51 protein-coding genes and 2 pseudogenes (2 of these 53 only partly in view) are annotated in these 56,951 nt (G+C 70.4%); 23 read left to right on the top strand and 30 right to left on the bottom strand.

Annotated elements, in window-relative coordinates; genetic code table 11:
- On the top strand, positions 1–1,066 hold the 3' portion of the coding sequence (cobC, locus tag RV986_RS39605; protein ID WP_475921995.1) for an Rv2231c family pyridoxal phosphate-dependent protein CobC. 14 nt of this gene lie to the left of the window's left edge; only the last 1,066 of its 1,080 coding nucleotides appear in the window; its start codon lies off the left edge, out of view; it ends in the stop codon at positions 1,064–1,066.
- Positions 1,067–1,152: 86 nt separating this feature from the next.
- On the opposite strand, the gene RV986_RS39600 is transcribed toward cobC, so the two are convergent.
- Together RV986_RS39600 and RV986_RS39595 are read right to left on the bottom strand one after the other, a co-directional pair.
- Positions 1,153–2,241: an amidohydrolase family protein gene (locus RV986_RS39600; protein ID WP_475921994.1), complete on the bottom strand. Its 1,089-nt coding sequence runs from the start codon at positions 2,239–2,241 to the stop codon at positions 1,153–1,155.
- 132 nt (positions 2,242–2,373) lie between these two features.
- A pseudogene (locus tag RV986_RS39595) lies at positions 2,374–2,565 on the bottom strand (ABC transporter substrate-binding protein); the annotation flags it as partial.
- A gap of 176 nt (positions 2,566–2,741) precedes the next feature.
- Here RV986_RS39595 and RV986_RS39590 point away from each other — a divergent pair.
- The 5 genes from RV986_RS39590 (at position 2,742) to thpD (ending at position 7,721) form a co-directional block, all read left to right on the top strand.
- Positions 2,742–3,842, top strand: coding sequence for a pyridoxal-phosphate-dependent aminotransferase family protein (locus RV986_RS39590; RefSeq protein WP_475924601.1), 1,101 nt, complete (start codon positions 2,742–2,744; stop codon positions 3,840–3,842).
- A gap of 692 nt (positions 3,843–4,534) precedes the next feature.
- Positions 4,535–5,074: a diaminobutyrate acetyltransferase gene (gene ectA / locus RV986_RS39585; RefSeq protein ID WP_475921993.1), complete on the top strand. Its 540-nt coding sequence runs from the start codon at positions 4,535–4,537 to the stop codon at positions 5,072–5,074.
- 44 nt (positions 5,075–5,118) lie between these two features.
- Positions 5,119–6,390 carry a diaminobutyrate--2-oxoglutarate transaminase gene (gene ectB / locus RV986_RS39580; RefSeq protein WP_475921992.1) on the top strand — a complete coding sequence of 424 codons (1,272 nt, stop codon included), beginning with the start codon at positions 5,119–5,121 and terminating at the stop codon, positions 6,388–6,390.
- A 19-nt stretch (positions 6,391–6,409) separates the two neighbouring features.
- Complete coding sequence (locus RV986_RS39575; protein ID WP_475921991.1) at positions 6,410–6,808, top strand: ectoine synthase; 399 nt, start codon at positions 6,410–6,412, stop codon at positions 6,806–6,808.
- Positions 6,809–6,833: 25 nt separating this feature from the next.
- On the top strand, positions 6,834–7,721 hold the full coding sequence (gene thpD / locus RV986_RS39570) for an ectoine hydroxylase (protein ID WP_475921990.1): 888 nt from the start codon (positions 6,834–6,836) through the stop codon (positions 7,719–7,721).
- 202 nt (positions 7,722–7,923) lie between these two features.
- Here the strand turns inward: thpD and RV986_RS39565 are convergent, their stop codons facing one another.
- The 7 genes from RV986_RS39565 to RV986_RS39535 all read right to left on the bottom strand — a co-directional run bounded on the left by RV986_RS39565 (position 7,924) and on the right by RV986_RS39535 (position 14,546).
- On the bottom strand, positions 7,924–8,994 hold the full coding sequence (locus tag RV986_RS39565; RefSeq protein WP_475924600.1) for a maleylpyruvate isomerase family mycothiol-dependent enzyme: 1,071 nt from the start codon (positions 8,992–8,994) through the stop codon (positions 7,924–7,926).
- Positions 8,995–9,037: 43 nt separating this feature from the next.
- Entirely contained in the window at positions 9,038–9,634 is a 597-nt protein-coding gene (locus RV986_RS39560) for an RNA polymerase sigma factor (RefSeq protein ID WP_475921989.1), read from the bottom strand.
- Between the two features lie 44 nt (positions 9,635–9,678).
- The gene (locus RV986_RS39555) at positions 9,679–10,728 is read right to left on the bottom strand and encodes an aminotransferase class V-fold PLP-dependent enzyme (protein WP_475921988.1); all 1,050 of its coding nucleotides are present in this window, start codon (positions 10,726–10,728) and stop codon (positions 9,679–9,681) included.
- Positions 10,729–10,843: 115 nt separating this feature from the next.
- Positions 10,844–11,563, bottom strand: coding sequence for a DsbA family oxidoreductase (locus RV986_RS39550; protein WP_475921987.1), 720 nt, complete (start codon positions 11,561–11,563; stop codon positions 10,844–10,846).
- 77 nt (positions 11,564–11,640) lie between these two features.
- Complete coding sequence (locus RV986_RS39545) at positions 11,641–12,144, bottom strand: N-acetyltransferase family protein (RefSeq protein WP_475921986.1); 504 nt, start codon at positions 12,142–12,144, stop codon at positions 11,641–11,643.
- A gap of 117 nt (positions 12,145–12,261) precedes the next feature.
- Positions 12,262–12,870: a DUF1349 domain-containing protein gene (locus RV986_RS39540; RefSeq protein ID WP_475921985.1), complete on the bottom strand. Its 609-nt coding sequence runs from the start codon at positions 12,868–12,870 to the stop codon at positions 12,262–12,264.
- A gap of 146 nt (positions 12,871–13,016) precedes the next feature.
- Entirely contained in the window at positions 13,017–14,546 is a 1,530-nt protein-coding gene (locus RV986_RS39535) for an aldehyde dehydrogenase (NADP(+)) (RefSeq protein ID WP_475921984.1), read from the bottom strand.
- Positions 14,547–14,677: 131 nt separating this feature from the next.
- Here RV986_RS39535 and RV986_RS39530 point away from each other — a divergent pair, with 131 nt between their 5' ends.
- The 3 genes from RV986_RS39530 to RV986_RS39520 all read left to right on the top strand — a co-directional run bounded on the left by RV986_RS39530 (position 14,678) and on the right by RV986_RS39520 (position 17,473).
- The gene (locus RV986_RS39530; protein ID WP_475921983.1) at positions 14,678–15,451 is read left to right on the top strand and encodes an IclR family transcriptional regulator; all 774 of its coding nucleotides are present in this window, start codon (positions 14,678–14,680) and stop codon (positions 15,449–15,451) included.
- A gap of 3 nt (positions 15,452–15,454) precedes the next feature.
- A complete protein-coding gene (locus RV986_RS39525) occupies positions 15,455–15,925 on the top strand; it encodes a GNAT family N-acetyltransferase (RefSeq protein WP_475921982.1) in 471 nt (156 codons plus the stop codon).
- A 96-nt stretch (positions 15,926–16,021) separates the two neighbouring features.
- Entirely contained in the window at positions 16,022–17,473 is a 1,452-nt protein-coding gene (locus tag RV986_RS39520; protein ID WP_475921981.1) for a peptidoglycan D,D-transpeptidase FtsI family protein, read from the top strand.
- Positions 17,474–17,519: 46 nt separating this feature from the next.
- On the opposite strand, the gene RV986_RS39515 is transcribed toward RV986_RS39520, so the two are convergent.
- Positions 17,520–18,971 (bottom strand): NCS2 family permease, encoded by a 1,452-nt coding sequence (locus tag RV986_RS39515; protein WP_475921980.1) that lies wholly within the window; start codon positions 18,969–18,971, stop codon positions 17,520–17,522.
- A gap of 260 nt (positions 18,972–19,231) precedes the next feature.
- Here RV986_RS39515 and RV986_RS39510 point away from each other — a divergent pair, with 260 nt between their 5' ends.
- From RV986_RS39510 to RV986_RS39500, 3 genes are all read left to right on the top strand, one after another.
- A complete protein-coding gene (locus RV986_RS39510) occupies positions 19,232–19,798 on the top strand; it encodes a SigE family RNA polymerase sigma factor (RefSeq protein WP_475921979.1) in 567 nt (188 codons plus the stop codon).
- Positions 19,795–20,658: a hypothetical protein gene (locus tag RV986_RS39505; protein WP_475921978.1), complete on the top strand. Its 864-nt coding sequence runs from the start codon at positions 19,795–19,797 to the stop codon at positions 20,656–20,658. Before RV986_RS39510 ends, RV986_RS39505 begins: the two co-directional genes overlap by 4 nt.
- Before the next feature lie 554 nt (positions 20,659–21,212).
- Positions 21,213–23,450 carry a glycoside hydrolase family 43 protein gene (locus RV986_RS39500; RefSeq protein ID WP_475921977.1) on the top strand — a complete coding sequence of 746 codons (2,238 nt, stop codon included), beginning with the start codon at positions 21,213–21,215 and terminating at the stop codon, positions 23,448–23,450.
- Between the two features lie 3 nt (positions 23,451–23,453).
- Here the strand turns inward: RV986_RS39500 and RV986_RS39495 are convergent, their stop codons facing one another.
- The 16 genes from RV986_RS39495 to RV986_RS39420 form a co-directional block, all read right to left on the bottom strand.
- The gene (locus RV986_RS39495) at positions 23,454–24,248 is read right to left on the bottom strand and encodes an HAD family acid phosphatase (protein ID WP_475921976.1); all 795 of its coding nucleotides are present in this window, start codon (positions 24,246–24,248) and stop codon (positions 23,454–23,456) included.
- A gap of 353 nt (positions 24,249–24,601) precedes the next feature.
- Positions 24,602–25,714, bottom strand: a complete 1,113-nt coding sequence (locus RV986_RS39490; protein ID WP_475921975.1) for a right-handed parallel beta-helix repeat-containing protein — start codon at positions 25,712–25,714, stop codon at positions 24,602–24,604.
- Between the two features lie 59 nt (positions 25,715–25,773).
- The gene (locus RV986_RS39485) at positions 25,774–26,805 is read right to left on the bottom strand and encodes a pectinesterase family protein (RefSeq protein WP_475921974.1); all 1,032 of its coding nucleotides are present in this window, start codon (positions 26,803–26,805) and stop codon (positions 25,774–25,776) included.
- Between the two features lies 1 nt (position 26,806).
- Positions 26,807–27,919 (bottom strand): pectinesterase family protein, encoded by a 1,113-nt coding sequence (locus RV986_RS39480; protein WP_475921973.1) that lies wholly within the window; start codon positions 27,917–27,919, stop codon positions 26,807–26,809.
- Between the two features lie 322 nt (positions 27,920–28,241).
- Positions 28,242–29,576, bottom strand: coding sequence for a pectate lyase family protein (locus RV986_RS39475; protein WP_475921972.1), 1,335 nt, complete (start codon positions 29,574–29,576; stop codon positions 28,242–28,244).
- 41 nt (positions 29,577–29,617) lie between these two features.
- Complete coding sequence (locus RV986_RS39470; RefSeq protein ID WP_475921971.1) at positions 29,618–30,412, bottom strand: rhamnogalacturonan acetylesterase; 795 nt, start codon at positions 30,410–30,412, stop codon at positions 29,618–29,620.
- Positions 30,413–30,481: 69 nt separating this feature from the next.
- Entirely contained in the window at positions 30,482–31,924 is a 1,443-nt protein-coding gene (locus RV986_RS39465; protein WP_475921970.1) for an ABC transporter substrate-binding protein, read from the bottom strand.
- A gap of 107 nt (positions 31,925–32,031) precedes the next feature.
- Positions 32,032–33,636, bottom strand: a complete 1,605-nt coding sequence (locus tag RV986_RS39460; protein ID WP_475921969.1) for a glycoside hydrolase family 43 protein — start codon at positions 33,634–33,636, stop codon at positions 32,032–32,034.
- The gene (locus RV986_RS39455; protein ID WP_475921968.1) at positions 33,633–34,487 is read right to left on the bottom strand and encodes a DUF6807 domain-containing protein; all 855 of its coding nucleotides are present in this window, start codon (positions 34,485–34,487) and stop codon (positions 33,633–33,635) included. Before RV986_RS39455 ends, RV986_RS39460 begins: the two co-directional genes overlap by 4 nt.
- Positions 34,484–35,665: a Gfo/Idh/MocA family protein gene (locus RV986_RS39450; RefSeq protein ID WP_475921967.1), complete on the bottom strand. Its 1,182-nt coding sequence runs from the start codon at positions 35,663–35,665 to the stop codon at positions 34,484–34,486. The genes RV986_RS39455 and RV986_RS39450 overlap by 4 nt, the downstream gene beginning before the upstream one ends.
- Complete coding sequence (locus RV986_RS39445) at positions 35,662–36,564, bottom strand: carbohydrate ABC transporter permease (protein WP_475921966.1); 903 nt, start codon at positions 36,562–36,564, stop codon at positions 35,662–35,664. Before RV986_RS39445 ends, RV986_RS39450 begins: the two co-directional genes overlap by 4 nt.
- Positions 36,561–37,496 (bottom strand): carbohydrate ABC transporter permease, encoded by a 936-nt coding sequence (locus RV986_RS39440; protein ID WP_475921965.1) that lies wholly within the window; start codon positions 37,494–37,496, stop codon positions 36,561–36,563. The genes RV986_RS39445 and RV986_RS39440 overlap by 4 nt, the downstream gene beginning before the upstream one ends.
- Before the next feature lie 178 nt (positions 37,497–37,674).
- Positions 37,675–39,426, bottom strand: coding sequence for an L-arabinonate dehydratase (gene araD / locus RV986_RS39435; protein ID WP_475921964.1), 1,752 nt, complete (start codon positions 39,424–39,426; stop codon positions 37,675–37,677).
- Entirely contained in the window at positions 39,423–40,331 is a 909-nt protein-coding gene (locus tag RV986_RS39430; protein WP_475921963.1) for a dihydrodipicolinate synthase family protein, read from the bottom strand. Before RV986_RS39430 ends, araD begins: the two co-directional genes overlap by 4 nt.
- Complete coding sequence (locus RV986_RS39425) at positions 40,328–40,984, bottom strand: GntR family transcriptional regulator (protein ID WP_475921962.1); 657 nt, start codon at positions 40,982–40,984, stop codon at positions 40,328–40,330. The genes RV986_RS39430 and RV986_RS39425 overlap by 4 nt, the downstream gene beginning before the upstream one ends.
- Positions 40,985–41,164: 180 nt before the next feature.
- Positions 41,165–41,758, bottom strand: coding sequence for a TIGR03086 family metal-binding protein (locus tag RV986_RS39420; RefSeq protein ID WP_475921961.1), 594 nt, complete (start codon positions 41,756–41,758; stop codon positions 41,165–41,167).
- A gap of 154 nt (positions 41,759–41,912) precedes the next feature.
- Here RV986_RS39420 and RV986_RS39415 point away from each other — a divergent pair, with 154 nt between their 5' ends.
- Complete coding sequence (locus tag RV986_RS39415) at positions 41,913–43,079, top strand: MFS transporter (RefSeq protein WP_475921960.1); 1,167 nt, start codon at positions 41,913–41,915, stop codon at positions 43,077–43,079.
- 172 nt (positions 43,080–43,251) lie between these two features.
- Here the strand turns inward: RV986_RS39415 and RV986_RS39410 are convergent, their stop codons facing one another.
- Complete coding sequence (locus RV986_RS39410) at positions 43,252–44,430, bottom strand: hypothetical protein (protein ID WP_475921959.1); 1,179 nt, start codon at positions 44,428–44,430, stop codon at positions 43,252–43,254.
- On the bottom strand, positions 44,427–45,386 hold the full coding sequence (locus RV986_RS39405) for a 5-dehydro-4-deoxyglucarate dehydratase (protein WP_475921958.1): 960 nt from the start codon (positions 45,384–45,386) through the stop codon (positions 44,427–44,429). The genes RV986_RS39410 and RV986_RS39405 overlap by 4 nt, the downstream gene beginning before the upstream one ends.
- A gap of 263 nt (positions 45,387–45,649) precedes the next feature.
- Between RV986_RS39405 and RV986_RS39400 the strand changes: the two genes are divergently transcribed.
- From RV986_RS39400 to RV986_RS39370, 7 genes are all read left to right on the top strand, one after another.
- Positions 45,650–46,474, top strand: coding sequence for an NAD-dependent epimerase/dehydratase family protein (locus RV986_RS39400; protein WP_475921957.1), 825 nt, complete (start codon positions 45,650–45,652; stop codon positions 46,472–46,474).
- Positions 46,475–46,743: 269 nt separating this feature from the next.
- Complete coding sequence (locus tag RV986_RS39395; RefSeq protein WP_475921956.1) at positions 46,744–47,514, top strand: DeoR/GlpR family DNA-binding transcription regulator; 771 nt, start codon at positions 46,744–46,746, stop codon at positions 47,512–47,514.
- Between the two features lie 78 nt (positions 47,515–47,592).
- Positions 47,593–48,960 carry an ABC transporter substrate-binding protein gene (locus RV986_RS39390; RefSeq protein ID WP_475921955.1) on the top strand — a complete coding sequence of 456 codons (1,368 nt, stop codon included), beginning with the start codon at positions 47,593–47,595 and terminating at the stop codon, positions 48,958–48,960.
- Positions 48,957–49,895, top strand: coding sequence for a carbohydrate ABC transporter permease (locus RV986_RS39385; RefSeq protein ID WP_475921954.1), 939 nt, complete (start codon positions 48,957–48,959; stop codon positions 49,893–49,895). The genes RV986_RS39390 and RV986_RS39385 overlap by 4 nt, the downstream gene beginning before the upstream one ends.
- The gene (locus tag RV986_RS39380; RefSeq protein WP_067364318.1) at positions 49,892–50,743 is read left to right on the top strand and encodes a carbohydrate ABC transporter permease; all 852 of its coding nucleotides are present in this window, start codon (positions 49,892–49,894) and stop codon (positions 50,741–50,743) included. Before RV986_RS39385 ends, RV986_RS39380 begins: the two co-directional genes overlap by 4 nt.
- The gene (locus tag RV986_RS39375; protein WP_475921953.1) at positions 50,740–51,729 is read left to right on the top strand and encodes a zinc-dependent alcohol dehydrogenase family protein; all 990 of its coding nucleotides are present in this window, start codon (positions 50,740–50,742) and stop codon (positions 51,727–51,729) included. Before RV986_RS39380 ends, RV986_RS39375 begins: the two co-directional genes overlap by 4 nt.
- Before the next feature lie 262 nt (positions 51,730–51,991).
- On the top strand, positions 51,992–53,197 hold the full coding sequence (locus RV986_RS39370) for a TerD family protein (RefSeq protein WP_475924599.1): 1,206 nt from the start codon (positions 51,992–51,994) through the stop codon (positions 53,195–53,197).
- A 246-nt stretch (positions 53,198–53,443) separates the two neighbouring features.
- Here RV986_RS39370 and RV986_RS39365 read toward each other — a convergent pair whose 3' ends face one another.
- Entirely contained in the window at positions 53,444–54,010 is a 567-nt protein-coding gene (locus RV986_RS39365; RefSeq protein WP_475921952.1) for a TetR/AcrR family transcriptional regulator, read from the bottom strand.
- A 136-nt stretch (positions 54,011–54,146) separates the two neighbouring features.
- Between RV986_RS39365 and RV986_RS39360 the strand changes: the two genes are divergently transcribed.
- Positions 54,147–54,281 (top strand): hypothetical protein, encoded by a 135-nt coding sequence (locus RV986_RS39360; protein WP_475921951.1) that lies wholly within the window; start codon positions 54,147–54,149, stop codon positions 54,279–54,281.
- Here RV986_RS39360 and RV986_RS39355 read toward each other — a convergent pair.
- Entirely contained in the window at positions 54,254–55,339 is a 1,086-nt protein-coding gene (locus tag RV986_RS39355) for a transposase (protein ID WP_475921950.1), read from the bottom strand. The genes RV986_RS39360 and RV986_RS39355 overlap by 28 nt on opposite strands.
- A 473-nt stretch (positions 55,340–55,812) precedes the next feature.
- Between RV986_RS39355 and RV986_RS39350 the strand changes: the two are divergent.
- Both RV986_RS39350 and RV986_RS39345 read left to right on the top strand, forming a co-directional pair.
- Positions 55,813–56,094, top strand: a pseudogene (locus RV986_RS39350) (aldo/keto reductase); the annotation flags it as partial.
- Between the two features lie 71 nt (positions 56,095–56,165).
- Positions 56,166–56,951, top strand: the 5' portion of a protein-coding gene (locus RV986_RS39345; RefSeq protein ID WP_475918579.1) for an IS4 family transposase. 468 nt of this gene lie beyond the right edge of the window; only the first 786 of its 1,254 coding nucleotides appear in the window; it begins with the start codon at positions 56,166–56,168; its stop codon lies off the right edge, out of view.

The following is a 56,951-nucleotide window of genomic DNA, read 5'->3' as shown; positions in this document are numbered from 1 at the left end:
CGCGCCCGGGGGCGACGCACACGATCTGCGGCACCACGGGGACGCCGAGGTGCGGGACGACGGTTCGGCACTCATCGATCTCGCCGTGAACGTCCGCGCGAACACGCCTCCGGCATGGCTGCGCGAGCGCGTCGCCGCGTCGCTGGACGGGCTCGCGGCCTACCCGGACGGGCGGGCCGCGCGGGCCGCGGTGGCGGTGCGGCACGGGGTGCCGGTGGAACGGGTGCTCCTGACGGCGGGCGCCGCCGAGGCCTTCGTGCTGCTGGCCCGTGCCCTGAAGGTCCGTCGACCGGTCGTGATCCATCCGCAGTTCACCGAGCCGGAGGCGGCGTTGGGGGACGCGGGCCACACGGTCGACCGGGTGCTGCTGCGTGAGTCGGACGGCTTCCGGCTGGATCCCGCGGCCGTGCCCGAGGACGCGGACCTCGTCGTGATCGGCAACCCGACCAATCCGACGTCCGTGCTGCACCCGGCCGCCGCGATCGCCGCACTCGCCCGGCCCGGGCGGATGCTGGTGGTCGACGAGGCGTTCATGGACGCGGTGCCGGACGAGCGGGAGACACTGGCCGGGCGGACGGACGTGCCCGGCCTGGTCGTGCTGCGCAGCCTCACGAAGACGTGGGGGCTGGCGGGGCTGCGGATCGGGTACGTCCTCGCCGCGCCCGACACGATCCACCAGCTGTCCCGTGCCCAGCCCCTCTGGCCCGTCTCCACGCCCGCTCTCGCCGCGGCCGAGGTCTGTGTGTCGTCGCGGGCGCTCGCGGAGGCCGCCCACGCGGCTCGGCGGGTCGCTGCGGACCGGGCTCATCTCGTCGCCGGGCTCCGGGAGTTCGAGCCCGACGGGTTGCGGGTCGTGGAGCCCGCCGACGGTCCGTTCGTGCTGATCCGGCTGGCTCGGGCGGCGGATGTACGGCGGCGGTTGCGGGGGCTCGGGTTCGCGGTGCGGCGTGGGGACACGTTTCCGGGGCTCGGGGAGGAATGGCTACGGTTGGCCGTACGCGACCGGGCCACCGTCAACGGGTTCCTCCAAGCCTTGGACCGAGCCATGACAGCCACCGGACAATGACCCGGGGCTCCGCTCCCGGACCCCCATCGGCCTGAACGGCAACGAACCGGCCGCCCCGCTCGTCACCCTCCGTCGACCACGGAGCGTCAGCCGACGACCCGGCCGTTCAGGACCACCCGGCGCGGAGCCGCCAGTACCCGTACGTCCGCGCGCGGATCACCCTCGTACACGACGAGGTCCGCCGGTGCCCCCTCGTCGAGCCCGGGCCGTCCGAGCCAGCGTCGCGCGCCCCAGGTCGTCGCCGACAACGCCTCGACCGGCGGGATGCCCGCGGTCACCAGTTCGGCGACCTCGCCCGCGACCAGCCCGTGGGCCAGTGAGCCGCCCGCGTCGGTGCCGACGTACACCGGGATCCCGGCGTCGTGGGCGGCGCGCACGGTGTCGTAGCGGCGTTCGTACAGGCGCCGCATGTGCGCGGACCACCGGGGGAACTTGGCCTCGCCGCCGGTCGCGAGCCGCGGGAAGGTGGCGATGTTCACCAGGGTCGGGACGATGGCGACGCCGCGCTCGGCGAAGAGCGGGATGGTGTCCTGCGTGAGGCCCGTCGCGTGCTCGACGCAGTCGATGCCCGCCTCGACCAGGTCGCGCAGGGAGTCCTCCGCGAAACAGTGCGCGGTGACCCGGGCGCCCAGGCGGTGCGCCTCGGCGATCGCCGCCTGCACGGCCGTGCGCGGCCAGCAGGCGCCGAGGTCGCCCGTGTCGCGGTCGATCCAGTCGCCGACCAGTTTCACCCAGCCGTCGCCGCGCCGGGCCTCCTGGGCGACGTAGGCGACCAGGTCCTCGGGCTCGATCTCATGGGCGAAGTTACGGATGTAGCGGCGGGGGCGGGCGATGTGACGGCCCGCTCGGATGATCTTCGGGAGGTCGGCGCGGTCGTCGATCCAGCGGGTGTCGGAGGGCGAGCCCGCGTCCCGGATGAGGAGGGTGCCGGCCTCACGGTCGGTGAGGGCCTGCTTCTCGGAGACGTCGTCGGGGACGGGCCCGTGCGCGTCGAGGCCGACGTGGCAGTGCGCGTCGACGAGACCGGGAAGGGCCCAGCCCTCGACGGTACGGACGTCACGGGCGCCGGGGCGCTCGTACGAGATCCGGCCGCCGACGACCCACAGGTCGTCGCGGACGTCGTCGGGTCCGACGAGCACCCGCCCCTTCACGTGCAGCACCGCCTGATCGCTCATGGGAAGAACCTTAGTTCTGCGACTGCGGGTGATTCGTGGCCGACCGCGCCCCTACGGGGCGCGCTTTACTGGCCCTGGCCCTGGGTCTCTTCCGGTGTTGAGGTTGTCGACCGTCTTGAAGGCGTCGGCCTACACCTTGTCCTTCAGTCAGCCCTGGACGACCGGGTAGTCGATGACGACGGCCTGGGCCTGCCCGGAGCGCAGACCGCTCAGGACCGCGTCGGAGGACTCGAAGGAGACCGGGTCGAAGCCCTTGCCCTGCTCGTACTCCTCACCCGTGGTCTGTGCCTGGGCGCCGAGCTTCCTACCCTTGGCCTTCACATTGTAAGGAAAGGTTTGACTTACTCAAATCAATCCGATGGCCGTTGGGCCGTTCGGCCTCAGAAGTCATGCCCGAAGAGGCCTGCGGCCGTATGACCCATGGGGTGCCCGGACCCGCCGGGACCGCCGGATACGCTCAAAGCTGCGCATTGGCACCCGTGAGCGAAGAGAGCACCGCCGTGACCCACCCCTTCCTGGACCTGGCCCCTCTGAGCGCCGCGCGCTTCGCGGCGATCGAGGACCGTGTGGCACGGCTGCTCTCCACCGAGCAGAACGTCGTGGTCATGCAGGGCGAGGCACTGCTGCCGCTGGAGGGCGCCATTCGCGGCACGGCCGGGCCCGGCACCACCGCGCTCAATGTGATCACCGGGCCGTACGGGCAGACCTTCGGGGACTGGCTGCGGGACTGCGGGGCGACGGTGATCGACCTGACGGTGCCGTTCCATACGGCGGTGACGGCCGCGCAGGTGCGCGACGCCTTCGCCGCGCATCCGTCGATCGACTTCGTCTCGCTGGTGCACGCCGAGGCGGCGACGGGGAACACGAACCCCGTCGCGGAGATCGGCGAGGTGGTGCGCGAACACGGCGCGCTGTTCTACCTGGACGCCGTCGCGTCCATCGGTGCCGAGCCGGTGCTGCCGGACGCGTGGGGAGTCGACCTGTGCGTGATCGGGGCGCAGAAGGCGATGGGCGGGCCGGCCGGGGTGTCGGCCGTGTCCGTGAGCGAGCGGGCGTGGGCGCGGATGGCCGCCAATCCCGGGGCGCCGCGTCGCTCGTACCTCTCCTTGCTGGACTGGAAGGAGAGGTGGGTCGACGGCGGGCGCAAGGCGCTGCTGCACGCGCCGGCGCAGTTGGAGATGCTGGCGCTGGAGGCGTGCGTCGAGCGGATCGAGGGGGAAGGGCTCGACGCGGTGATGGGCCGTCACGCGGCGGCCGCGGCGGCCACGCGGGCCGGGGCGGTCGCCCTGGGCGGCGGGCTTGAGCCGTATGTGTACGACGCGGGGGACGCGGCGCCGGTCGCGACGACGCTGCGGGCGCCGTCCGGGGTCGATGCGGGGGTGCTGGTCGCCAAGGCGCTGGCCGCGGAGCCGGGGCTGCCGTTGGCGGCGGGTGGGGGTGCGCTGGCGAAGGAGATGATCCGGGTGAACCACTACGGTTCCGATGCGACGCCGGGGGTCGTGTATGCGTGCCTCGCGGCGTTGGGGGCCGCGCTGGCCGAGTCCGGGCTTTCGGTGGACCTGGAGGCGGCGCGACGCGCGGTGCCGGAGGCACGAAGCTAGACAAGTGCGTTTGTCGGGTGCGGGTGGGTGGGGGCTGGTCGCGCAGTTCCCCGCGCCCCTCGAAGCCTTGGGCGCAGGCCCGGCTCCTTCAGCCTGTCCGGCGTGTGAGGACGAGGCCGTTCAGGCCGACGCGGGGGTCTGGGGGCGGAACAACCTGTTCACCGGACCCGAGCGCCCCATGCTGGAGAGCCGGCTCGCCTTCCACCGTGCGACGCTCGAACTGAAAGGCGCCGGGCTCGTCCAGCTCGGCACAACGGTCACGCGGACATCGTGCGCGAGCGTATCGACGGGCTCACCGGAGCCTGATTCCAAATCCTGGATCAGGGATCAGGGATCAGGGATCAGGGATCAGGGATCAGGGATTATAAATTCCACATCCCGACGCTTATTCGGATGTCAATTCCAGCGCAGTCTCCCATATTCTCCTGCCCGCTCCCGGCTCCCCTAAACGCAAAGATTTAACGAACACCGAGCGATGGAATCCGGGTGCATCTCGTGGCTGTTTCGTGGCCATTTCATGGCTGTGACACACTCCACAGCGCGCCCACTTTCTCCCATATCCACCGGGCGAATCCGCGCATTTCATCACCCATCGCACCGCCCTGCACGGTCGCGTGATAACACATGGACGCGCTGCACGTAACCCCGCCCGGCGATGCGATTTGAACTTTCTCTCGGTAAATTCAATCCGCATGAACGCCGCACCAGCAGACCTGCAAGCGGAATTCCTGGAAATTCCGGAGGACCTTCGGATCGACCGTCCGGAGGTGGCGGACGGAGCCGCCCTCTGGCGTATCGCCAAGGATTCCGGAACCCTCGACCTGAACTCCTCGTACAGCTATCTGCTGTGGTGCCGCGACTTCGCCGGCACCTCGGCGGTGGCGCGTGGGGCGAGCGGTGAACCGGTCGGTTTCATCACCGCGTACGTACGGCCGGAGCGTCCCCACACGCTCCTGGTCTGGCAGGTGGCCGTCGACGCGGCGCAGCGCGGCCGGGGCCTGGCCGCGGCGCTGCTCGACGGCCTGACCGCCCGGGTCGCACGCGAGCGGGGGCTGGCCGCGATCGAGACCACGATCACGCCGGGCAACACCGCCTCCGAGCGCCTGTTCACCTCGTACGCACGGCGCCACGGCGCCTCGGTGGAGCAGGAGGTGCTGTTCGGCCCCGCGCTGTTCCCCGACGGCCCGCACGCCCCCGAGGTGCTGTACCGCATCGGCCCTCTGTCGCTGTGAGCCCCACGCCTGCCTCCCTCCCCCACGCCCTGAGGAGCGACACCGTGACCATGACCCAGCCCGACCTGAGCGTCTTCGAGACCCTGGAGTCGGAGGTGCGCAGCTACTGCCGTGGCTGGCCCACCGTCTTCGACCGGGCGCGGGGCAGCCGGATGTACGACGAGGACGGGCACGAGTACCTCGACTTCTTCGCCGGTGCGGGGTCCCTGAACTACGGGCACAACAACCCCGTACTCAAACGGGCCCTCATCGACTACCTGGAGCGCGACGGCGTCACCCACGGCCTCGACATGTCGACGACCGCCAAGCGTGCCTTCCTGGAGACCTTCCAGGATCTTGTGCTGCGGCCGCGCGATCTGCCGTACAAGGTCATGTTCCCGGGGCCGACGGGCACCAACGCCGTGGAGTCCGCGCTGAAGCTGGCGCGGAAGGTGAAGGGGCGGGAGTCGATCGTGTCCTTCACCAACGCCTTCCACGGGATGTCGCTCGGGTCCCTCGCCGTGACCGGCAACGCCTTCAAGCGGGCCGGTGCCGGTATCCCGCTCGTGCACGGCACCCCGATGCCGTTCGACAACTACTTCGACGGGCAGGTGCAGGACTTCCTCTGGTTCGAGCGGCTGCTGGAGGACCAGGGGTCGGGGCTCAACCGGCCCGCCGCGGTCATCGTCGAGACCGTGCAGGGCGAGGGCGGCATCAACGTGGCGCGGCCCGAGTGGCTGCGTGCCCTCGCCGACCTCTGCGAGCGGCGCGACATCCTGCTCATCGTCGACGACATCCAGATGGGCTGCGGGCGGACGGGGGCGTTCTTCTCCTTCGAGGAGGCGGGGATCGTGCCCGACATCGTGACGGTGTCCAAGTCGATCAGCGGGTACGGGCTGCCCATGTCGCTGTGCCTGTTCAAGCCCGAGCTGGACATCTGGGAGCCGGGCGAGCACAACGGCACCTTCCGCGGAAACAACCCCGCGTTCGTCACCGCCACCGCGGCCCTGGAGACGTACTGGTCCGACGGCTCCGCCATGGAGAAGCAGACCCGCGCGCGAGGTGAACAGATCGAGCAGGCGCTGATCTCGATCGCCGAGGAGAACCTCGCCGACATCAAGGAGTACCGCGGGCGGGGTCTGGTCCGGGGCATCGAGTTCCACGACAGGACGCGCGCGGACCGGGTCGCGCGGCGCGCCTTCGAACTCGGCCTGCTCATCGAGACGTCCGGCCCGGAGGGCGAGGTGGTGAAGCTGCTCCCCGCGCTCACCATCACGCCCGAGGAACTGGACGAGGGCCTGCGCACGCTCGCCCGCGCCGTACGGGAAACCGTTTGAGAGAGGGGTTGTTCAGCACGTGATCGTCCGTTCGTTCAAGGAGATCGAAGACACCGACCGGCATGTGAAGGCCGCGTCCGGTACCTGGGAGAGCAAGCGCATCGTCCTCGCGAAGGAGCGGGTCGGCTTCTCGGTCCACGAGACCGTCCTGTACGCGGGCACGGAGACGTCGATGTGGTACGCGAACCACATCGAGGCCGTCGTGTGCGTCGAGGGCGAGGCCGAACTCACCGACGACGAGACCGGGAAGAAGTACACGATCACGCCCGGCACCATGTACCTCCTCGACGGGCACGAGCGGCACACGATGCGGGTCAAGGAGGACTTCCGCTGCGTCTGTGTGTTCAACCCGCCCGTGACCGGACGGGAGGACCACGACGACAACGGCGTCTACCCCCTGCTCACCGAGGAGGTGTGACACAGAGATGACAAAGATGACAAAGATGACCACTCTGACCGATCTTTACCCCAGCCGCGGCGCCACCGAGGTGTCGGTCCCGCGCCGGGACCCGGTCGTCTGGAGCGCGCCGGGCACGCCCGGGCCGATCTCCGGTTCCGACCTGGCGGCGTACGAACGTGACGGCTTCCTCGCCGTCGAGGAACTCATCGGCGTGGACGAGGTCGCCGTCTACCGGAGCGAGTTGGAGCGGCTCGTGGCCGATCCGGCGATCCGGGCCGACGAGCGGTCGATCGTCGAGCCGGCGTCCCGGGAGATCCGGTCCGTCTTCGAGGTGCACCGGATCAGCGAGGTGTTCGCCGCTCTGGCGCGCGACGAGCGGGTCGTGGGCCGGGCACGGCAGATCCTCGGCTCCGACGTGTACGTCCACCAGTCGCGGATCAACGTGAAGCCGGGCTTCGGGGCCGGCGGCTTCTACTGGCACTCCGACTTCGAGACCTGGCACGCCGAGGACGGGCTGCCGAACATGCGGACCGCGTCCGTGTCGATCGCGCTGACGGAGAACCACGACACCAACGGCGGTCTCATGATCATGCCGGGGTCGCACCGGACGTTCCTCGGCTGTGCGGGGGCCACTCCCCGGGACAACTACAAGAAGTCGCTCCAGATGCAGGACGCGGGTACGCCGTCGGACGAGGCGCTCACCGCGTTCGCCGAGCGGCACGGCATCAAGTTGTTCACGGGCCGGGCCGGTTCGGCGACCTGGTTCGACTGCAACTGCATGCACGGCTCGGGGGACAACATCACGCCGTTCCCGCGCAGCAACGTCTTCATCGTGTTCAACAGCGTGGAGAACACGGCGGTGGAGCCGTTCGCGGCCCCGGTCCGCAGGCCCGAGTTCATCGGGGCGAGGGATTTCACACCGGTGGGGTGACTCTGTCATGGCCGGCGGAGTCGGCCCGCGGCGAAGCCGCAATCAGGCACAGCATCGGGGCGAGGGATTTCACACCGGTGGGGTGACTCTGTCATGGCCGGCGGAGTCGGCCCGCGGCGAAGCCGCAATCAGACACAGCATCGGGGCGAGGGATTTCACACCGGTGAGGTGACTCTCACAGCCATGCCGGCGACTGTGCCTCTCACAGCCACGCCAGTGACGCCGCCCGCTCCAGTACCTCGCGTACGGCGCCGGTGTCGCCCGCCGTGCCCCGCGGCACCTCGTCGGGCGCGTACCGTCCGCCCACCAGCAGGCAGAAGTCGACCGGATCCAGGACGAGTTCGGCCCGCACCGGCTCGTCCTCGGAGCCCAGCACCCACTGGGTGTCCGGGACCGACCGGGCGTCCCGGTCGTCTCCCCCGGTCACCGAGAGGAGCACCGGGGGCGCGGTGGGTCCCAGGGCCGCGCCGAGGACACCGACGGCGAGCCGGACGAGTCGCCACAGGTGCGGGGCGAGCGGCGGGGGCACGGCGAGGCCGAGGGCCCGCCCGATGTCGTCGGTGTGGATCCACGTCTCGAAGGCGCGCACGAGGAAGTGGTCGGCGACGGGCAGTCGTATGCCCATCAACGTCGTGGCCCGGGCGGCCCGCACGGGGTCCAGTGCCTCGGGCGTGGCGAGCAGGGCCCCGGCCCGCGCGGTCCACGCCGCGACGGTCTCCTCGGGCGTGCGCCGCCGCTCGTACGCGATCACCTCGGCGGTCCGGGCGGCCCAGGCGTCCGCCCAGCCCGGCCCGTCGTCGACCGGGGACTCCGGCCCCGGCGCCACGAGCCCGAGCCGTGTCGCCAACGGCTCGTCCGCCGCGATCAGATGGGCGACGGTGGCGTGTACGTCCCAGTCGTGGACGACCGGCGTACCCCAGGGCCCGGTCGCGTCCACCTCCCGCAGCAGCGCCCGCAGTCCGGTGACGGCGGCGGCGTAGGGAGCGGCGTGCGGGGCCACGTGCGGCGCCGCGGGACGAGCACGCAGGGCGAGCGCGAGTACGCCGCCGGGGGTAGCGGAGGCTCCGTTTCCCGAGGCCGGGAGCGCGGCGCCGTTTCCCGGGGCCGGGGCGCCGTCCAGCAGTCGGACCGCCTCCCGCAGCCGCGCGGCCTCCGTGGCGCAGGATGCGCAGCCGGCCAGGTGCGGTGGGACCGTCCTCGCCTCGGCAGGTGTCAGCGCACCGACGGCCCAGGCGGCCAACAGCTCGCGTACGCCTTCGTGCTCCGTGGCCATCATGCGCCCCCTCTCTCCGCCCTTAGCGCTGCCGTCGTCACCATCATGCGCCCCGTTCCAACGCCGGGTCCGGTGGATCCGCCAGGGATTCCGCCAGCTTGCGCAGGGCCGAGCGCAGCCGGGTCTTGGCCGTGCCCTCCGGGATGCCGAGTTCCACCGCGGCCTGGCGGTAGGTGCGGCCCGCGAAGTAGGCGAGGTGGACCACCTCCCGTTGGGGCTGCGGGAGTTCGGCCAGGGCGCTGTGCAGCAGGAGCGCGCGTTCGCGGTCCACGACCGTCTCGTCGGGGCCGGGGCCCGTGTCGGGGATGGCGTGCAGTGCCGAGTCGTCCGCGCGGGCGTCCTTGCGGTGCCGGGCCTCGCCGCGCACCCAGTCCACGGCCCGCCGGTGGGCGAGCATGGACAGCCAGGTGCGCAGCGAGCCGCGGCGTGCGTCGAAGGCGTACGGCCTGCTCCACAGGTGCGCGAAGACCTCCTGTGCCACATCCTCGGCGGCGGCCGGGCTGCGCGTGACGCGCGCGGCGACCCGCTGCACGAGGGCGCCGTACGCGGCGTACACCTCGGCCAGCGCGGTCTCGTCCCCGTACACCAGCCGCCGATGCCATTCGTCGTCCGTGAGCGTCGGCTCCACCAACACCACCACCCCTTGGTGCCTTCCTAGCGCCCTCCCCGATCCCGCGCCAGGGGTCAGCCGGACAGGACGTCCAGCAGCCGGTCGACATCGGCGGGATTGTTGTACAGATGGAAGGCCGCACGCAGGTTGCCCGCGCGGTCGGAGACCTCGACTCCGGCCTCGCTCAGCTCCCGCTGCCGGTGGCCGAGTCCGGGCACGGACACGATGGGCGAGGCGGGCGCGGGCACCGGCGCGTGGCCCAGTCCCCGCAGCCCGGCGCGGAACCGGTCGGCGAGGGCGAGGTCGTGGGCGCGTACGTTCGCCACGCCCAGTTCCTCGATCAGCTCCAGCGAGTGCCGGGCGCCCGCGTAGGAGAAGAGGCTGGGGCTCTCGTCGAACCGCCGCGCGGAGTGGGCGAGTTCCTCGACCGGGCCGTAGCAGCTGTCCCAGGGCGCCTGTCCCGCGACCCAGCCGGCGAACACCGGAGTGAGCCCGCCGAAGTCCTCCGGGACGACCAGGAAGGCCACGCCCCGCGGGCAGACGAGCCACTTGAAGGCGACGGAGGAGACATAGTCGTACGCGTCCGCCTCGATCGGCAGCCATCCGGCGGCCTGGGACACATCGATGTACGTACGCGCCCCGTACTCGCGCGCGGCCCGGCGGATGCCCTCCAGGTCGGCGATCCGCCCGTCCGCGGACTGCGCGGCGCTGACCGCGACGAGTGCCGTGCCGGGGCGCACCGACTCGGCCAGCCGCTCCAGCGGTACGGCGCGGACCTTGAGGTCGCCGCGGACGTGGAAGGGGGTCACCACGGAGCTGAAGTCGGCCTCGGCGGTGAGGACTTCGGCGCCCGGTGGCAGGGCGGCGGCGATCAGGCCGCTGTAGACGGCGACCGAGGCCCCGGCCGCCACCCGGCGTTCCGGGACCCCGGCGAGCCGGGCGAAGGTGGCGCGGGCGGCTTCGACGTCGGCGAACATGTCGGACGGCCGCCCCGCCGCGACGGACTCGACGGCGACGCGCATGGCCTCGACCGCGCGCGCCGGCAGCAGTCCGCAGCTCGCGGTGTTCAGATAGGTGTTCTTCGGGGCGAACTCGGCTCGGACCAGGCTCTCGAAGGTCTCCATGGGTCCACTCTGCGGCCCCGCGCACCCCTCGTCCATTACGGAATGTTGCGCGGTTCCGCTAAGGAACGCTTATACGTCCGCCCCGACCTGCGCTTTTACCCTGGCGGTAGGGCCTTTACGGCTGCGGTACGGCGCATCCGTCCGGACCGCAGGCCTCCGCGTCGGCGGAACCGTCCTGGATCAGCTTCAGCGGCGGGCGCTCGCCCCACGCCTGGGTCAGGGCCTGTGTGAACACCTCGGCGGGCTGGGCGCCGGAGACGCCGTACTTGCGGTCGAGAACGAAGAACGGCACTCCGTTCGCGCCCAGCTCGGCGGCCTCGCGCTCGTCGGCGCGCACCGCGTCGGCGTACGCCTTCGGGTCGGCCAGCACCGTGCGGGCGGCGTCGGCGTCGAGCCCGGCGGCGACGGCCAGCTCGACGAGCCGCTCGTCGTCGTCGAAGACGGTCCGCTCCTCGGCGAAGTTCGCCTTGTACAGCAGGCCGATCAGTTCGTCCTGGCGGCCCTGCTCCTTGGCGAAGTGCAGGAGGCGGTGCATGTCGAAGGTGTTGCCGTGGTCGCGGCCGCGGGTGCGGTACTCCAGGCCCTCGGCGGCGGCCTGCGTGCCGAGGTTCTCCTCGCCGGCCTGCGCCTGCGCCTCGCTCATGCCGTACTTCTTGGTCAGCATCCCGATGACGGGCTGGATGTCACCCTTGGCACGCCCGGGGTCCAGCTCGAAGGAACGGTGCACGACCTCGACCTCGTCACGGTGCGGGAAGCCGTCCAGCGCCTTCTCGAAGCGCGCCTTTCCCACGTAGCACCAGGGACAGGCGATGTCCGACCAGATCTCGACGCGCATGTCTTCGGCTCTTTCCAAGTCGTACGGATACGGGCGCCTCCGAGGGCGTGAGTGTGTGAACGTTCAAACGGCCGCTTTCATTCCCCTGTGTTTCGTTCCCCTGTGTTTCGTTCCCCTGTGACGGTGTAGCGCAGGAAGAAGTGGTGGTCGCCCTCGGCGGGCGGGTTCTCCGGGTCCGGGAACCAGCCCTGGCGGGCGTAGAAGGCCTGGGCGCGCTCGTTGTCCACGTGCACGTCGAGCGTCGCCGACCGCTTGCCGTCGGCCAGCCACTGCTCCACACAGGCCGTGTGCAGCGCGGTGCCGATGCCGTCGCGCCAGCGGTCGGGGGCGACATGGAACTGGAAGAGCTTCACAGTGTCGGCCGGGGCGTCCTCGGCCGTACGGAAGGAGGCGATGCCGACGAGTCGGCCGTCGCGCACCGCGCACAGGACATGGCCGTCAGGGCGTTCGATCGTGCCCCGCCAGCGCGCGGGCCAGTCGAAACCGTCCTCCGGCAGGCCGTCCGGATAGTAGGTGGCGCGGGCGCGGACATGCAGCTCGGCGATGGCGGCGGCCTCGCTGGGCAGGGCGGTCCTGATCACGAGGGAGCCGACGGTACGGTGCGTTCTGATCACGCAGCGGAGGACGTGACACGGCGCGGTCGCGGTTCCGGTCCGTCCGAACTCGGCGCGGGGGCACCCCCGAGGGAGCGGCGTCGGTCAGCTGCCGTCTCTCAGGTCCTGGGGCCAGTTCGGACGGAACTCGATGCCGTCGTACGTCACCACGCACCCCTCCCCCATCGGCGACTGCGTCATGAACCCGACCAGCGCGTCGGAGGTCTCCTTCTCGTCGCCCAGGGTGAAGAGCCGGATGAACGTCCAGCGCTTGCCGTCGCGGGAGGCGTGGAAGGCGAAGGCACGCCCCGTGCGGCTGATCCGCAGCCAGACGGAGCTGCCGTCCACGGTGAAGGAGTTGGCGTCGTCGGAGTGCCCCCGGGTGACCACCGTGCAGACGGTGGGCACGTCCGGGGAGTACTCCAGGCAGAGCTTCGCCCAGGCCCGCTCCCCCACGTGGACGTAGAGGACCCCCGCGTCGAAGGCCGCGCCGAAGCCGACCGTGACGCGGGCGATCAGCTGGAAGTCCCCCTCGGGCGCCCCGAGCAGGCGGGGCGCGTCGGAGGCGGGGTCCAGTGCCTCGTCGGTGGGCGGTACGAAACGGTCCTGGCGGGGTCCCGCCCAGCCGGTGAGTATCCCGTCCTCGTACGACCAGTTCCCGTCAGGGCCGTAGGTGCGGAGGGAGAAGGGAAGTTCGGGAAGTTCGACGTCCATTCACCAATCCTCTCAGGCCCACTGCCGCGCCCCCGAAGGGGCGCGGGGCTGTGACACATGCGGCTCCGCCGTGTGGGCGCGATCAACCACAGCGAGCCCGCAGCCTGCGAACAACCGCAACCCCAACCGGCGCTGTCGGCGGAGCCCTACCGCTCCAAGTGACCGTCGTAGCGTCGCGGCAACCCCAGCGGGTTGTCGTCCCGCAGCTCCGGCGGCAGCAGGGCCTCGGGGGCGTTCTGGTACGCCACCGGCCGCAGCCAGCGCTCGATCGCCGTACCGCCGACCGATGTCGAGGTCGACGTCGTCGCCGGGTACGGGCCGCCGTGGTGCTGGGCGGGGGCGACGGCGACACCGGTCGGCCAGCCGTTGACCAGGACGCGTCCCGCGAGCGGCGTCAGCTCGGCGAGGATCTCCGCGCCGCGGCCTTCGCCCGCCGCCTCCTCCGTCGACAACTGCACGGTCGCGGTGAGGTTGCCGGGGAGGCGCGAGAGGACCGCGCTGGCCTCGGACTCGTCCTCGTAGCGGGCGACGACCGTGAGCGGGCCGAAGCACTCCTCCAGGAGCAGGTCGTGCTCGCCCTCGGTGGCGAGCTTGTGCGCGGGCACGGTCAGGAAGCCGGGGCTCACCGTGTGCTCGCCGCCCGCGCCGGGGGTCACCGGTGACTCCACCTCGGGGAGTTCGGCGCGCTCGGCGACACCCGCGATGAAGTTGTCGCGCATGCGGTGGTCCAGGAGGACGCCCGCGTCGGTGTCGCTGACGGCGTCGGTCAGGGACTTCACCAGACGGTCGCCCGCGGCGCCCGCGGGGGCCAGGACCAGGCCCGGCTTCACACAGAACTGGCCGACGCCCAGCGTCATCGAGCCCGCGAGCCCGGCGCCGATCGCCTCGGCGCGTTCGGCCGCCGCGGCCTCGGTGATGACGACGGGGTTGAGGGAGCCGAGTTCGCCGTGGAAGGGGATCGGCGCGGGGCGCGCGGCCGCCGCGTCGAACAGGGCCCGGCCGCCGCGCACGGAGCCGGTGAACCCGGCCGCCGCGACCAGCGGGTGCTTGACGAGTTCGACGCCCGCCTCGAAGCCGTGCACGAGGCCGACGACACCGGCCGGGATGTCGTGCTGGGCGGCGGCCCGGCGCAGGACGGCCGCGACCAGCTCGGAGAGCGCCGGGTGGTCGGGGTGCGCCTTGACCACGACCGGGCAGCCGGCCGCCAGCGCGCTCGCGGTGTCACCGCCGGCGACGGAGAAGGCGAAGGGGAAGTTCGAGGCCGAGTAGACGGCGACGACGCCCAGCGGCACCTTGTAGCGGCGCAGGTCCGGGATCGGCGGGGTCGCGGTGTCGTCGGGGTGGTTGATCACGACGTCGAGGAACGCGCCCTCGTCGACGATGCCGGCGAAGGCCCGCAGCTGGTAGCAGGTGCGGGCGAGTTCGCCGGTGAGCCGGACCGGGCCGAGCGCGGTCTCCGCGTCGGCGGCCTCGACCAGATGTTCCCTGGCCCCTTCGAGCAGGTCCGCGGCGGTCCGCAGGAAGGCCGCGCGGACGGTGCGGTCGGCGAGGCCCCCCCGGGCGGCGTGCGCGGCGCGGACGGCCTCGTCGACCTCCTGGGCCGTGGCCTCCACCGCAACCTGCTCGCGCTGCTTCCCGGTACGGGGGTCGACACTCCAGACTGGTGCTGCTGCCACCGCGGGTCCCTCCAGATGTAATGCCGCAGTTCTTGTCTCACCCACCAGCGGTGTTCGATATACTGAACGCTGTCTCTGATGGTGAATATGATGCGGAGACTATTTCCCGTCGAACGAGGGGGTCAAGGGCGATGTCGGCAGGCGAGACAGGCGGCGGAGCGCAGGTCAAGTCCGCGGTACGGACCGTGGAATTGCTCGAGTACTTCGCCGGCCGGCCCGGTATGCACTCCCTGGCGGCGGTCCAGGAGGCCGTCGGCTATCCGAAATCCAGCCTCTACATGCTGTTGCGCACCCTCGTGGAGCTCGGCTGGGTCGAGACGGACGCGACGGGCACGCGGTACGGCATCGGCGTACGGGCGCTGCTGGTCGGCACCTCGTACATCGACGGCGACGAGGTGGTCGCCGCGGCCCGGCCCACCCTGGACCGGCTCTCCGACGACACCACGGAGACCATCCACCTGGCGCGCCTGGACGGCACGAACGTCGTGTACCTGGCCACCCGCCAGTCGCAGCACTATCTGCGCCCCTTCACCCGGGTGGGCCGCCGGCTCCCCGCGCACTCGACCTCGCTCGGCAAGGCGCTGCTCGCCACCCACACCGACGAGCAGGTCCGCAAGCTGCTGCCCGAGACGCTCGCCGCCCTGACCGAGCACACGATCACCGACCGGGAGAAGCTCATCGAGGAGCTGCACCAGGTCCGGGAGCAGGGCTTCGCCGTGGACCGCGAGGAGAACACGCTGGGGCTGCGCTGCTTCGGCGTCGCGATCCCCTACCGCACCCCCGCCCGGGACGCGATCAGCTGCTCGGTCCCGGTGGCCCGGCTCACCCCCGCGCACGAGCAGATGGTCAAGGACGCCCTCTTCGACGCCCGCGACCGGCTGACGCTCGCCACCCGGAGGCTCTGAACCATGGAGGTCGCACTCCGCCCGGTCCACGACAGCGATCTGCCGGTCTTCTACCGGCAGATGAACGACCCCGAGTCCCTCCGGATGGCCGCGTTCACCCCCAGGGACCCGGCCGACCGTGACGCCTTCGACGCCCACTGGAAGCGGGTCCGCGCCTCGTCCGCCGTGCTGCGCACGATCCTCGCGGACGGCGATGTCGTGGGCAGCGCCGCGGTGTACGGGGAGCCCGGCGAGCGCGAGGTCACCTACTGGATCGACCGGGCGTACTGGGGCCGGGGCATCGCGACGGCCGCGCTGCGGGACCTGCTGGCCGAGGTGCCCGAGCGCCCGCTGTACGCGCGGGCGGCGGCCGACAACGCGGCGTCGCGGCGGGTGCTGGACACGTGCGGGTTCCGGGTCACCGCGGAGGCCCGGGGGTACGCGCACGCACGCGGCGAGGACACGGACGAGGTCGTGCTCACCCTGGAGGGCTGAGCCGGACTTCATGTGAGCCGGACTTCATGAACAGCGCATGAGAAATGCGGGCGGAAGGGAACGATTCGCTCCCGTCCGCTCGTCCTTCTGAGCGCGATGAACAAGACGATCAGGCGTGCCGCCGTCTTCACTCTGCTGCTCGTGCTCTCCCTGCTGATCAGGGCGACCTGGGTGCAGTTCTACGACGGCAGGGCACTCGCGGACAACAAGCACAACCGGCGGAACGCGATCGAGCAGTACGCGAACCCGCTCGGGAACATCATCGTGGCCGGCAAGGCGATCACCGGCTCCGCGGAGACGAAGAACAGCGACCTCAAGTACCGGCGGACGTACACCGACGGCAGTCTGTACGCGGCCGTCACGGGCTACAGCTCCCAGGTGTTCGGCGCGACCCAGCTGGAGGGCATCTACCAGAACCTGCTCGACGGCACGGACAACCAGCTGAAGAACCCCCTCGACACGATCACCGACAAGCGCGCCAGTCCTGGTGATGTGGTCACGACCATCGACCCGGATGTGCAGAAGGCCGCGTACAACGCGCTGGGCGACAAGAAGGGCGCGGCCGTCGCGATCGACCCGACGACCGGCAGGATCCTCGCGGTCGTCTCCACCCCGTCGTACGACCCCTCGCAGCTGAGCACCGGCGACTCCGCCGCCTGGACGAGGCTGACGAAGGACACGGACAAGCCGATGACGAACCGGGCGCTGCGCCAGCCGCTGCCGCCGGGCTCGACGTTCAAGCTGGTCGTCGCGGCGGCGGCGCTGGAGGACGGGCTGTACAAGGACGTGGACGCCGGCACGGACAGCCCGAATCCGTACACGCTGCCGAACACGAGGACCGACCTGGCGAACGAGAGCGCCTCCGCGCCCTGCGAGAACGCCTCGATCCGGGTGGCGCTCCAGTACTCGTGCAACAACGTCTTCGCGAAGATGGCCGTCGACCTCGGGCAGGACAAGGTCAGGGCGATGGCGGAGAAGTTCGGCTTCAACGACAGCTCGCAGGACGTGCCGGTGCGGGCGTACCCGAGCGTCTACCCGTCGAACATGGACGAGTCGTCCACGGCGCTGACCGGCATCGGCCAGTTCGACGTCACGGCGACCCCGCTGCAGATGGCCATGGTGTCGGCCGCCATCGTCAACGACGGCAAGCTGGTCTCGCCGCACATGGTGTCGCGGACCAGTGACGCGAGCGGCAATGTGGTGAAGAACTACGACGACAGCACGCGGAGCGAACAGATCGTCAGCTCGACGACCGCCGAGCAGCTCCAGTCCGCGATGCAGACGGTCGTCCAGGACGGCACGGGGACCAACGCGAAGATCTCCGGCGCGACCGTGGGCGGCAAGACCGGTACGGCCCAGCACGGCGAGAACAACAGCAAGACGCCGTACGCCTGGTTCACGTCGTACGCGAAGTCCGACTCGGGCGGCAAGGAGGTCGCCGTGGCGGTCCTGGTCGAGCAGTCCGACGCGGCGCGCTCCGAGGTCAGCGGCAACGGCCTGGCGGCGCCGGTGGCGAAGGCCATGATGCAGGCGGCGCTGAAGAACTAGGTGCCACTGCCCCGCGCCCCGTCATTCGGAGGCGCGGGGCAGCCCCCTACTTCACATTGAACAGCTGCTCGATCGGGTCGATCGCGAAGTACACCAGGAACATCGCCGAGGCCGCCCACAGCAACCAGTGGACCTCCTTCGCCTTCCCCAGCACCGTCTTGATCAGCACATAGGCGAGGAACCCGGCCCCGATGCCGTTGGTGATCGAGTACGTGAACGGCATCACGGCGATCGTCAGGAAGGCGGGGATGGCGATCTCGTACTTGTCCCAGTCGATGTGCTTGACCTGGGTCATCATCAGGAACCCGACCGCGACGAGCGCGGGCGCCGCGGCCTGCAGCGGGACGATCGTGAGCAGCGGGGTCAGGAAGAGCGCGAGGGCGAACATTCCGCCGGTGACGAGGTTCGAGAAGCCGGTGCGCGACCCCTCGCCGACGCCGGCCGCCGACTCGATGTACGACGTCGAGGACGACGCCGACGCCGCACCGCCCGCGACCGCCGCCGCGCCGTCGATGAGCAGCACGCGGCCGAGGTTGGGCACCTTGCCCTCCTCGTCGAGCAGGCCCGCCTCGGCGCTGATGCCGACGACCGTGCCCATGGTGTCGAAGAAGTCCGACAGGACGAGGGTGAAGACCAGCAGGACGACCGTGATCGCGCTGGTCTCGCCGAACGCGCCGAACAGGCTGAAGTGACCGAGCAGTCCGAAGTCCGGTGAGTCCACCACGTCGTCGGGGACCTTCGGCGTGGTCAGGCCCCAGCTCTTGATGTCGGCGGCGGAGTCGATGACGATCGCCACGATCGTCATGGTCACGATGCTGATCAGGATCGCGCCCTTGACCTTGCGGGCGAGCAGCCCGATGGTCAGCAGCACGCCGAGGCAGAAGACGAGGACCGGCCAGCCGCCCAGCGTGCCGGTGCCGCCGAGTTGCACCGGCACCGTGGTGTTCGCGACGTCCGGGATGCGGGTGACGAACCCGGCGTCGACGAAACCGATGAAGGCGATGAACAGGCCGATACCGACGCTGATCGCCTGCTTCATCGGCTGCGGTATCGCGTGCATGACGGCTTCGCGCAGGCCGGTCACCACCAACACGCAGATGAGCAGGCCCTCCAGGACGATCAGACCCATCGCGTCGTCCCAGCTCATCAGCGGGGCGATCTGGAAGGCGACGACCGCGTTGAGACCGAGTCCGGCGGCGAGGGCGAGCGGGAGGTTGCCGCCGACGCCCATGACGATGGTCATGACCGCGGCCACCAGGGCGGTGGCGGTGGTCAGTTGGACTGTGTCGAGCTGGTGTCCGAACTTGTCCTTGGCGCTACCCAGAATGATCGGATTCAGGACAAGAATGTAGGCCATGGTGAAGAATGTGGCGAAGCCGCCGCGTATCTCCCGGCCGAAGGTGGACCCCCGTTCGGAGATCTTGAAGAACCGGTCGACGCTGTTCGCCGGTGGTGGCGCGGAACTTGGCCGGTCGGCCACCTTCTGGGTTTCGGACATGGCTGATACTCCTTGTGACCTGCGTGCTGGGTGTGCGGATGCTGGCTGGATTGTTCCCTCGTTGAACCGCTTTCAGGTTTTCACCGTGTTACGGAATCGAGTTCGGCCCGCCATACGCTGTTCGAAGCCCTGTACGCATCGCTGGTACGCTCACGCATCTCGCCCCACAGGGGCACCGTTCCTTCACGGGTGGCGCACGGGGGCCGTATACGCACACACCCGCACCGGTCGCTCGGAAGCCGCAGCAGGGAGAGGTAGCCGTGGGCACTGTCGTCGACGACGCCGCCTCCGAGGAGTTCCACGCCTTCTTCGAGCGGCACCATGCCGAACTCGCCCGCTTCGCCCATCTGTTGACCGGCGAGGCGGACGCCGCCGACGATCTGGCGGCCGACGCGCTGCTCGCGCTGTGGCACCGCTGGGACCGGGTGCGCGCGGCGGACCACCCGGTGGCGTACGCCCGTGGTGTGGTCGCGAACCTCGCCCGCACCCGGATCCGCAGCGCGGTGCGCGAGCGCAGACGGATCACACTCTTCTGGTCGCAGCGCGAGGACAGGACCGAGAACCCCGACATACCGGGCAAGATCGATGTCCAGGAGGCGCTGCGCAGACTGCCGTTCCGCAAGCGCGCGTGTGTCGTGCTGCGGCACGCGTTCGACCTCTCGGAGAAGGACACGGCGCTCGCCCTCGGTGTTTCCGTGGGTACGGTTAAGTCTCAGACGTCGAAGGGCATGGCCGAGCTGAAGCGGCTCCTCGGCACCGACGAGGCCCCGATGCGGGTGCACGCCGTTGTGCTGCCCACGGGTGGAGCCGGAGGAAGGGACCGATGAGGGAGGCGCAGGACGTGCACGACGAGCTGCGCGCCAGGCTGCACGATGCGGCCGAGGCGCACGAGCCCGACCGCGCGCGCATCCTGGCCCGGGTCGAACGCGGGATGTCCGGCGCCCCCGAGCGGCGCCCCCGGCGTGCGGCGCGTCCGCCGATGCTCGGCTGGGCGCGGGTCGCGGGCGCCACGGCCGCGGTCGCGGGCGTCCTCGCGGTGGGCGGCTACTGGGTGGCCGCAGCGGTGCAGGAGAACAACCCGCCGCAGCAGACGGTCGCGGTCTCGCCGACCCCGGCGCTCTCGCCGGACGCGACGAGCCGGGCGCCCGTCGTACCGCACCCCTCGCACACCTCGGGCACCCCGAAGCCGTCCGGGAAGGCGAGCGCCTCCCCCTCGGACACCCCCTCGGCCGCGCACTCCTCGCCCACCGCGCCCGAGGCGCCCGCCGCGGGCGGCCAGGACGGCCCGCTGTGGTCCGACGGCTCGGTCGACCCGCACAGCAACGACTTCTGGGCGCAGAGCAATGTGACCCTCAAGAACGCGGGACAACTCACCGCGCTCACCGTCGAGTTGAGGATCAAGGACACCGGCGGGGTCAGCGACGCGGGCTCCTGGCGCTCGGCGCCCGAGAGCGACTTCACGACGACGGTCGTCGAGAAGGACGGCTTCCTCGTCTACACCTGGGTGCTCAAGGACGGCCACACCCTCGCGGCCGGCGAGTGGGTCTTCGCGGGCCAGTACAACCACACCCGCGGCGGCCGGGACGCCAAGGACGACAGCTACACGGCCCACGCGCGGACCGCGGACAAGGCGCCGGCCGTGGCGGGCGACTTCGCCGCCGCGCGCGGCGACAACGGCGACTCGTAGAAAATCCTCCGATCGGCGGCGTCACCGCCCTCGGTATCACGGGCACGGGGGACGCGGTCACCGAGGACGGATTCGTACCGTGGAGACAACCACATGTTCGCTTTCGACGTCCCTAACAGTGCCTGGGAGTCCGGCAGTTCGCCGTATGACTTTATGGGTCTGCTGGCCTGAGCCCCCCTCGGAGCCAGTCAGAGGAACGCCCCCGCCGGTGACGACCGGCGGGGGCGTTTCATTCTCGTGGGTCGGTTCATGGTCCCTGCGGTGGCGTCCGGTACTCAGAAGCACGGGGCGTTCCTTTCCTAGGGAATGGGGCTGAATGGGGCTGAATGGGGCTGAGACGAAGCGGGCCGGAGGGGCCGCCCCGGCCCGCTTCCGCTCCCTGGTCGCCGCGGTGGTGGAGAAGGTTGCCGAGACCACCGAGGTTCTCGCGAAAGGCGGTCGAAATTTTTCGCCCCGCTCGCCCCGTCCCCATCGATTGACGCCCTGTTCCCCGCTGGTGACACTCCGAGGGCAGTGCACTCAACAGAATCCACCAGACCCCCACAGGATGTGTCATGCGACGCCGGACCGCCCGCACGCTCCTGATCCCCCTCCTCGCGCTCCTCCTGGGCCTGCTGGCCGCCCCACCGAGCCCCGCGTCACCGTCACCGTCACCGTCACCGTCACCGTCGGGAGCACCGCACGTGAACCGACCGAAGTACGCCGGCTATCTCTTCGCCTACTTCACCGGCGAGGGCACCGTCGACGGCGAGCAGATCCGCTACGCGCTCAGCCGCGGCAACGACCCCCTGCACTGGCGGGAGCTGAACGCGGGCAGTCCCGTGCTGACCTCCACCATCGGGGAGAAGGGGCTGCGCGACCCGTTCGTGATCCGCTCCCCCGCGGGCGACAAGTTCTTTCTCATCGCCACCGACCTGAGGATGTACCAGAACTCCAGCGGCAGCTGGGACCACGTGCAGCGGCACGGCAGCAGGTCCATCATGATCTGGGAGTCCACCGACCTGGTCCACTGGACCGACCAGCGCCTGGTGAAGGTGGCCCCCGACAACGCGGGCAACACCTGGGCGCCGGAGGCCTACTGGGACGACAGCCTCGGTGAGTACGTCGTCTTCTGGGCGTCGAAGCTGTACGCCGACGACGACCCCGACCACACCGGATCGACGTACAACAAGATGCTGTACGCGACCACGAAGGACTTCCGCACCTTCGGCGAACCGAAGGTCTGGGACGACCCGGGCTACTCGGTGATCGACTCGACGGTCGTCAAGAACAAGGGCAGTTACTACCGCTACACCAAGGACGAGCGCGATCCCAGCTCGTCCAGCCCCTGCTCGAAGTTCATCACCGGGGAGAAGTCCACGTCGCTGACGAGCACGACGTACGACTTCGTCTCCGACTGCATCGGCAGCGGCTCGATCGACCGCGGTGAGGGGCCGACGGTCTTCAAGTCCAACACCGAGAACAAGTGGTACCTGTTCATCGACGAGTACGGCAACCGCGGTTATGTCCCCTTCGAGACGACCGACCTCGACTCGGGCCGGTGGACCATGTCGGCGGACTACCAGCTGCCCGCGAGCCCCCGGCACGGCACGGTGCTGCCGGTGACCCGGGCGGAGTACGACCGGCTGCTGGGCGCCTACCCGGCGACCGGGACGTCGGTCGTGGACGCGACGGCGAAGGGTCAGAAGGGGTACGCCGTCATCACCGAGTCGGCCTCGAAGGTCGTCCTGCCGATGAACCCGGACGCGGACCTCAGGCAGCTGGCCCCCGCCCTCGCGGTCGGCGCGGGCGCGAAGGTCAGCCCGGCCCCGGGCACACACCGGGACTTCCGCACCCCGCGGACGTACACCGTGACGGCGGCGGACGGGACGAGCCGGACCTGGACGGTGGAGGCGCTACCGACCCGCAGCCCGGTCCTCCCCGGCCTCAACGCCGACCCGGACGTCCACTACCTGGACGGCCGGTACTGGATCTATCCGACGACGGACGGCTACCCGGGCTGGAGCGGGACGAGCTTCAAGGCGTACTCGTCGAAGGACCTGGTCCACTGGAAGGACCACGGTGCGATCCTGGACCTGGGACCCGATGTGTCCTGGGCGGACAAGAACGCCTGGGCACCCGCGATCGCCGAGCGCGACGGCAAGTACTACTTCTACTTCTGTGCCGAGCAGCAGATAGGGGTCGCAGTCGCGGACTCCCCCGCCGGCCCCTTCAAGGACGCGCTGGGCGCACCCCTGGTGGCCAAGGGCCGGTTCACGGGCCAGATGATCGACCCGGCCGTGTTCACGGACGACGACGGGCAGTCGTATCTGTACTGGGGCAACGGCCACGGGTACGTGGTCCCGCTGAACGACGACATGGTGTCGTTCGACGCCTCGCAGGTGAAGGACATCACGCAGACCGGCTTCCGCGAGGGATCCTTCGTCGTCAAGCGGCAGGGCACGTACTACTTCATGTGGTCCGAGGACGACACCCGCAGCGAGAACTACCACGTCGCGTACGCGACCGGACCGTCCCCGCTCGGTCCGTGGACCAAGCGGGGCACGATCCTGTCCAAGCGCCCGGAGTACGGCATCAAGGGCACCGGCCACCACTCCGTGGTGAACGTCCCCGGCACCGACGACTGGTACATCGTCTACCACCGGTTCGCCCTGAACGGCCCCGGGAAGGCGGGCGGGGACGGCACGCACCGGGAGACCACCATCGACCGCATGGAGTTCGCGGCCGACGGATCGATCGAACCGGTAGTGCCGACCCTGGGGTCGATCCGCCCCGTGCGGACCGAGTACTGAGTACTAGCTGACGAAGTACGTCGGGTTCGGGACCTTGAACGTCTTGTCGGCGTAGCCGCCGTCGAGGTCGGAGTACTGGTCGCCGAAGTTGGCGACGATGTCGTACCCGAGGGACTCGATGTGCTTACGGGTGCCGGACTTGTACTGCACGGTGGTGCAGTTCCAGGCGGCGGCCGTGGCGCAGGCGCTCAGGTAGGCCGGCGGGTTGGCCGCGTCCTTGAGGAACATGTGGGCGGCGTCGAGGTTGATGTCGGCGCCGGCCTTCTTCAGGTTCGTGACCGCGTCGACGCGCTGCGACTCCTTCAGGCCCGAGTTGTAGAAGACCTCGACACCCTTGGACTTGGCGTACGCGACGAGTTCGGGGGTGCCGAAGACGGCCGGACGGTCGGCCTGGGCCACGTACGCCGCCCAGGAGGCCGAGTTGTACGTGTAGTTGGTCTTCTTCTCGTAGTCGAGGGAGAGCAGCAGCGTGTCGTCGATGTCGAAGACGACGGCGGGCTTCTGGCCCCGGTGCTTCGCATTGTGCGCCGCCTTGTCGATGTAACGCTTGGCGTCCGACTCCAGGCGCGACAGGTCCTTGGCGTACTGGCTGTCCTTGGACGCCTGGTACACGCCGTTGCTGTCGAGCGTGGTGCCGTAGTAGGTGTCGATGTCCTTGACCAGGAGCCCGATGTTGTAGGGCTCGTGGGTCGAGTTGGCCGTCGACTGGCCGGCCGTGGCGACGCCCGTGCCGTAGAGGGCGCCACCGGCGACGGCACAAGCGGCAGCGATGGCTGCCGCTCTGAGGGACTTCCGCATGGATTCTCCGGATCTGTGTGATGGGTGACCAGGTCATTCCGCACCAGGTCAGGGACTGTCTACGCGCATCACGCATGTCATGCGAGAGGCTTTATCCGATCGAGACCTCACCCACAGAAACCGACCCCACCACTCCACCGGCCGGGGCAACCGCCTTGCGTCCATCACGGTGCGCTGCCGGGACCTGCAGGCGGTGTGGGGCAGCTCTGTCACCGTCACTCCGAAAGGATCTGAGAATTGACCGACGGATTCGACCTGGCCGCCGGGTCGCACGGCCCCCGATGAGAATGCGTCGGCGTGCGTGCGGGAAGCGGTCGGTCCTGCCGCTTCCCGCACGGAGCTGTTGCCGAGAGCTAGTTCATCGTGGCGCCGATCGTCGTGCTGCCCGTCGTCAGGAACGTCGTCGCGGGCAGGGACCCGTCGGACTTCCGGGCGTTGTACGTCGTCGACGCGTCCGTGGAGACGAAGGACGGCGTGGCGATGCCCGAGTCCCAGTTGTTGCCGGCGGACGTGACCGAGGACCCCTTGGAGACCGCCGCGCCGCCGTTGCTCACCGCCAGGTTCTTGCCGAGCTTCGCGGAGCTGGTGGCGAAGTAGTAGCCGTACTTGCCGTTGGCGTACGCGGTGGTGCGGTTGATGACGATCGCCCCGGTGTTGGAGTTCTCGGTGAAGCCGCTGCCCGCGTCGTCCCAGGCGGCGGAGTTGTTGACGACATGCGCGACGACCTCGCCGTCGCCGCCCAGCTTGTAGCCGTTGCCGTCGCCCGCGAAGGCCGAGTCGCCCCAGCGGTTCTTCCCGTTGCCGAAGGACCAGGTGTGCTCGACGGTGACGGGGGACGAGAAGGACCAGAAGTCGATGCCGTCGTCCGCGTTGTTGTACAGGCGGGCGCCGGTGATCAGGTTGCCGGTGCCGGAGCCGAACTTCACGGCGACGCCGTCCGCGTTCTCGCCATGGGTGGCGGCGTCGTAGTTGCCGTACGCGTCGATGCTCTTGACCGTGTTGTTGACGGTGCCGTCGCCCGTGAGTGTGAAGCCGGAGTCGCCACCGTTGATGGTCTTGATGTTGTTCCAGTTCGTGCCGGTGCAGGACTGGCAGACGACCGCGCTGTCCGGGGAGTTCTGGAAGGTGAGGTTGGAGACGTTCCAGTAGTCGGCGGTCAGCTTGAAGATCCAGTCCCCGGCGGGCAGCGACGAGCCGTCGATCTTCACCGACTCCGAGCCGTACGCCTGCAGGGTGACGGGGCTCGACGAGGTGCCGTTGACGGTCGACTGGAGGGTGGCCGTCGGGTAGTACGTGCCGGCCCGCACCTGGATGACGGTGCCGGCGGTGGCGCTCTTGATGGCGTTGGTGAGGTCGGCCGTGGTGCTGACGACGACGGTCGCCGCCTGGGCCTGGGTGGGCAGGACGGCGAGTCCGGCGCCGAGCGCCAGGGTGGCGCCGAGGGCGAGAGCGGTTCGACGAGACATGGAGTGCGGTCCTTTCGTCGATACGGGTTGAGGGAGCTACTGCGGTCGGTGCGGGGACATCACGGACACCAGTCGCCCAGATACGCCGCACGCGTGTGCGACAGGGCTTCCGTGTCCGTGAGCTGGGGGCGGTTCTCCGGCACGGTGGTCTCCGCGCCGGGTCCGGTGTTGCGGTACTCGCGAAAGCGCATGGACTGCCAGGGGTAGGCCTCGCGCATGTCGATGTAGGGCGCCACCGCGTCGATGCCGGGGCCGAGTTCCGTCTCGCGTACCACCAGGGACGGCCAGGTCGTCGTCTCGTACGACGGCACCCACGGCCGCGCGATCTTGTACGCCCCGTCCTCCGCGCCGGAGGTGACCCGGCTGCGGACCGCCAGGAAGCCGTACGGATTGGCGCGGGCGGTGGACGGCGCGAAGACCATCCCCTCGGGCTTGAAGGTCACGTCCCGGTCGAGGGTGTGGAAGTGGCAGCGCTCGAAGACGGCGGTGGCCCGGCCGAAGACGAAGTCGACGTCGCCCTCGACGTAGCAGTCTCGGTAGTACTGGCGGTCGAAGGCGGTCAGGGCCGTGGTGTCCGCGAACAGGGTGTCCTGGTGCGCCAGCAGCCGGACACGGGTGAAGGACGAGCGGTCCCCGGTGACGTACGCCGCCACCGCCTGCGTCCCCGTGATGTCCGGGTGGTCCGCGCGCAGCCAGTCGTTGGCGAGCGTCAGCCCGTGCACGGTCAGTCCGGGCGCCGCCGAGGTGAAGGTGGCGGAGCCCGCGGTGCCGTACGTTCCCGAGCCGTCCGGTTTCTGCGTGCCGTTGGCGTGGTCGCAGACGATGACGGCGTCGCGCGGGTCGCGGGTGGCACCCCGCAGCGTCAGACCCGCCTTGTCGGCCGGGATGTTCACGACTTCGCGGTAGGTGCCCGGGTGCACGACGATCGTCCGGCCGGCACCGGTCACCGCGTCGACGGCGGCCTGGACGGAGTCGCCGGGGCGGACGTGCACGGTGGGACGGGGAGCGGCGGCGGAGGGGGCCGCCGCCAGGGCCGTCGGGCTCCCGGCCACCACCCCGGTCGCCGCGGCGAGAAAGGCGCGTCGGCGCATCTCAGCACCCCTCCCACGGCGTCCAGTCGCCGAGGTACGCCTCGCGGGTCGCCGACCCGGCTTCCTCGGCGGTGAGTTGGGGCCGGTTCTCCGGGACGCCGATCACCGCGCCCGGCCCGGTGTTCCGGTACTCGGCGAAGCGCTGGCTCTGCCACGGATAGGTGTCCGACATGTTGGCGTAGGGCTCGACGGCGTCGATCCCGGCGGCCAGGCGGGTGTCACGGACGGTCAGCATCGGACGGGCGGTGGTGTCCGAGCCGGGCACCCAGGGGCGGGCCAGCTTGTAGGAGGCGTCCGGGGCCTCGCTGCTGACGCGGCAGCGGGTGACCAGGTAGCCGCGCGGGTTGGCGAGGGCGGTGGAGGGGGCGAACACGAAGCCGTACGGGGCGGATGCCAGGTCCGTACGGTTCAGGGTGCGGAAGTGACAGCGCTCGAAGACGGCCGTCGCCCGCCCGAAGACGAAGTCCACGTCACCCTCGGCGTAGCAGTCGCGGTAGTACTGGCGGGCGAAGACACCGAGCGCCGTCGAGTCGGCGTACAGCGTGTCCTGGTGACCGAGGAACCGGCAGTCCACGAAGGCCGAACGGTCGCCCTGGACCTTGACGGCGACGGCCTGGGTGCCGGTGATCTCGGGATGGTCGGCGCGCAGGAAGTCGTTGGCGAAGGTGATCCCGCGGGCGGTGAACCCGTCGGCCTGCACGGTCGTGGTGGCCGATCCGGTCGTGCCGTAGGTGCCGCCGCCGGGCTTCGGGGTGCCATTGGCGTTGTCGTACACGACGACGACGTCACGGGGCTCCCCGGAGGCGCCGATCCAGGTCATCTCCGTACGGGCGACGCCGACGCCGACCGTCTCGCGGTAGGTGCCGGACGCGAGGACCAGCGTGTATCCGCTGCCGCTCGCGGCGGTCACGGCGGCCTGGACGGTGGTGTGGTCGCCGAGACCGCCGGGATGGACGTACAGGGTCCGCTCGGTGAGACGGGCCGACGGTGAGCCGTAGCACCCGAAGGGGGAGCGCCCCCGGGCCCGCGCGGGGGCCGCGAGACCGAGCGCCAGAGCGGCTCCGGCACCGGCGGCGAGGAAGGTTCTGCGACTGGGGGTGGTGCGGGAGAGCATGACGATGCTCCTTCGCTGTGCGGCGGCTCAAGAGCCCCGCGGGCTCCGCGGGGAAAGGGGCCGGAGCGGCGCGCCCTGGGTGATGGGCGGGTGCGGAGCCGCTCCGGCCTGACCAGGAGATGGGTCGCAGGTGGGTCGGAGGTGGGTCGGAGGTGGGTCGCAGGTGGGTCGCAGGTGGGTCGCAGGTGGGTCGCAGGTGGGTCGCAGGTGGGTCGCAGGTGGGTCGCAGGTGGGTCGCAGGTGGGTCGCAGGTGGGTCGCAGGTGGGTCGCAGGTGGGTCGCAGGTGGGTCGGTCAGGCGTGGGTCCGGCGTCAGGCGTGGGTCAGCAGATCTTTCCGGCGCCCGCGCCGCGGTCCACGATCCGGGGCACCGCCCGCGGCGGGTCGACCTCGGTGCGCAGGGTCGGCGTCCATCCGGCCCCGGACTGCAGCGTCTCCGCGGGGATCTCCGCGTTGTGCACGGCGATCAGGTCGGTCGCCACCCCGTTGACGTAGTTGTCGGCGGCGGTGAGCGGCGCCTCCTTCCACTTCTTCAGGACGGTCGCCGCGCTGACCCCGGCGGCCAGGGTGAACGCGTTGTGTTCGGCGACGAGTTGGGACTCCATGCCGATGCCGTAGCTGTAGGCGTAGCCGACGTCCGCGACGAAGTGGTTGTTGTACGAGTCGACCTGGCCGAAGCGGACGCGTGGCGCGCGCTCGACGAGGTTCGAGAACAGGTTGTGGTGGAAGGTGACCTTGAGGTGGCCCCGGTCGACCGCCGCGGTGGAGGCGCTGTCGCTGTTGCCGATGAGGATCGTCTTGTCGTGGTCGGTGAAGACGTTCCAGGAGGCGGTCACGTAGTCCGCGCCCTTGACGATGTCCAGTTCGCCGTCGTGCTGCTCGTAGATCCGGCCGAAGTACGTGGGCAGCGTGCTGTCGGGGTGCTCCCCGTCGGTGAAGGTGTTGTGGTCCAGCCAGACGTGCGTGGAGCCGTAGACCACGGCGCTGTCGTACTCGGAGTTCCAGTTGCCGACGGAGGTGTCGGTCGGGTCCCACTGCGGGAAGCAGTCGAGGGGGCTCTCGAAGGTGAGGTTGCGGACGATGACGTTGTCCACGGCCTCGATCTGGAGGCTGGCGCCCTTGAAGCCCGCGTCCTCGCCGAGGCCGACGAGGGTGGTGTTGGCGGGGATGTCCGCCTTGATGGCGGTGTCCTGGTCGGCGGCGGAGGCGCGGCGCAGGCCCTCGGGGCTGTCGTCCGGCTCGGCGTCCAGGTTCGTGCCGTACCCCCAGTTCTCCGGCGAGTACTTCTGCAGATAGGCGTCGAAGTCGTAGCCCGGCGCGGCGAAGGAGTCGCAGCCCTCGGCGTTGGCGTCGATCGTGCCCTTCACCTTGATGATCTTCGGCGCGGTACCGCCGTCCTTCAGCGCGGCCTTGAACCCGGCCCAGGTGGTGACGGTGTACACGTGCGCGGCGTCGGCCGCCGCACCGCCGCTGGTCCCCGTGCCCTCGGAGCCCCAGCCGTCACCGGCGGCGAGGGTCTGCCGGCCGAGGTCGCCCGACCGGGCCTGGGCCTGGGCGGTGGTGCCGGTGACGGCGAGGGCCAGGGCGGTGCAACCGACCAGCAGGGCCGTCGTCGCCGGCCCCGCTGTGGCATGCGCATGCCATCTCTGTGTGTTCAATGTGCGGCTCTCCTTCTGGCTGAGGGTTCTGTGGAAGGGGGTTACAGGGTGGCGTCGGGCCAGGTGATCCAGGACTCGGGGACTTCCTCGTCGAGCCGGCGTACGTCCCGGTGTGCCAGCACCCGGCGATGCAGCAGCTCGGCCGCGACAAGACGGGCCACGGCGATCGCGCCCGGCGGGTTGAAGTGCGTGTTGTCCTGCTCCGTCGCGGTCCAGTTGAAGTACTTCTTGGTCTCCTCGACACCGAGCCGCTGCCACAGGGCGATCGACAGGGCCTGGATGTCGAGCAGCGCCACACACGCGTCCTCGGCGAGCGCGCGCACCGCCGCCGGGTAGTCGCCGTGGGTCGGCACCGCGTTGCCGTCCGCGTCGAACTTTCTGCGCTCCACCGAGGTGGCCAGCACCGGCCGCGCACCACGGGCCCGCGCCCCGTCGACGTACTGACGCAAGTAGTCCTGGTAGGTCGTCCAGGGCTCGGTGTAGCGCGTCGGGTCGGCGCTCTTCTCGTCGTTGTGCCCGAACTGGATGAACAGGAAGTCGCCCGGGCGGATCGCGTCGAGGATGACGCCGAGCCGCCCCTCGTCCACGAAACTCTTCGAACTCCGCCCGTTCACGGCGTGGTTGGCGACGCCCAGGTGCTCCCGCAGGAAGAACGGAAGCGCCATGCCCCACCCGGTCTCGGGCGCGGCGTCGGCGTACTTCTGGGCGGCGGTGGAGTCGCCGGCGATGTAGAGGGTGCGGCGACGCTGGGTGGCTTGTGCGGTGCCGGTTGCCGCAAGGGCGACGGGAACGGCGGCAAGGGCCGCCGAGGTGACCTGTCTGCGGGTGAGGGACACAGGGGTGTGCCTTTCAAGCAGAGGGCAGAGGGTGGACCCGCGCCCCGTTTTCAGGGGCGCGGGGCTGTATCAATGTGCGGCTCCGCCGCGTGGGCGCGACCAGCCACGCCCGGCCCGCGGTCGCCACACAACCTCGAAGACCACGAACCGACCGCACCCGGCCCGACCAGCGGAGCTAGTGGTCGCCTTCCAGTCCGCCTGCGCCTTGTCCAACTGATCGGCCAGCGTGTCCAGGAACTGCTTCGCGCTCATCTTCCCGAGCAGCAGCTTCTGGAAGTTCGGCTCGTTGTCGGCCTTGGAGATGGTGTTCCAGTCCGGCAGGTAGTACGGCAGCTGCACGATCTTGGTGCCGGCCCCGTTGAGCGCCTCCGCGGCCAGCTTGGTGGGCTCGGCCTGCTGCACCCAGGCGTCCTTGGCGGCCTCGGTGTTGGCCGGGACCTGCCCCGCGGACTCGTTGAACTTGGAGTTCTCCGCGGCCGAGACCGCGAACTCGATGAACTTCCAGGAGGCCGCCTTGTTCTTGCTGGACTTGAACAGGCTCATCCCGTCGACCGGGTTGGACACCTGTACGCGCGTGCCGTCGTCCTGCGTCGGGTTCGGGACACCGCGGAACTTCTCCACGCCCAGCGCCTTCACATGGTCCTGGTAGGAGCCGAGGTTGTGGCTCAGCATTCCGATGGTGCCGCTGTCCCACTGGGCGACCATCTTGGTGAAGTCGTTGTTGACGTCGGCGGACGGGGTGTCCTTCTTGTACAGGGCGACGTACTTCTCCAGGGCGGCCACGTTCTTGGGGTCGTTGACGGTGGTCTTGTCGCCGTTCCAGAACGAGGTGAGGCCGGTCTGGCCGTACACCGCGTCCAGGGCCGGCGCGATGGCCCCCTCGCCGCCACGGATGGTGAAGCCGAACTTGTTCTTGCCCTGGTCGGTGAGCTTGTCGGCGGCCTCGTAGAACTTCGACCAGGTGGTCGGCGCGTCCAGGCCGGCCGCCTTGAACAGGTCCGTCCGGTACCACAGCGTGCCGTTGTTCGCGGAGGTCGGCACCTGGTACAGGGTCTCGCCGCCGCCCGCGGACCGGCTGACGTCGAGCAGGTTCTGGCTCAGCCTGCCGTTCAGCGAGCTCTTCTCCAGACGGCTGTCCAGCGGCTCCAGCGCTCCCTGGACGGCGACCTCGGCGAGCATCGCGGTCCCCACGCCGCCGACATCGGGCAGGCCGCCGCCCTGGATCGCGGTGTCGTACTTCGACTGGGCGCTCGCCGCGGGGATCCCGACGTAGTTGACCTTGATGTCCGGGTACTTCTTCTCGAAGTCCGCGATGATCTGCTTCCAGATGTCGGTGCGCACACCGCCGTTGTTGTCCCAGAAGGTGATCTCGCCCTTGCCCGAACCCTCGTTGCCCTTGTCCCCCGCCGCGCCGCTGCCGTTGTCGCCGCAGGCGGTGGCGGTGAGCGCAAGCACGGAGCCCAGGGCGACGACCGTCGCGGCACGCCCGGTTCTGTGGATGTTGATCTTCATTGATCGGCTCTCTTCTTCTGGATCCAACGGGGTTGTGGGGTCTTGTCAGCGGTACGGGAACTGTCAGTGGCGCGTCGGCTCCCCACAGGCGTACGGATGAGCCGGCTTCAGGAAGGGGTGATGCGGAACTGCGTGAACGAGGCGGCGCCGGCGTGTCCCGCGCCGACGGGCGCGAGCGCGAAGAGTCCGAGCAGGGCGCCGACCCAGCGCCAGGGGGTGGCGGCGAAGACCTGGCCGGAGGGCCGCCGGCCGCCCCCGACGTCGTACGAGAAGCGGCAGCGCGCCCCCGTCCCGCTCTCGATCCACAGCCGGGCCCGCCCCTCGGGCGCCTCTCGCGGATGTGCAGCGTCGCGCTCCCTCCCCCACTGCCCCAAAGGCGTGGGAGGTGCCCCCATGGCGACCGACTCGGCGAACCGGTGCACGAGGCGCACCGACCCGTCCGCCTCCCGCTGGAGCCCGATCCAGCTGAAGGCGTCCCCGAGCACCGCGAGCCCCGCCCGCGCCCCCGGCTCCTCGCTGTCGAGGCGCAGTTCCACCTCGACGGTGACGGGGATGCCGGGTAACCGCTGGGTGAGGACGTTCGGCAGTTTGCGCAGGTCGTGCGCGTCCACCGTCCGGACGCAGCTCAGTCGAAGCCCGTCCCCGGAGTGCTGGGTGGCCCAGCCGTCGTGGGGGTCCCCCCTGCTCGAGCGCAGCCGAGAGCTTGGGGGAGGGTTGGCGGTCCACTGCCACTGCCGTCCGAAGCGGCCGCCGGGGAAGTCGTCGTCGGTGGCGGGCGCGGAGAGCGGCTGTGGTGGCAGCCGCGGCTTCTTGTGCACGGCGACGGGGGCGCCCTCATCGCCGAGCACCGGCCAGCCCTCGGCATCCCAGCGCATCGGCTGGAGGTGGACGACCCTCCCGTACGGCCCCCGCTGCTGGAAGTGCGCGAACCAGTACTCCCCGGCCGCCGTCCGCACCCAGCCGCCCTGGTGGGGGCCGTTGACCTGGGTGTCCCCCTGCTCCAGCACCACCCGCTCCTCGTACGGGCCGAAGAAGTCGCGTGAGCGGAAGGCGCCCTGCCAGCCGGTCTCCACTCCCCCGGCGGGTGCGAAGATCCAGAACCAGCCGCCGTGCCGGTAGGCCTTGGGGCCTTCGAGGGTGAACCAGCCCGGGATCCGGTCCGCGTCGACGATCACCTTGCCCTCGTCGAGCAGCCCGGTGCCGTCGGGGCGCATCCGGTGGCCCGTGAGCCGGTTCTTCACACCCGCGCGGGACCTGGCCCAGGCGTGCACGAGATACGCCTCGCCGGTCTCCTCGTCCCACAGCGGGCAGGCGTCGATGAGCCCCTTGCCCTCCTTGACCAGGTGCGGCCGTGTCCAAGGGCCCCTGATCTCCGGGGCGTTGACCTGGAAGATGCCGTGGTCGGGGTCGCCCCAGAAGATCCAGAAGCGGTCGTCGTGATGCCGGAGGGACGGCGCCCACACTCCGCAGTCGTGCCGGGGCTTCCTGAAGTCCCTTGCGGGTTCGAGGAGTTGGAGTGCGTGTCCGACGAGCGTCCAGTTGACCAGGTCGCGGGAGTGCAGGAGCGGCAGGCCGGGCGCGCGGCCGAAGCTGGAGGCGGTGAGGTAGAAGTCGTCGCCGACGCACAGGAGATCGGGGTCGGACCAGTCGGCGTCGAGGACGGGGTTGCGGTAGGTGCCGTCCCCGAGGTCGGCGCTCAGCGCGCTGTTCATGGGCTCACCGCCTTCCGTACCAGGGCTGCCGCCTCGTCCCGGCCCAGAGCGCCGTCCGCGACGACGGTGACGACCCGGCGTACGACCGTCTCCCCGGCCGGGACCGGCAGCCGCTCGGTGTGCGCGAGGGAGGAGCCGACGCCCGGGTACTCGGCGGTGCGCACGAACCACGGGTCGCGGCGGGTCGGTCCGGTGGCCCCGGCGAAGACGAGGGTCCAGCCCGCGCCCGCGAGGGCTAACCAGTCGGCGCGAGCGCCGTGGACCGCCTCCTCGCCCTCGATGTCGGAGGTGAAGACGCGCGGCGCCCGTGCTTCCCTGCGGGCCCGCCAGAAGAAGCCGCCGTAGGCCGCGCCGGGCCGCCCGTTGGTGGCCGGGCTGCCGAGGGAAAGGTCCTTCGGGGTCGTGTTCGTGAGCGAGAACGTGAAGTCCAACGCCCAGGCGGTGCCAGTGAGTTCGGTCGCGGCGACCGTACGGCGCTCGCGCAGCAGCTCGCCGCCCGCGGCCACCCAGCGCAGCTCCTCCACGAAGCCGTCCGGGTCGCGCAGCTGGAAGCCGGAGTGGCGCTGCGCGCCGTGGTTGGCCAGCTCGGTGGGCCCCTGGTCGCGGACGTAGGTGCGCCCGCCCCAGAAGTTGTACCCCTCGACGTCGGGAACGGCGACACCGACGCCGAGATGGTGAATGTGGTCGGCGGGGGCGAGTTCGGTGACAGCCGTGCCGGCCAGGGTGGTGACCGGGTGGAGATACGGGCGTGGCGAGAGCCGGGGCGCGAGTTCGGGCCGGGTGACGTAACGCCCGACCGGGCGGCCCGCGACACGCAGGACCAGCGAGTCGGCGTTCTGCGCGGGGTTCATGAGGTGCTCACCTCGTTCGGGAGCGCCCAGGAGGCGCCCAGCTCGGAGTAGAGGGCGAGGGTGTCGGCGGCGGCCGCGACGAGCCCGTCGATGCCGGGCACGACCCGGCGGTTCTCCTCGGGGAGCAGCCGCCAGGCGCCGGCGGGCAGCGCGCGCGGGTCCGGCGCCTGCCGGATCGCTTCCACCACCCTCATGAAGGCACCCGTCGAGTCCGGCGCGACCAGCAGTTCGGCGCCGTCCACCAGGTGCGCGACCAGGTTCTCCAGCAGGTCGGTACGGCCGTACTCGATCTCCTCCGGGCCGCGCCCGGACCGCTGCACGAGCACGCGGTCCTGCTTGTACCAGAAGGTGATCCGACCGCTGCTGCCGTGCACCAGGACGTACGGCTCGCCGGGCCGCTCGGCGCAGAGCGTGGCGGCGACGGTCACCCGGCTCCCGGCGGTGGTGATCCGCACGCAGGACGTGTCGTCGGACTCGATGTCGTTGGCGCGCAGCAGCTCGGTCTCGATCGACTCGATGTCCTCGGCGCGGGTGGAGCCGTTCAGGGCGAGGGCGGTGGCGACGGCGTGCGCGAGGGGGTTGGTGAGCGCGCCGTCGACCACGTCCACGCCGTTCAGACGGCGCCTGCCCGCCCAGGGTGCCCGCCGGTAGTACGCCTCCTCGCGTGCCCAGGCGCCCGCCCCGCCGACGCCGGCCACTTGGCCGATCACACCCTGCGCGATCAGTTTCCGGATCGCGGGCACGGCGTGCGAGCCGAGCGACTGGAAGCCGATCTGGCAGACGACCCCGGCCGCCGCGACCCCGTCGGCCATCCGGCGGAACTCGGCGTACGAGGGCGCGGGCGGCTTCTCCAGCAGCAGGTGTACGCCCTTGGCGGCGGCGATCAGCGCCAGGTCGGTGTGGGTGGGGATGGGCGTGCAGATCACGGCGATCGCGGCGTCGGTGGAGTCGAGGAGGGCGCCGAAGTCGGCCGACTGCTCGACCTGTTGCCCGTTCAGTTCCTCTGCACTGAGCGGGGTCAGCTCGCAGACTCCCGCCAGCCGTACGAGCCCCTTGTCCTGGAGCCGGCGGATGTTCTCCAGGTGCCAGCGGCCGTGACCGCGCGCACCCGCGAGAACGACGGGCAGCGGCAGTTGCCCGGTGGGCGTGTTCAACGGGAATTCCTTGGCGGGCCTCATCCCTTCACCGCCCCTGCGCTGAACCCGGTGATCAGCCACTTCTGGATGAAGGCGAAGACGATGACGACGGGGACCGCGGCGATGATGCCGCCCGCGGCGAGCGCGCCCAGGTCGACGCTGTCGGAGCTCATCAGGGTGTTGAGGCCGACGGGGATGGTCTGCTTGCTCTGGTCGCTGAGGAACATCAGGGCGAACAGGAAGTGGTTCCAGGCGTGCACGAAGGCGAAGGAGCCGACGGCGATCAGCCCGGGCCGCAGCAGCGGCAGCACGACGATCCGGAAGCCGGTGAAGCGGTCGCAGCCGTCGACCCAGGCGGCCTCTTCGAGCGAGTACGGGACGTTCCTGATGAACCCGCTGATGAGGATCATCGACAGCGGCAGCTGGAAGACCGTCTCGGCGATGATGACGCTGCCCAGCGAGTTGATCATCTGGAGCTTGGCGAAGATCTGGAAGAGGGGTACGAGGAGCAGCGCGCCCGGCACGAACTGGGAGCAGAGCAGCGCCAGCATGAAGCCGCGTTTGATCCTGAAGTCGAAGCGGGCCAGGGCGTAGCCGCCGGCGAGGGCGACGAGGGTCGTCATCACCAGGGTGGCGACGGCGATGAGGACGCTGTTCTGGAAGTAGGTCCCGAAGCTGCGCTCGGTCCACACCTTGTCGAAGTGCTCGAAGGTCATGGGCCACGGCACGAGCGAGGTCGAGCCGGCCGGGCGCAGCGCGAAGAGCAGGATCCAGTAGAAGGGGATCAGGGTGAAGAGGAGGTAGAGGGAGAGCGGGAGGTAGATGTGCCGGCGCGGGACCTCGTCCCAGGCGCGGCGCTTCCCGCCGGGGCGCCGACGGGGCTCGTCGGCGGCCGGGGCGGGCTCCGCGGGGGCGCTGATCGTGGCGTCCTCGGTGATCACTTGTCCCCGCCTCCGAACTTGCTCAGTCGCAGATAGACGACCGAGCAGAACAGCAGAATCACGAACGCGACCGTGGTGAGGGCGGACGCGTAGCCGAAGTTGTGGGCGTCGACGCTGGTGTTGGCGATGTAGAGCGGGAGGGTCGTCGTCTCGCCCGCGGGACCACCGCCCGTCAGGGTGTAGAGCAGGTCGACGTTGTTGAACTCCCACACCGCGCGCAGCAGCGTGGACAGCACGATGGCGTCCTTCAGGTGCGGCAGGGTGATGTGCAGGAACTGCCGGAAGCGGCCGGCGCCGTCGACCTCGGCGGCCTCGTACAGGTCCTTGGAGACGGACTGCAGGTCGGCGAGGATCAGGATCGCGAAGAAGGGGACACCGCGCCACAGGTCGGCGACGACGGCGGCCGGGAAGACGGTGGAGGTGTCGGACAGCCAGCTGGTGCCGTACGAGCCGATGCCCGCGTCGGCCAGGTAACGGGTGATGCCGGTCTGGGAGTTGTAGAGCAGCACCCAGATCGCGGAGGTCAGCACTCCGGAGACGGCCCAGGGCGAGAAGACCAGCGCCCGGCCCACGGCCCGCCCCACGAAGGTCTGGTTGACGATCAGCGCGAGCGCGAGCCCGAACAGCAGTTGCAGGCCGACCTCGACGAAGACCCACTTGGCGCTGAAGGTCAGCGTGTCCCAGAACTGGGGGTCGTCGGTGAAGGCGTGGGTGAAGTTGCCGAAGCCCGCGAAGCCGTTGCGCCACGGTTTGGTGGGGTTGTAGTTCTGCAGGCTGTAGTAGAAGACGCTGATGACCGGGTAGGCGATGAAGCCCAGCATCAGCAGACCCGCCGGGGCGATCAGCAGATACGGGAGCTTGCGGGGCGTCGCCGAGCCACGGCGCCGCCGGGGTGGCGCGGGCTGTTTCGCCACGGCTGCGGCTTGGGCCATGACTGTTCTCCGTTCTGGCGGGTGCCGTGGAACGCTTGCTGTACACCAACAGGAAGCGCTTGCTACGTACACATGGGTGAAGCGCTTGCTGTTTGCCGGTCACTGTTCGCTGATGGCGATTGCTGTTCGAGCTGTCGATCGGGTGGGGCTCAAAGGCGGGCGGCCCTCGCGGGCGCGCTCAGCCCGCGTACGGGTCCGGCACTTTCCCCGGCCGGGCCAGGAACGCGAAGTCGCAGCCGGTGTCCGCCTGGGTGATCTGCTCGTTGTAGAGCGCGCCGTAGCCGCGCTCGTACCGTTCGGGCGGCGCCGTCCACTGCGCCCTGCGCCGCTCCAGCTCCAGGTCGTCCACGTTGAGCTGGAGCGACCGCGCCTCGACGTCGAGGGTGATCGTGTCCCCCGTACGGACCAGGGCGAGCGGTCCGCCGACGTAGGACTCGGGCGCCACGTGCAGCACACAGGCGCCGTAACTCGTGCCGCTCATCCGGGCGTCGGAGATCCGCACCATGTCCCGTACGCCCTGCTTCAGCAGGTGGTCGGGGATGGGCAGCATCCCGTACTCCGGCATGCCGGGACCTCCCTTGGGCCCGGAGCCCCGCAGGACGAGCACGCTGTCCGCCGTGATGCCGAGCGACGGGTCGTTGATGGTCCGCTGCATGGTCCTGTAGTCGTCGAAGACGACCGCGGGACCGGTGTGCTTGAGCAGCTGCGGTTCGGCGGCGATGTGCTTGATGACGGCGCCGTCGGGGCAGAGGTTGCCGCGCAGTACGGCGACTCCGCCCTCGGCCGCGACCGGGTTCTGCCGGGTGCGGATGACGTCGTCGTCGTGCACCTGGGCGCCGGCCAGCTGCTCGCGCATGCTGTCGTAGGACACCGTCGGCCGGTCCAGGTGCAGCAGATCGGTGATGCGCGAGAGGAACCCGGGCAGCCCGCCGGCGAAGTGGAAGTCCTCCATCAGGTACTTCTGGCCGCCGGGCCGGACATTGGCGAGCACCGGCACGGTCCGCGCGATCCGGTCGAAGTCGTCGAGCGTGAGCGTGACACCCGCCCGGCCCGCCATGGCGATCAGATGGATCACGGCGTTGGTGGAGCCGCCGAGTCCGAGGACGGTCGTCACCGCGTCCGCGAAGGCGTCCTCGGTGAGGATGTCGGACAGCTTCCGGTCCCGGCGGACGAGTTCGACGATCCTCAGACCCGCCGCGGCCGCCATCCGGTCGTGCCCGGAGTCGACGGCGGGAATGCTGGACGCGCCGGGCACGGTCACCCCGAGCGCCTCGGCGGCGGCCGTCAGCGTGGACGCCGTACCCATGGTCATGCAGTGCCCCGGAGACCGCGCGAGCCCGCTCTCCAGCTCGGTCATCTCGCAGTCGCCGATGAGTCCGGCGCGCTTGTCGTCCCAGTACTTCCACATGTCGGTGCCGGAGCCGAGGACCTGGTTGCGCCAGTGACCGGGCAGCATCGGCCCGGCGGGCACGAAGACGGCCGGCAGGTCGACGGAGGCGGCCCCCATCAGCAGGGCGGGCGTGGACTTGTCGCAGCCGCCCATCAGCACCGCGCCGTCCACGGGATACGACCGCAGCAGCTCCTCGGTCTCCATCGCCAGCAGATTGCGGTACAGCATCGGGGTCGGCTTCTGGAAGGTCTCGCTGAGGGTGGCGACCGGGAATTCGAGGGGGAAGCCCCCGGCCTGCCACACCCCCCGCTTCACGGCCTGCGCGCGGTCGCGCAGATGGACGTGACAGGGGTTGATGTCGGACCAGGTGTTCAGGATCGCGACGACCGGCTTGCCGAGGTGCTCCTCGGGCAGGTAGCCGAGCTGGCGGGTGCGGGCCCGGTGGCTGAAGGAGCGCAGACCCGACGAGACGCCGCTGCCGTACCACTGGTGGCTCCGCAGCTCCTCCGGGCGCCTGCGCTCCTTTCTTCCCCGGCTCACATGGACCACCCCGCGGCGATGGCGGCGACCTCCGCGCGCTCGGGCTCCGGCAGTTCCCTGCTCGGCGGACGCACCTCGCGGCGGCACAGGCCGAGCGAGGCGAGGGCCTCCTTGACCACGGTGACGTTGTTGGCGGAGGTGTTCGCCGCGCGCAGCTCCTCGAAGCGGCGGATCTGTTCCCACACCTTCATGGCGGCCGGGTAGTCGCCGGATCGAAGCGCTTCGATCATGTTCAGCGAAACGGCCGGGGCGACGTTCACGAGCCCCGAGGTGAAGCCCGTGGCACCGGCCGAGAAGTAGGAGGGCGCGTACGGCTCGGCGAGTCCGGCGACCCACACGAACCGGTCCAGCCCCGCGTCCCGGGCGAAGGCGGCGAAGCGGGCGGCGTCCGGGACGGCGTACTTCACACCGATGACGTTCGGGCAGACATCGGCGAGGTCGGCGAGCCGGGCGCCGGGCAGCACCGGGTTGCGGATGTAGGGCACGACACCCAGCTCGGGCACGGCCTCGGCGATGGCCCGGTGGTAGTCGACCCAGCCGCCCTCCGCGACGTACGGATGGACGGGCTGATGGACCATCACCATCTCCGCGCCGAGCTCCCGGGCGTGCCGGGCGGAGGCGACGGCGGTCGGCACGTCGTGCCCGACCCCGACGAGGATCGCGGCGCGGTCGCCCGCCTCGTCGATCGTCAGCTCGGTGACGAGCTGCCGTTCCGCGGGGGTCAGGGCGTAGAACTCACCGGTGTTGCCATTGGGGGTGAGGGTCCGCACGCCGCCGTCGAGCAGCCGACGCAACAGGGCCCGGTGGGTGTCGCGGTCGATCGTGCCGTCCTCCGCGAAGGGAGTCACGGGGATCGCCACGACCTCGGCGAGCGCCGCCCGCTGGGTCTCGTACGTCGCTGTCATTCCTGTCCGTCCTCTTCCTGGGCCGCGGGGAAGGCCCGTCGCACGAACGACTCGATGTGGGCGTGCAGCGCGCGGGCCGCGCCGTCGGCGTCCCCTTCGAGGGCGAGGCGCAGGATCTCCCGGTGTTCGCCGGCCTCGCGCTCCCAGGAGGGGTCGGCGGCCCAGGCGACCGCCGACACCAGGGCCGCCTGGTCGCGGACCTCGTCGAGCATCCGGCCGAGCAGCGGGTTGCCGCAGGACACGTACAGGGCGCGGTGGAACTCCCGGTTGGCCAGCGAGCGTTCGGCGGTGTCGGAGGCGTCGTCGGCACGGGTCAGCGCGTCGCGCGCGGCGTCGAGCGACGCCTCACGCCGTACGGTCCGGCGCAGTGCCTCCGGCTCCAGCAGCAGCCGTACGTCGTACACCTCGCGCGCCATGTCCGCGTCCACCATGCGCACCGTGACGCCCTTGTACTGGTTCATCACGACGAGCCCGGTACCGGCCAGGGTCTTGAGCGCCTCGCGCACGGGCGTCTTGGACACCCCGAACTGTGCGGCGAGCTCGGTCTCGACCAGGGCCTGTCCCGGGGGCAACTGCCCGGTGAGGATGCGGTGTTTGATCCCCTCCAGCACGAACTGCGTGCGGGACGGGATCGGGGTGGGCACAGAGGTCATGCGCGCCTCTCGGATCTCGCGTGTCGGATCCCGCATGCCGGATCGCGGTATCCGATCTCATGTATCGCGTCTCATATATGACGTACGAAGTACGACGCGATGAAAGTAGGAGCGCGCCTGTGTTTCGTCAATGCTTCCGGCAAAAGAAGTGCGGACGACGCGTGGACGGGGGCCCTCGCGCTACGGCTTCCAGCCGGGGTCGCGGCCGCTGAGCCCGATCACCCGGTCGAGGAGGGGCGCGTCGTCCGGCACCTGCACCACGGGGCCGAACACGCCCCCGCCGGCAGCGTCGGCCGCGGCGGCGAGGAAGCCGTACGCCGCCCGGAGCGCGGCCGCGTCGGGCTCGTACTCCTGGCCGGTGGCCCGGGCCAGGTCCCAGCCGTGCACCACCAGTTCGTCGGCGGCCACGGCCGCGGCGACCGCGCCCGGCAGGTCCACCCCGCCCGCACGTGTGTGACCGGTCCAGGCGGCCGGGTCGCGCCAGGCCTCGGCGAGTTCGTCGAGCGCCTTCGGCAGGGTCTCCCGCCAGCCGGGGGCGATGTCCGGCACGACGGTGCTCGGGCTGGTGTCGGTGGTGGCGCCCAGGTCCTTGCGCCCGGCGTCACGGAAGGCGACGGACAGCCCGGCCAGATGCCCGAGCACGTGCTGCACCGCGTACTCCGGGCAGGGCGTGACGCCGTCGAGCTGCTCGTCCGTCACGCCCGCCGCGAGGCGCGCCACGATCAGGGCCTGCGGCCCGAGGTCGAAGGTGTCGAAAGTCCGGTCGTCCTTCATCCGCTGCTCCCCAGATCTTGAGCTCTGCTGTGACTGCACTCCGGAGGCAGACCGGGACCACGCCCGGAACTCATCGCTCCCGGCCCAGGAGGCCCAGGAGACAGGGCACCTGCCCGATCCCCGCCCACCCTCCTTAGCGCCACGCTCACCTGCCATGACATGGACGGTGGCGCGTGTTCTGAGGGACCGCAACGCGGGGTTGTACCTGACCGGAGTGGTGGTCTCCGGCTTCGGCTCGTCGGCGATGTGGCTGGTGTCGGGCGTCTGGGTCAAGGACCTGACGGGCTCGAACGGCCTGGCGGCCCTGTGCGTGTTCGCCCTCTGGGCCCCCACGCTCGTGGGCCCCCTCCTGGGCACGCTCGCGGACCGCGCCCGCCGCCGGCCGCTGCTGATCGGCACGAACGTGCTCCTGGCCGCGCTGCTGCCGACCCTGTTCGCCGTGGACGCGCCGGACCGCCTGTGGATCCTGTTCGCGGTGCTCCTGATCTACGGCGCGGTGGGCGTCGTCCAGGATGCCGCCGAGTCCGCGCTGCTGGCCGCGGCGGTCGACAGGAGCGTCCTCGGCGATCTCAACGGCCTGCGCATGGCGGCCAACGAGGGCATGAAGCTGGTAGCTCCCCTGGCCGGGGCGGGCCTGTACGCGGCGTACGGCGGCGCGCGGGTCGCGCTCCTCGACGCGGTGACGTTCGCGCTGGCGGCCGGGGTGTGCGCGCTGCTGCGGGTCCGGGAGGCGCCGCCCGCTGTCGACGCCTCGACCTGGCGGTCCCGGACGGCCGCGGGCGCCCGGTACGTGTGGGGCCACCCGCGACTGCGGCCGCTGATCCTGGCCGCCGCCACGACCATGCTCTTCGCGGGCCTCAACGGCGCCGCGGTCTACGCCGTCGCCGAGGGGCTGGGCCATTCCCCCGCGTACGTCGGCCTGCTCTACGTCGCCCAGGGCTTCGGCTCGGTGCTGATCGGCCTGGTCTCGGGCCCCCTCCTGCGCCGGCTGGGCGAGCGCCGCTTCGCCGTGTACGGCATCGCGCTGACGGCGGTCGCGAGCGGGTTGCGCGCGGTGCCGTCCGACACGGTGGCCCTGGTGTGCGGTGTCGCGAACGGGGTCGGTCTGCCCTGCGTGCTGATCGCCGCGTACACCGCCGTGCAGCGAGAGACTCCGGGGCCGCTGCTCGGCCGTACCGCCGCCACCGCCAACACCCTGATGTACGCCCCGAACGCGGTGGGTCTCGCCGCCGGCGCGGCCCTGGTCGAACTGGTGGACTACCGCCTCCTGCTCCCAACCCTGGCCCTCACCCGCCTCCTGACCCTGCCCCGAAACTTTTAGGGGCGCAGCCCCGTCCTCAGGGGCGCGGGGCTGTGACATTGTGCGGCTCCGCCGCGTGGGCGCGACCAGCCCCCACCCACCCGCACCCGAACAACGCACCGCACGGGGTCTGGGGCGAAGCCCCAGGGATGGGACGGGTGGGGGCGGCGGGGGCGAGGAAGGTCGACGGTGCTCAGCCCACCGCGGCCAGCACCGACCGCACCGCCTCCAGATCCCCGTCCGAAGCCAACCCCGCGTGATACAGCCGCAACTCGGTCGCCCCCGCCGCCACCGCCCGAGCCACGTCCTCGGCAAGGGTCCCCGGACTGCCCCCCATCCCCGACACGACCGTCAAGTTGGCGGCCAGCACCGCCCCGTCCCGCGCCGCCGCCCGCTCGGCGAAGGGCGTCAGCAGCCCCGGCCCGCCCGCACACGGCACCACCACCCCGTCCGCCACGGACAGGATGTGCCCGGGATCGACCCCGGCGTTCGCCCCGCAGTGGTACGACACGGGATCGGCGTGCAGCAGCACCTGGAACCCGTCCGGCGCGGCCGCCCGCACCGCCCCGACCGCCGCCTCCTGGAGCGACCGGGCCACCCCTTCCCGCCACGCGCGCGTGGCCCCCGCCGTCTCGCCCCCGAGCAGCTTCTCGACCGCGGGCCAGCCGCCGTCCGAGGGCACGGCGCCCCGCCACACCGGCTCCAGCGCCTGCCGGACGGCCGCCGCCAGGTCGTCCGCGTCGAGCCCGTACCCCCCGTACCCGTCCCGGCAGGCCGGGCAGAAGCACAGCGACATCAGGTACTGCCCGGCGTCCCCGAGCCCCACTCCGGCGATCTTGTCGTGCGCGTGCAGATGCGCGAGCCCGTACCACCCGAGCGACTCCAGCTCCGTACCCCGCGCCCCGGGCCGCACCGCCGCCTCCGCCGCGAGGCCGACGAGATACGCCCGGGTGTCGGCCTGCGCGATGCACGGCGCCCACCCGTACCGGTCGCCGTACGCGTTGACGACGGAGGTGGACGGGTGTTCGGCCCCCAGCCGGGAGTTGTGCGCGAGGACGACCCAGGTGTGGACGTCGAGTCCGGCCTCCGCGAGCGGGGCGGCGGCCGCCCCGTACGCGTCGCCCGGCGCCCATTCCCCGGCGGCGTACGGCCGCAGCGCGCGCCCCTCCCACCGGGAGTCGTCCATCGGGTACAGGACGGCCGCGTGCGAGGCCGTCACGATCCGGTGGCGTGGATGACGAGGGGTCAGCGCCCGTGTGGAGTGGTACGCGGACGCGAGCGTCACCTGCCGGACCCCCAGCCCCGCGATGCGCTCGGCCGCCCGCGGATCCCCGACGACGTCCCACGGATAGACGAAAGCGGACGCCTTCACCGGCCCTGTCCCTCGGCGTCGACCGGCTCCAGCAGCGCGTACCCCCGCTCGATGAGCTGCGCGAGCTGCTTCACATGGTCCTCGGTCGGCTCGTGCAACGGCGGCCGCACCTCCCCCACGTCCAGCCCCCGCAGCCGTACGCCCGCCTTGACGAGTGACACGGCGTAGCCGCGGCCCCGGGCCCGCAGATCGACGAAGGGGCGGTAGAAGCCGTCCAGCAGGCGGTTGACCACCTCGTCGTCACCGGCGTGCAGCGCCGCGTGGAACGCCAGCGCGATCTCGGGCGCGAAGCAGAAGACCGCCGACGAGTACAGCGTGATCCCGATGCCCCGGTACGCGAGGCCCGTCAGTTCGGCGGTCGGCAGCCCGTTGAAGTACAGGAACTCGCCGGGCGCCTCAGTGCGCACGGCGCTCACGATCCGCTGCATCAGGTCCAGGTCGCCCAGCCCGTCCTTGAACCCGACGACCCCCTCGGTGCGGGCCAGTTCGACCACGGTCTCGGGCGTGAACACGGCGTTGTCGCGCTGGTACACCACGATGTCCAGCGAGGTCGCGGCGGCGAGCTCCCGGTAGTGCCGCAGGAGCCCTTCCTGCCCCGCCACCACCAGATACGGCGGCATCGCGAGCAGCCCGTCGGCCCCGGCCTGCTCGGCCAGCCGCGCGAACCGTACGGCGAGCGCGGTCCCGTATCCGGCGCCCGCGACGACCGGGACCCGCCCGGCGGTCTCCTCCACGGCCGCCCGCACACAGTCCTGGAACTCCTCGGGCGCGAGCGCGTGGAACTCCCCGGTGCCGCAGCAGGCGAAGACGGCGGCGGCACCGTTCTCGACGCCGCGCCGTACGTGCGCGCGGTAGATGTCGAGGTCGAGGGCGCCGTCGGGGCCGTACGCCGTGACGGGGAAGAACAGCGGCCCGCTGGGGATGCTGAGCCGAGCGGCAAGGGGGGCTGACGTCACGGACTCTCCCTGGGGCAGGTGCTCACGCACACTACAGCCGGTGCATGTTTCTGATCCACGTCCATATTTCTGAACGCGACCACGCTAAAGCGCGACCTTGCGGCCGGTCAAGCGCGCAAACCCCAATAGGGGCCCAATAGAGCAGCGAATTCACCGCCTCCGCGTGACACTTGACGCAACGGGGCGACGCTCTTTAGCGTGTCCATGGATGTGAATGCCGTACACGCATACGGCCACCCGCGTGGCCGTGAGGAGACAGCCGCATGCCCGCTCCCCGCACCGTTCTGCTCACCGGCGCCGCCGGCGGACTCGGCACCCTGATGCGCGGGCTGCTGCCGGGGTACGGCTATGACCTGCGCCTCCTCGATCTGCTGCCCGTCGAGGGCGAGCCGGACGCGATCACCGCGGACCTCGCCGACCGGGCCGCCCTGCGCGAGGCCGTGCGGGGCGTCGACGCGATCATTCACCTCGCGGGCATCTCCCTGGAAGCCTCCTTCGACAAGATCCTCAAGGCGAACATCGAGGGGACGTACAACCTGTACGAGGCGGCGCGCGAGGAGGGCGTGCGACGCGTCGTCTTCGCCTCCTCCAACCACGCCGTCGGCTTCACCCCGCGCCCCCGCGGCGAGGCCCCCTTCGACGACAGCGCCCTGATCCCCATCGACACCCCGCGCCGCCCGGACACCTTCTACGGCCTCTCCAAGTCCTTCGGCGAGGACCTGGCGCAGTTCTACTGGGACAAGCACGGCCTGGAGACCGTCTCGGTCCGCATCGGCTCCTGCTTCGCCGAGCCCACCAGCGTGCGCATGCTCTCCGTCTGGATGAGCCCCGAGGACGGCGCCCGCCTCTTCCACGCGGCGCTCACCGCCGAGGACGTACGGCACACGGTCGTCTACGGCTCGTCCGCCAACACCCGTCTGTGGTGGGACCTCTCGACGGCCAGGGCGCTGGGCTACGAGCCGCGGGACGACTCCGAGCCGTACGCCGAGAAGCTCGTCGCCGAGCAGGGCGAGCTCGACCCGGACAACCCGGACCACGCCCACCTGGGCGGCCACTTCACCACGCACCCGCCGATCTGGCCGCACTGAGGCGGCGGCGGGCGGACCGGAGGGCGGGCGGGCACCGAACGGGCCCGCCCGCCCCCGTATTCGGGCACGGGCGCTGCCCGATACCACGCCCGCACCCGCTCCGCCCCAGGTCCGCAGCGGCCACCCGGCACGCCGAACGGGCACAGCCGGGCATCATCGGTCACGCAACAGACCTGGTCACCGCCGCGCACCCGCTGTAGAACTTCCCCCAAGGCCCGCACGGGCCCGAACGGGCAGCGGGAAGCGGAACGCGGGGAGCGAGGGAGCAGATGTCGGCCATGACCGCGGAGGAACGCCAGCGGGAGATCGTCAAGGCCGCCCGCCGCACGGGCTCGGTCGACGTCACCGCCCTCGCCGCCGAACTGGGCGTCGCCAAGGAGACCGTACGGCGTGATCTGCGCGCCCTGGAGGACCACGGTCTGGTGCGCCGCACCCACGGCGGCGCCTATCCCGTGGAGAGCGCCGGGTTCGAGACGACGCTCGCCTTCCGCGCCACCAGCCACGTACCCGAGAAGCGCCGGATCGCGAGCGCCGCGGCCGAACTGCTCGGGGACGCCGAGACCGTCTTCGTCGACGAGGGGTTCACCCCGCAGCTCATCGCCGAGGCACTCCCCAAGGACCGGCCACTGACCGTGGTCACCGCCTCCCTGGCCACGGCGGGCGCCCTCGCCGAGGCCGACCGCACCACCGTCCTGCTGCTCGGCGGCCGGGTCCGCCCCGGCACGCTCGCCACCGTGGACCACTGGACGACGAAGATGCTCGCCGGCTTCGTCATCGACCTGGCGTACATCGGCGCCAACGGCATCTCCCGCGAACACGGCCTCACCACCCCCGACCCGGCGGTCTGCGAGGTCAAGGCGCAGGCGATCAGGGCCTCCCGGCGCACGGTCTTCGCGGGCGTGCACACCAAGTTCGGGGCGGTCAGCTTCTGCCGTTTCGCGGAGATCACCGCGGTGGAAGCGATCGTCACGAGCACACTGCTTCCGACGCCGGAGGCGCACCGGTACTCCCTGCAAGGCCCCCAGGTCATCCGAGTCTGAAAACCAAACTCACGCACTACAAGGGCACGCCCCCATCCATCGACGCCCTTTATCTCCCTATACGTCCAGGAGCGATCCATGCGAACCCAGAGCCGACGGAGGTCGCGCGCACTCGCCGCGGCCGCCGCAGGGACGCTGCTCGCCCCGCTGCTCTCCGGCTGTTGGGTCGGAGCGGGCGGGTCGGGCTCAGGCGGCGACTCCATCAACGTCCTCATGGTCAACAACCCCCAGATGGTGGAGCTGCAGAAGCTCACCAAGGCGCACTTCACCAAGGAGTCCGGCATCAAGGTGAACTTCACCGTGCTGCCGGAGAACGACGTCCGCGACAAGATCAGCCAGGACTTCGCCAACCAGGCCGGCCAGTACGACGTCGCCACGCTCTCCAACTACGAGATACCGATCTACGCCCGCAACGGCTGGCTGCACGACATGGACACCTACGTACGCCAGGACAGCGGCTACGACGAGCAGGACATCCTCGCCCCCATGCGGCAGTCCCTGACGGCCGACGACGGCAAGCTCTACGGGCAGCCGTTCTACGGCGAGTCGTCCTTCCTGATGTACCGCAAGGACGTCTTCGCCGAGAAGGGCCTGACCATGCCCCCGCACCCCACCTGGGAGCAGGTGGGACAGCTGGCCGCCGAGGCCGACGGCGCCCGGTCCGGCATGAAGGGCATCTGTCTGCGCGGCCTGCCCGGCTGGGGCGAGGTCATGGCACCCCTCACCACCGTCGTGAACACCTTCGGCGGCACCTGGTTCGACAAGGACTGGAAGGCCCGCCTCGACTCCCCCGAGTTCGAGAAGGCGACGAAGTTCTACGTGGACCTCGTCCGGGGGCACGGCGAGGCCGGCGCGGCCCAGTCCGGCTTCGCCGAGTGCCTCAACAACATGACCCAGGGCAAGACCGCCATGTGGTACGACGCCACCTCCGCGGCGGGCTCCCTGGAGGCGTCCGACTCCCCGGTCAAGGGCAAGATCGGCTACGTACCCGCGCCCGTCGAGAAGACCAAGTCCTCCGGCTGGCTCTACACCTGGGCCTGGGGCCTGCAGAAGGCCTCCCACAACTCCGACAAGGCCTGGAAGTTCATCTCCTGGGCCTCCAGCAAGCAGTACGAGCAGCTGGTCGGGGACACCATCGGCTGGTCCAACGTGCCGGCCGGCAAACGCGCCTCCACGTACACGAACGCCGCGTACACCAAGGAGGCCGCCGCCTTCCAGGAGATGACCCGCGAAGCCATCGAGGGCGCCCGTCCGCGCGACCCGGGGGTGCAGCCGCGCCCCGCGCCCGGCATCCAGTTCGTCGGCATCCCCGAGTTCACCGACCTCGGCACCAAGGTCTCGCAGGAGATCAGCGCGGCCATCGCCGGACGCCAGTCCGTCGACTCGGCCCTGAAGAAGTCCCAGAAGCTCGCCGAGAAGATCTCCAAGGAGTACGAGGGACGATGACCGCCACGACAACGGCCCCCGTGGCCGCGACTCCCGTACCCACCCTGGGAAAGCCGTCCAACCGGCTGCGCGCCTGGGCCACCCGCGCCCCGCTGCTCCCCGCCCTGATCTTCATGGTCGCCGTGACCCAGCTCCCCTTCGTGGCCACCTTGGTGATCTCCTTCTTCGACTGGAACGCGCTCTACCCCAAGGCCCGCCACTTCACCGGCCTCTCCAACTACTCGGACGTCCTCACCGACCCCGATCTGCGCCACTCCGTCTGGACGACGATCCTCCTGACGGCGGCCGTGGTCGTCGCCAGCCTGATCCTCGGCCTGGGTCTGGCCCTGCTCCTGGACCGCAAGTTCCGCGGCCGGGGCATCGTCCGTACCCTCCTCATCGCCCCCTTCCTGGTGGTCCCGGTCGCCGCGGCGCTGCTCTGGAAGCACGTGCTCTACAACCCGGAGTACGGGCTGCTCAACGGACTGCTGCACTACGTCGGCGGCCCCCAGCCGGACTGGATCTCCAACACCCCGCTGCTGGCGGTCGAGGCCTCCCTGGTCTGGCAGTGGACGCCGTTCATGATGCTGATCCTCCTGGCCGGCCTGCAGAGCCGCGACCACCAGCAGGTCGAGGCGGCCCGGGTGGACGGCGCGAGCGACTGGCAGGTCTTCCGCCATCTCACCCTCCCCCACCTGCGCCGCTACCTCGAACTGGGCGCCCTGCTGGGCTCGATCTACATCGTCCAGAACTTCGACGCGGTCTTCACCCTCACCTCGGGCGGCCTGGGGACGGCGAACCTCCCCTACACCGTCTACCAGAGCTTCTACCAGGCCCACGAGAACGGCCTCGCCTCCGCCGCGGGCGTCCTGGTCGTCATCGGTTCGATCATCATCGCGACCTTCGCGCTGCGCGTGGTCTCGTCCCTGTTCCGCGAGGAGGTGTCCCGCGCATGAGCGCCACCACGATCCGCGTACGACCCCGGCGTGCCCGGGGAACGGGCCTGGGCCTGCTGGCCTGGCTGCTCGGTGTGCTGTTCTTCCTGCCCATCGCCTGGATGGCCCTGACGTCGTTCCACTCGGAGTCGGACGCGGCGACCAACCCGCCGTCCTTCGGCGCCGCGCTCACCCTCGACGGCTACCGCGACTTCTTCGGCACGGGCGGCGGCGCGAGCCCCTGGCCCGCGCTGCTCAACTCGACGGTGGCGTCGGTGGTCTCCACCCTCTGCGTCCTCCTGCTGGCCTTCCCGGCGGCGTACGCGCTCTCCATCCGCCCGGTGAAGAAGTGGACGGACGTCCTGTTCTTCTTCCTCTCCACCAAGATGCTGCCGGTGGTGGCGGGCCTCCTCCCGATCTACCTCTTCGCCAAGAACACCGGAATGCTGGACAACATCTGGCTCCTGGTCATCCTCTACACCTCCATGAACCTGCCGATCGCGGTGTGGATGATGCAGTCCTTCCTCGCCGAGGTACCGGTGGCGGTGATCGAGGCGGCCCAGATCGACGGCGCGAAACTGCCGACGATCCTGGCCCGAGTCGTCGCCCCCATAGCCCTCCCCGGCATCGCGGCCACGGCCCTGATCTGCTTCATCTTCAGCTGGAACGAACTGTTGTTCGCCCGCGTGCTGACCGGTGTGGTCGCCGAGACGGCCCCCGTCTTCCTGACCGGCTTCATCACCAGCCAGGGCCTGTTCCTGGCCAAGGTGTGCGCCGCCTCGCTCGTCATCTCCCTGCCGGTGCTCGCCGCGGGGTTCGCCGCCCAGGACAAACTGGTCCAGGGCCTGTCCTTGGGAGCCGTGAAATGAAGGCCGCCGTCATCGAGTCCGTGGGCCGCGCCGTCGTCACCGAGGTCCCGGACCCGACGCCGGGCCCCCGCGAGGTCGTCGTCGAGGTCGCCGCCTGCGGCCTGTGCGGCACGGACCTGCACATCCTCCAGGGCGAGTTCGCGCCCAAGCTGCCGATCGTGCCGGGCCACGAGTTCGCCGGCGAGGTGGTCGGGGTCGGCGCCCAGGTCACGGAGATCTCGATCGGCGACCGTGTGGCGGTGGACCCCTCCCTCTACTGCCACGAGTGCCGCTACTGCCGTGCGGGCCACAACAACCTCTGCGAACGCTGGGCCGCGATCGGCGTGACGACGGCCGGGGGTGCCGCCCAGTACGCGACCGCCCCCGTCGCCAACTGCGTCAAACTCCCGGACCACATCCGCACCCAGGACGCGGCGCTCATCGAACCGCTCTCCTGCGCGGTACGCGGCTACGACGTCCTGCGCTCCCGTCTCGGCTCGCACGTCCTGATCTACGGCTCCGGGACGATGGGCCTGATGATGCTGGAGCTCGCCAAGCGCACAGGGGCGGCGAGCGTGGACGTGGTGGACCTGAACCCGCAGCGCCTCGCCACGGCCCAGCAGCTGGGCGTCTCCGCGTCCGCGGCGAGCCCCGACGAGCTGGACCGCCCCCAGGGCTGGGACGTGGTCATCGACGCGACCGGCAACGCGGCGGCGATCCAGGACGGCCTGGACCGGGTGGCGAAGGCGGGCACCTTCCTCCAGTTCGGCGTGGCCGACTACGCGACCCGGGTCACCATCGACCCGTACCGCATCTACAACCAGGAGATCACCATCACCGGCTCCATGGCCGTCCTCCACAGCTTCGAACGCGCGGCGGAGCTCTTCGCCGGGGGCGTCCTGGACCCCGACATCTTCATCAGCGACCGCATCCCCCTGACCAGCTACCCCCAGGCCCTGGACCAGTTCGCCTCCGGCGTGGGCCGAAAGATCGTGGTGATCCCCTAACCTCCTTCGCCCCGCCGCCCCTACACCCGTCCCATGAAGATACGCGCCGGCGCCCAAGGCTTTTAGGGGCGCGGGGAACTGCGCGCCCAGCCCCCACCCACCCGCAGCGGAACAAAAAAACGCTCCCCGGGGTACGGGATCGGGTAGGGGCGGCGGGGGCGAAATCCCTCGCGGAAGCGGCCCCGTCCCCCAACCGAACCAACAACCCCTTGGGTAAGGGAACGGTAAAGCGCCTCCGGTCGTTACCTCAGTCATGACAGCTATGACCCCCGGCTCGAACATCCCTCTCCCCGTCACCCGCGTGACGGTGGACGTCGCCGCCCCGGTGCGGCTCGACGTATCGGGCCTGCTGCTCACCGCCGACGGCAAGGTGCGCTCCGACGACGACTTCATCTTCTACAACCAGCCGAACGGCCCCGGCGTGACGTACCGCTCGGGCGGCGGCACGTCCCCGGACGCGATCACGGTCGACACGACCACCGTCCCCCCGGGCATCGAGAAGATCGTCGTCACCGCGAGCCCGGACGCAGCGGGCCAGACCTTCCAGGGCATCGAACCCACGGCCACCATCCGCAACGCGGACGACAACGCCGTACTGGCCTCCTTCACCCCGCCGCAGCTCGGCACGGAGACGGCCCTGGTGATCGTCGAGATCTACCTCCGCAACGGCGCGTGGAAGGCCCGCGCGGTCGGCCAGGGGTACGCCAACGGCCTGGCGGGCATCGCCACCGACTTCGGCGTCACGGTGGAGGAACCGGCCCCGACCCCCGCGGCCCAGCCCACACCCACGCCCACGCCCGCACCCGCACCCGCCGCGCAAACCCCCGTGACCTCGCCGGTCCCTGCCACCCCGCCCGCCCCCGCAGCCCCTCCCACCCCTCCCGCCTCCGGGAAGATCAACCTCGACAAGGGCCGGGTCAGCCTCCAGAAGAACCAGACCGTCTCCCTGGTCAAGGGCGGCCGCCCGCTGCTCTCCCAGGTCAAGATGGGCCTCGGCTGGGAGCCGGCGTACCGCGGCAAGGACATCGACCTGGACGCCTCGGTCATCGCGTACGGCCCGCAGCGCAACCACATCGACAGCTGCTACTTCGGCAAGCTCTCCATCCTGAACGGTGCGATCAAGCACTCCGGGGACAACCTCACGGGCGAGGGCGGAGGCGACGACGAGGTGATCGTCGTGGACCTCGGGCGCATCCCCCAGGAGGCCACCGGCCTGGTCTTCACGGTCAACTCCTTCTCCGGCCAGAAGTTCACCGAGGTCGCCAAGGCCTACTGCCGCCTCATCGACGCCGCCACCGGCGAGGAGCTGGTCCGCTTCGACCTCACCAGCGCCGAACCCCAGACGGGGGTCATGATGGCCAAGCTGATCAAGCAGTTCTCCGGCGAGTGGGAGATGACGGCCTTGGGCGACTTCGTGAAGTCCCGTACGGTCCGCGGCATGGTCAAGCCGGCGGCCCAGTCCCTCTGACCCTGCGACCGTCACCGGGGCGCGAGCCCCACGCACCCGCGGCCGCCCACTCGCCCAAGGGGCCGTGCCGGTGCGTCCAAAGCCCGTCGCGTACGTTCGGATCTGGAAACGGCTCCCCATAGGGCAACGTCTGATCCGGCGGCGACGGGCTGGACGCACCGGCACGGCCCCGACCCACCCCCGGCGGACAGCGCAGCGCACCGCAGCGCACCGCACCGCAGCGCACCGCCGAAGAACCCCCCGCCGCTACGGCCGCAGCCCGTCCGTCAGCAGCGACAAGTACCGCCGAATGTACTTCCCCTGCCCATTGGCGAGCTCCGACGCGGTGGCCACCCCGTGCGCCAGCCGTAGAACCTCGATCGGCTCGATGTCCTGACGCAGGGTTCCCTCCCGCTGCGCCGCCTCGACCAGCCGCTCCGCCGCCCCCTTCATGGACGTGCCACAGGCCGTGAGCGCGGCCCTGCTGCCGTCCGTGACGGCCGAGCCCAGCAGGGCCTTCATTCCGCGTACCTGGATCGTGCCGACGCACAGCTCATAGAGCCACTCCGCCAGCGCCTCGCCCGGAGGCAGCTCCTTCGCGATCTCGTCGGCCCGCGCCCCGAGCGCCTCGATCCGGTCGACGTAGGCCGCCTCCAACAGCGCCTGCCGCGTCGGGAAGTGCCGGTACAGCGTGCCCGACCCGACGCCCGCCCGCTTGGCGATGTCGTCGAGCGACGCACCTTCCCCATGCTCGGCGAACGCCTCGGCCGCCACCTTCAGCAACCGCTCATAGTTCCGCCGCGCATCCGCCCGCATCGGCTTGGCCTGCGTCATTCAGATCCTCCTTGCCAACCGGGGACTGCCTCCGTATCTTATCGAGCATTAAACGGAGACAGCCCCCGCTTACCTCTGCGGGCAGTTAGCGCTGCCCGCACACCACTCACCGGGGACACAAGACAGGGAGCATCCCATGTCCACCCCGTCGGCACCGTCCACCCCGTCGCCCACCAGCCCACCCGAGGCCACCGACGAGCACCCCGCCCGGCTCGGCACCGTCCTCTTCGTCATCGTGACCGCCTACCTGATGGTCGGCGTGGACGCTTGAGTCTGATCACCCGTTCCGAAGTCCCTCAGAAGCAGACGCGGGTCTACCTTTCCCTCAACCAGCAGGTCAGGCAGGGGAACGGCATTCGTCGGTTCGGGGACGGGTACGGACTCGACGCCTTCGAGTGCGGCCACCACGCGCGCCCAGGTGCCATCTTCCTCCCAGCGCAGCCACCGCTTCATCAACGATCGACCGCTACCTCTCGACAAGGCCTCCCCCGCCGTGTTCCAGGAGGCTGCGTCACGGCCCTTACACAGGATGACCTCCACGCATTCCCTCAATGGAAGTTCCGTGGACTTTCTCGAGCCCCTACCAGTTTTCTTGACCAGCGGCTCGATCTGGGCCCATCGCTCGTCGGCTACTCCTACAGGAATGCCGAGGCCATTGGCCTTGAACCAGGCTCCCACCGAGCACTCGGCTTGGGATCTCCTCAGGGGTACCGGGCTCATGATGGTCACGGTGATATCAGCCAGGTCGACGAAATCGGCTTTGCTCTCCTGCGGCATGTTCGGCATCTCCACTTGAGCCATTTCTGCAAGGGCCCTTAGATCTCGTGCCTGCTGTTCTGCCGCTTCCGTCTCCCTCTGCCATGCGACGGCCTCTTCCCGAAGTTTCTTCAGACGCGCCGATTCTTCCCGCAGAGGCCCCACGGCCTGAGACAACAGGTCCTGTGTTTCCTCGTCACTCAGCTCCATCTGTGCGGTCTGGAGGGATGTGGAGCGCATGACGGTTGCAATAGCCTTCTGCTGCACCATGATCTGCGCGTCAAGTTCCTCAATGCGCTCCACATGCCCTTTATGGGCGCCGAGCGTCACGTCAACCCATTCAGCGGCCAAGCTCCGCAGATCCTCAGGATCTCCCAGAAGCCTGGTTACCTTCCCCCAGACCTCCGCCTCGATTCGGTCGGCGTCGATCTGGCTACACGAGCAGGTTCCCGCTCCCGCAAACTTCCGCTGCTTAGCGGAGCACACATAAGTGCGCACGCCCGTGGTGAACTGAACAGTTCCCACGTAATAACCGCCGCAGAGGGCCGTCATGGGGCGAGCCTCGAAGATCATGGCCCCAACGTCGTGCCTCACCGGGCAGGCCCACAAACCGCCCGACGCGCCATCAGCTTACGGGGCCATGATCACTCGCCCCGTAGCACCTCCCGTCCCAAGCCTCTACGGCCGGCGGCGTGCCCAAACCGCGCCACTACCAGGGCAAAGGCCAGACCCCCTTGGCCGAGGGCGGGTGCTCAGCAAACTGACCACGCTTCTCTGGGAAGAAAATGGGGAAGGTCGTCCATCGCTTCGGAAGGCACGAACACCGGCCGTGTGAGCAGGTGGTCACCTGCCCGCTGCACGTCGATCACGACACCCAGTGTGTCCGACCCGGGTACGCCTGCGTCCATGTAGGAGAGCTCCGAATAAGAGATTCCGCGGGTAGGGGCGCGGTCGCGAGCGCTGCGATACCGCCGCCCGGACCAGCGGAACATGCCCCACGCCTCCGAATTTGTGTTAGAGCGCACTCCAACTCCTAGTTTCGGCGCATGCGATACATCAAACTCGGAACGACCGGACTGGAAGTCTCTGCCATCACCCTCGGCTGCATGAGCTTCGGCGAGCCGGACCGGGGCGGCGAGCCCTGGTCGCTGGGCGCGGACGCCAGCCGGGACATCATCAAGCAGGCCCTCGATGGCGGCGTCAACTTCCTCGACACGGCCAATGGGTACAGCGCCGGAAGCAGCGAGGAGATCGTCGGCCAAGCGGTCAAGGACTTCACCCGGCGCGAGGAGGTCGTTCTTTCCACCAAGGTCTGGATGCAATGCCGCTAAGTTAGGCGGCTCGTGTCGTCCGCCTGACGATGGGGCAGGGGGGCAGCCGTCTCGCTAGGGTGCGGTTCGTGGCGCGAGTTGGGCAGGTCAGTGGGGACGAGCCGTCGGGCGGGCGGCTGACGGACCACATCGAGTTGGGTGTGCTCGCCCGTACGTTTCCCCGGGATCTGCTGGAGGAGGTCCTGGACGTCACGGGTCGGCGGGAGAGGCGGGTGCGGCGGCTTCCCGCTCATGTGATGATCCGTTACGTGATCGCGCAGGGCTTGTTCTTCGGGAGCGGGTCGGAGGAGGTCATGCGCCAACTGGTCGGTTCCCTGCGGCATCTGGGCTCGTGGAGTGACGACTGGCAGGTGCCCAGCACTTCGGCGATCGCGCAGGCCAGGGCCCGGCTGGGGGCCGAACCGCTGCGGGAGTTGTTCCGACGCGCGGCGGTCCCGGCGGCCGGACACGGCACCAAGGGCGCGTGGCTGGCCGGCCTGCGGCTGATGTCGATCGACGGAACCGGCCTGGACGCGGCCGACACCGAGGCCAACGTGGCCGCGTTCGGACGGATGAACTCCGGGCCCAAGGCGTCGGCCTTTCCCAAGGTGCACCTGGTCACCCTGTCCGAGTGCGGTACCCACGCTGTGGTCGCGGCGGAAATCGGCGGCTGCCGGACCGGGGAGCGTACGCTGGCGGCCGGTGTGCTGGACGCTTTGGAGCCGGACATGCTGCTGCTGGCCGACGCCGGTTTCTACAGCTGGCAGCTGTGGCACGACGCCGCCGCCACCGGCGCTGCCCTGGTGTGGAGGATCGGCGCCGGTGTGAGTCTGCCCGTCGTTCGTGCCCTGCCCGACGGCTCCTACCTGGGCCTG

It is taken from the genome of Streptomyces sp. RLA012, assembly GCF_056270325.1.
The sequence above is the reverse complement of the archived record's forward strand: the minus strand, read 5'-3'. Positions and strand labels throughout refer to the sequence as shown.

Bases quoted from the DNA above. Each gene is read 5' to 3' on its own strand.
- RV986_RS39600 (WP_475921994.1), bottom strand. From the start codon at position 2,241: ATGAGCGATCAGGCGGTGCTGCACGTGAAGGGGCGGGTGCTCGTCGGA.
- ectA (WP_475921993.1), top strand. From the start codon at position 4,535: ATGAACGCCGCACCAGCAGACCTGCAAGCGGAATTCCTGGAAATTCCG.
- thpD (WP_475921990.1), top strand. From the start codon at position 6,834: ATGACCACTCTGACCGATCTTTACCCCAGCCGCGGCGCCACCGAGGTG.
- RV986_RS39565 (WP_475924600.1), bottom strand. From the start codon at position 8,994: ATGGCCACGGAGCACGAAGGCGTACGCGAGCTGTTGGCCGCCTGGGCC.
- RV986_RS39555 (WP_475921988.1), bottom strand. From the start codon at position 10,728: ATGGAGACCTTCGAGAGCCTGGTCCGAGCCGAGTTCGCCCCGAAGAAC.
- RV986_RS39550 (WP_475921987.1), bottom strand. From the start codon at position 11,563: ATGCGCGTCGAGATCTGGTCGGACATCGCCTGTCCCTGGTGCTACGTG.
- RV986_RS39540 (WP_475921985.1), bottom strand. From the start codon at position 12,870: ATGGACGTCGAACTTCCCGAACTTCCCTTCTCCCTCCGCACCTACGGC.
- RV986_RS39530 (WP_475921983.1), top strand. From the start codon at position 14,678: ATGTCGGCAGGCGAGACAGGCGGCGGAGCGCAGGTCAAGTCCGCGGTA.
- RV986_RS39525 (WP_475921982.1), top strand. From the start codon at position 15,455: ATGGAGGTCGCACTCCGCCCGGTCCACGACAGCGATCTGCCGGTCTTC.
- RV986_RS39520 (WP_475921981.1), top strand. From the start codon at position 16,022: ATGAACAAGACGATCAGGCGTGCCGCCGTCTTCACTCTGCTGCTCGTG.
- RV986_RS39515 (WP_475921980.1), bottom strand. From the start codon at position 18,971: ATGTCCGAAACCCAGAAGGTGGCCGACCGGCCAAGTTCCGCGCCACCA.
- RV986_RS39505 (WP_475921978.1), top strand. From the start codon at position 19,795: ATGAGGGAGGCGCAGGACGTGCACGACGAGCTGCGCGCCAGGCTGCAC.
- RV986_RS39500 (WP_475921977.1), top strand. From the start codon at position 21,213: ATGCGACGCCGGACCGCCCGCACGCTCCTGATCCCCCTCCTCGCGCTC.
- RV986_RS39495 (WP_475921976.1), bottom strand. From the start codon at position 24,248: ATGCGGAAGTCCCTCAGAGCGGCAGCCATCGCTGCCGCTTGTGCCGTC.
- RV986_RS39490 (WP_475921975.1), bottom strand. From the start codon at position 25,714: ATGTCTCGTCGAACCGCTCTCGCCCTCGGCGCCACCCTGGCGCTCGGC.
- RV986_RS39485 (WP_475921974.1), bottom strand. From the start codon at position 26,805: ATGCGCCGACGCGCCTTTCTCGCCGCGGCGACCGGGGTGGTGGCCGGG.
- RV986_RS39480 (WP_475921973.1), bottom strand. From the start codon at position 27,919: ATGCTCTCCCGCACCACCCCCAGTCGCAGAACCTTCCTCGCCGCCGGT.
- RV986_RS39465 (WP_475921970.1), bottom strand. From the start codon at position 31,924: ATGAAGATCAACATCCACAGAACCGGGCGTGCCGCGACGGTCGTCGCC.
- RV986_RS39460 (WP_475921969.1), bottom strand. From the start codon at position 33,636: ATGAACAGCGCGCTGAGCGCCGACCTCGGGGACGGCACCTACCGCAAC.
- RV986_RS39455 (WP_475921968.1), bottom strand. From the start codon at position 34,487: ATGAACCCCGCGCAGAACGCCGACTCGCTGGTCCTGCGTGTCGCGGGC.
- RV986_RS39450 (WP_475921967.1), bottom strand. From the start codon at position 35,665: ATGAGGCCCGCCAAGGAATTCCCGTTGAACACGCCCACCGGGCAACTG.
- RV986_RS39440 (WP_475921965.1), bottom strand. From the start codon at position 37,496: ATGGCCCAAGCCGCAGCCGTGGCGAAACAGCCCGCGCCACCCCGGCGG.
- RV986_RS39430 (WP_475921963.1), bottom strand. From the start codon at position 40,331: ATGACAGCGACGTACGAGACCCAGCGGGCGGCGCTCGCCGAGGTCGTG.
- RV986_RS39425 (WP_475921962.1), bottom strand. From the start codon at position 40,984: ATGACCTCTGTGCCCACCCCGATCCCGTCCCGCACGCAGTTCGTGCTG.
- RV986_RS39420 (WP_475921961.1), bottom strand. From the start codon at position 41,758: ATGAAGGACGACCGGACTTTCGACACCTTCGACCTCGGGCCGCAGGCC.
- RV986_RS39415 (WP_475921960.1), top strand. From the start codon at position 41,913: ATGACATGGACGGTGGCGCGTGTTCTGAGGGACCGCAACGCGGGGTTG.
- RV986_RS39400 (WP_475921957.1), top strand. From the start codon at position 45,650: ATGCCCGCTCCCCGCACCGTTCTGCTCACCGGCGCCGCCGGCGGACTC.
- RV986_RS39395 (WP_475921956.1), top strand. From the start codon at position 46,744: ATGTCGGCCATGACCGCGGAGGAACGCCAGCGGGAGATCGTCAAGGCC.
- RV986_RS39390 (WP_475921955.1), top strand. From the start codon at position 47,593: ATGCGAACCCAGAGCCGACGGAGGTCGCGCGCACTCGCCGCGGCCGCC.
- RV986_RS39385 (WP_475921954.1), top strand. From the start codon at position 48,957: ATGACCGCCACGACAACGGCCCCCGTGGCCGCGACTCCCGTACCCACC.
- RV986_RS39380 (WP_067364318.1), top strand. From the start codon at position 49,892: ATGAGCGCCACCACGATCCGCGTACGACCCCGGCGTGCCCGGGGAACG.
- RV986_RS39375 (WP_475921953.1), top strand. From the start codon at position 50,740: ATGAAGGCCGCCGTCATCGAGTCCGTGGGCCGCGCCGTCGTCACCGAG.
- RV986_RS39370 (WP_475924599.1), top strand. From the start codon at position 51,992: ATGACCCCCGGCTCGAACATCCCTCTCCCCGTCACCCGCGTGACGGTG.
- RV986_RS39365 (WP_475921952.1), bottom strand. From the start codon at position 54,010: ATGACGCAGGCCAAGCCGATGCGGGCGGATGCGCGGCGGAACTATGAG.
- RV986_RS39360 (WP_475921951.1), top strand. From the start codon at position 54,147: ATGTCCACCCCGTCGGCACCGTCCACCCCGTCGCCCACCAGCCCACCC.
- RV986_RS39355 (WP_475921950.1), bottom strand. From the start codon at position 55,339: ATGATCTTCGAGGCTCGCCCCATGACGGCCCTCTGCGGCGGTTATTAC.